Here is a 57671-nt window from a genome sequence, read left to right as displayed (position 1 = left end):
GCTCTCCAAACTGAAGATGAATGTTGGCCCATTATCGATGACCGTTGTGCCAACGGATGACCCGACGGTATTTAAAACCTTTATTCAAGTCAATCAAGGTAACTTGACTTCAATTGATAAGGAAGGCTTTGCCATCAACACCATGAAAACGGGGGCAAAAGACTTCACGCCAGGCATCGGTGATATTAAGAGCTTCCTTCAGCCTTCTTATGTAGATCGGCAGAAGGAAACCGCGAACAAAAGTCGGGCTGGTCACGGCGGAACAGATACGGATTTCAGTTTCGGCGGGTATTATATTGGCGAGATCAAATTTAATACGCAGACAGGCAAGTGGGAAAATACATTACTTGCGGGTGGATTCCACGCGGGCGGAGAATTTTCATACAGCCAGTCCTGGAATATGACAGTGGGTCCTGTTCCCGTCACTTTTTCACTAACGGTAGGCGGTGGTGGCGAAGTTAATTTTGCTACAAGTGTACTGTTTGATGAACTTCCTGATCTTGACTGGAGCGATCCTTCTCAGGATAGCGTCAATGACTATCTGACTTCACTGCGGGTATATGCTTACATTGATGCGTTTGGAGGAATTGGCTTTGACTTTTCCATTATCGCTGCCAAGATCGGTGTGTTCGGAAAGATCACTGTCGAAAATACGAGCACCTGGCTGAATCGCAACTATTTGGCAAACGGAAATGACCGGGTCCTGTATGGTAACAAGCTCGCTCTTGAGGGTATTGTCGGTGTACGCGTGGTCCTTAAATTTCTATTTATCTCCTTCAGTCATGATTTTGCCTCCTTGCGGTACAGTCATTCTTGGATGTTCAACCACTGGAAGGACATTCAGGAATATTGGGAAGAGAATAGCATACAGCCCCTGACCGCCGCCAACCTGGAGTTTGCTACCTTCGCATACATGAAATCAATTGGCGAAGAGCCTATGCAGGTAATTGAATCGCAAACATTAGAGAATCGAGATTATTTGAATGAATACCAGCGAGCATGGAATGCTTCAGGGCAAAGGTCTAGCACACTCAGAGCAGATTCCTCACTGCAGGCTGGTAGCCTGACCGCGGGAGCAGCCGCTCCACAAGTAGTGCAAAGCAATGCTTATCCTTATTCCAATCCAGAGACAGGAGCGGATGGCACGATTGCGGTCTATCTATCCGATGGAGGTAGTGCCAACGTTGAAGATACGGTCGCTTCCTGGATGTTGAATAATGGAAATGGCTACACAGATCAAGGCCCAATTGCAACCGATGTTCCAACGGGTTATGGAGATACCAATCTTCATGTTGCCGGAGAAGGAAATTTGATTGCTGCAACATGGGTAAGGCAGAATCAGACACTGAACAAAAAAGCAGGTGCTGATCTGACGAATGAGGAAATCATGCTGATGAACAATAGTGCTGAGGTCATGGTATCCATCTACGACGGAACAAACTGGAAAACCTATTCTTTGACAAATAATCAGACACCAGATGTAGCCCCTGTGGTTTCCGTAAACCAGGGTAAGGTGCTGATTGCTTATCGAAGCGTTATTGCAGGCAACGTTAATAATCCGCTCGATTTTACACAGTCTGATCAAATTTTTTATACGGTGTATGATACTTCTACACAGTCTTGGAGCGATACTGAAACGGTATATAATGGAACTCAGGGGCTTGTTAGGGGGTTGTCCAGTGAAATGCTAAGTGACGGACGAACGGCTATAGTATATACCTTGAATCAGGACAACAACCAGATTGTGTATGCCGTCATTGACACTGACAAGGATGTTTCGGCAGTCGCAACAACCTGGAGAACCAAGGGTGTCATCAAAAACCTGCAAGTTACTGAAGATCAACATGCAAATGAGAATCCGAAGCTTACAAGTACCCGCTTCCAGAATGGAGAAGAAAAATTCATTTTAGGATGGTACACATTGGCTACAGACCAGGATGGTCTGACTAATTCGAATATCAGGTTAGTTGCCTTCGACAGAAATGGTGAAGTTGATCCAGACTTTGTAGATAGCTTGTCTGCCATTAAGGGTGCAAGCGAAGCAAGAATTGATCCTAACTTTACCTTTGTTCGCAATGCCAATGCAGATAAAAATTTAGACAAGCTTTCAATCATATGGAAGACGTCAGAAATGGACGTTGACGATACCATTCTTACAACGCGAGACGCCATTAAAGCGGTCAAATTCGGTGAGGATCATGACGGCTTGTACGTCTCCGGTGTACTATCACTGGGAACGCTTCCCGACTATACAGAGGTAGATAACATTAGTGCTAACTATGTGCAGTCTGGACAGGGTTATCATATTAAGGCTCTTATACTTGGAACCACCTATACAACGGATACACAGACTGTCGGGGTGATTCAGCCAAAATCCACTGCTGATGTTGGCGAAGAGATCCCTGTCCATATATCCAAAACGGTTAGTGCGATGTACACGCTAAGTGCATCTTATCAGAACGGCTTCGATGCCAGTAGTATCGTATATAACCCGGAAGAGATCATTCCTGGATTTGATTTACCGATACAGTTCAATGTAGTCAATTCGGGGATGAGTAGAATTGAAAAAGTGGATCTGGAAGTTGGTGGCCAAACAACGTCATATGATCAATTATCTCAGGCGCCAAATGTAACCCAATCCTATATTGCAACCTATAACGTTCCAAATCAGATTAAGGATGAACAATACACAGTGAATGTTCGATTCACCGATGGAACACAGTTGTCTACTTCGGGCACTGTAACTCTTGCCATCCCGGACATAGGTATTTCCGAAGTCAAGATGCTGAAGGAAGAGAATGGGCACCGCATGTTGTCTGTTCCAATGTATAACCAATCCAATTCCAGTTTGGCTGGCAAGGGATATAAGGTGCGATATGGATTATATGCGGATGGCAATATGGATGAAAGTCGCTTGATTGGCAGCATTCAAGAGATCACCGATGATGCATCCTTACAATTGATGGATCAAGGTGGATTCGCATCCAGCTATGATTTTGATGTCAAAAGCTATTTAAAAACATTAGGCAAGGATGAAATCCCGGATACAGGGCTGAATGTATTTGTGCATGCCTCGGTCGTTGATTCACAGGGAGCCACAGTCAAGGAGTTTGAAAGCTCCAATAACAGTGTGAAGGTGTCTATAAAGAACCTCGCCGTTCAATATGCAAGTGATCCGGTTTTGCTGACGACAAGCTTAAGTAGTACGCAGACTGGTTCCAAAGCGTCCATTGTCATGCAAAATATGAACATGGTAACACTGGATTCAGGCAACGTGCTTGTTCATCTATTGGATGGAGAGGGACGAATTGTGGAATCGAAATATCTGGTGAATGAGGCTTCCAAGCTTCTGGCCTTCGGCTCGGAAGAGATCAAGCGTGGAGATATTAACTTTACAACAACGGGAGAAGCGCTGCAGGCGGTATTCTTCCGCGAAAGCTCTGATAAGCTGGATGCATCATTAAGTAGCGTTCAATTGCAGGGAGTTCCAATGACCTTTGACCCTGAAACCACCATGTATACGTTGAATGCTACTGATTTGAAAGAAACGGAAATCAATGCTATTGCATCTAGCAAACAGGCTACCATTCAAATGATGGATACAGATGGTAAAATTTTAAATACGGGTACCGGATATATTTCCATCCGTCAAGCGTTGGAGCGTTCGGTCAAAGGGGCTGTATATCGCTTCCATTTAGTCGTTAAACCTGTCAGCCCATCTGGAAAAACGAAGACTTATACCTTCAAGGTAACGAACACGCAGACTGAAAAACCTGAGCTTGCCCTTCAGACGAAGGGAACAATGGTTGGAAAAGGGAAATATACTGGAGAGGTTGAACTAGGTTTATCCGCGTATAAGGTAGAAGGATTCGATCTGTCTAAAGCGGAATATAAGGTGAATGACCAAAAATGGGTCACGCTGGACTACGATGGTTCAAGTGAAAAGCATTTGGCCACTTTGTCAGAAGAAGGTGCCTATAAAGTGTCCGCTAAGGTACATCTTCAATCGGGACAGGAGTATACACTGGAAGCAATTACTCTGGAAATTGGAAAAGCGGTTGGTTCGACACCAACTCCCTCACCAAATCCAAATCCAACACCTTCACCAGAGCAAGGTATTGGATTAGATAACGGCAGTGCGGGCTCGGAGACAGGTGAGCCGAATCCGGATTCGGCTCCAACTGATCCTGAGGCTCCCCTTGCCACAGATCATCCGTTATTTAAGACCGATCTGATTGATGTAGAAGCTACCAAAGCAAGGCTCCTAACCAACTGGCAGGCGAATGCAGCCGCTCAAAGCACCTACGCAGATACTCGCCAGCATTGGGCACAGAGCACGATCAGTCAATGGATTCGCTTGGGTGTCGTTACAGGTTATCCTGACCAATCCTTTAAGCCTGATCGCTCTATAACCAGAGCGGAATTTGCGGCCTTGCTTACCCGGCTCTTCGTATTCAAAGATACAGATGGAACCGCAAGAACTACAACGGTTAGCTTTAAGGATGTAGAACGCCACTGGGCCATGGATGCTATTGAGACGTTAGCTGAACGCGGAATCGTCAATGGCTACCAGGATGGGAGCTTTAAACCCGACCATACCATCACACGCGAAGAAATGCTCGTAATGCTCATGCGTGTGGTCCAAACCGATGCCCTGCCTAAGGGGCAGCAGTTGAAATTTACGGATGAGCATCAGATAGCCTCCTTTGCCAAGGAAGCCATGAATCTGGCTGTTCGGGCAGGTATCCTTGGAGGTTACCAAGGGCTGTTGCGTCCAAAGGGAGCAGCTTCTCGCGCAGAGACAGGTATCATGCTACTTCACTTATTTGAGCTCGAACCCCAGTTGGCATTAATATTGCGGCAGGACTAACCCTATCACAGAGCATACAAAGAAGCTGTTGAGACGAGACTCGGCAGCTTCTTTGCTATGACATCCGTTTATTGAATTAGGTTGAGCTGTTTAGCTTGTGCAATCGCCTGTCCTCTTCGCTTCACTTTCAACCTTCCGAAAATATTAAAGATATGATACTAGTGACACTAATTATTAGTGCATTTAAAATACATTCAGGAGTTAGCAGATGAATGCGGTGTATCCCGTGGGACGATGATCCGCGATGTGATGGAGTAAAGCGAATTCTATTCCGGCATCCGGTGGGGGTTACCGTGTGCTATGAGACAAGGTACTTCCGCCCATACTGTTCACCGAGCACGAAGCAATCGCATTATTACTTGCTGGACAATCATTGAAGAACTATCGCTATCTTCCGTTTGATAATGAAGTAAACAGCGCTCTGCACAAGTTCTATCATTACCTTCCGAATGAACTGAAACAGAGGACAGATCATATGCATTTTGTCTCCACACCCAAATCCGCATAGGAAGGAGAATAGCAAACAAAACTAAAGGAACAATTTGATCAAGTTCTGTCCAATTTAGGTATTTGCTTACTGTTTCATTCCAGAAGGGAAAGATGAAAGCTGTAAAAATAGCAAAAGGAACCCATCCATTTTTTTTATTGTTTCCCCTTCAATGGAATAGTAAGCAATGAGATCATCTAGTGCATTATAATCGTAATCATTGTTCTTCAGATAATAGTAAACTTGATCACATCGAATAGAGAAGAGTACCTCTCGATCCAGCTTAATTTTACTCTTACCAATCATAAAAGCAATCCTTGTACTGTGATTTGATATGTATACGAGAAGACGAAATTATAGCTAACATACAACAAAAAGAAATAACCAATAAAACAACCAAAGTTATTCCGTACATAGGGCTTAGATCCGTGTTCGAAAAAGCTATTAAACCCCCAGAAACGATGAGAAAAATAATACCAGCTGCTAGTGAGAGTATAAAAATACCTTCAAACCATTTTGCACGCTTATTGAGTAGCTTATTTTGCAATGTAACAACTTCGAAGCAAATCTTGTACAATTCTTTTTTTAATTTTTGATCTTGAACTGAGTGTCTATACATCTCTATCAACTCTCCTTTATATACCATATCGGAGGAAGATAATATAAAAATTACTGTTGGGATGAAAGCGAAATAAAACACTTTAATTGATATAGCGATAACTTTGTATAGATTATCCGAATACGGATATAAAGATAGTAATAAAGGATAGGGGAGGATGAAGGATGGATGTTAGAGTTGTGGACCAGGAACAGTTCGCATTAGTCACAATACAAGGGATTTGTTTCCGAGATCAATACTACTCTTGTAGAGAAGCCTTGAAGGAACGCTGGTACGAGAAAGCGATGATTAGGGGTTGGATGATAACTATTTCTAAATACAATGTACATGAAGACAAACTGATTCTAAGACCTAATCAAAACAAACCAGATATTATTTGTAGTCGTATCCACGATGTAGAAATCAATACAAAGAATAGGGAGGCATACTTTACACAAATGCAACAACTCAAGAGGATGCCACGAAGAAAAAGACAGAGAAAGGATCGTAACAAGCTGTAGATGTGAGGAGAATATATCTAACTTGCCTATTAGACAAGTTTTTACAAAAAGAGTTAAAAATTCTATTTATCTGTGATATGATGAGGAAAATATACACCATTAGAGGGACACATAACATCAAAGTTATGTGTCTTTTTTTAAGGAGAGTGTGAGAATTGTCAGTTAATAAGACTCACGTTAATCGATTGAAGGATGGACGAGGGCAAGGTAGAGGTGAACAGTATGTTCCTTTCATCAAAGCGAATGACAATAAAGTAGCTTCAGAGGGATGGCTTACCCGTACTTTAGGGTGGCACTCTAATCGGATACATCACACACTCTCAAATTATGAATATCAGTATTTACTTGTTCAGGATTGGTCTGATCAAGTCGTAGATATTAGGGAGCAATACCCTCTAACACCCATTGAAGCTACTCAGAAAATTGCAGCTAGGCTGAATATCAAACATCCTCAAGATAAAGGAGAGGATGTAGTTATGTCCACTGATTTTATGCTTACTACGATGAGTGTACATGGTGAGCTTCAGGAGCATCCACGTACCATCAAACCTATTAATAAACTGAACAAAAGAACTTTGGAACTATTCGAGATTGAGCGCCAGTACTATAAAGAGTTGAATTTAGAGTGGAAAGTTGTTTTTGATGTTGGGAGGCCTATTTCATTCATACGAAACATTGATTGGTTATACGACGCGAAGCGATTGGAAGGTAGGCCGGGTATGGATCTTGAAGTGGTTAACATGTTAGCAGAACCTCTACTGTATAAACTTCAATCTCTCAGTCGGACAATGTCGATAAGCAAAAAGTGTCTTAACTCTGATAATCAACTGGGTGTAGAACCTGGGACATCGATGTTTATGATAAAACACATGTTAGCTAATAAGCAATGGATAACTTCAATGATGGAACCGATACGAGAGAGTGCTCCTCTTCAAATTGAACGTTCAAAAAGTAAATAGGTGGTGTAAATCGTGATTTATATTAACTCTGTTGTTGCTTTTCAAAAGTATATCTCGGATGACCATGAGGAGATCTCGCTTGAACGGGTTCTCTGGATTTCTCCTGATCAATCATACGTGGTATTAGTAAACATAGATGATAAGCGTAAATTACAATTACCCTATTTTCGAGATTATGGAGAACTGCTTCGTTTACTTGAGATGGAGGAAGCCAATATTTCCTCTTATGAACCGGATCTATTGTTTTTAAATCCTACTGATGAGTATTTAAACAAATATGGAGCTGAGAGAGACCAGAAATTTGACTTAATAAAATCCATTGCTAATAAAGAACCAGAAATTTTCTGGAGCGAATCAAGGGGGAAGTTAATTAGAAGTGAATCAGATCGAACAGGAAAACCACAGAAAACAATATATTTACTACTGAAAAAGTATTGGTTCTATGGGAAATCAATTAATGGTTTATTACATGACTATACCGATGTAGGGGTCACTGGAGACAAGAGGAAAATAAACATAAAAACAGGGCCAAAAACAGAAGACCACAACTTTATTGTGACAGCTAAAGATAAAGAAATATTTAAGTCTGCTATACAAAAATATCATTCGGCATTGAAAATGAATTTAACTGCTACGCACAAACATATGTGCGAAGAGCATTATAATGAAGGATTCTATAGAAAGCATGAGGTTAAGGTCCCTATTATAAATATGACTAATTGTCCATCAATAAAGCAATTCAGATATTGGTATCAAAAAGAGTATAACAAAAAAAGTCGTTTGGCCGCTAAAGTAGGGAACCGAAAAGCAGAGATAAGAGCGAGAGCTTTACTGGGTTCACCTACTGAGGAAATTCATAATCCGGGAGCATTATATGAAACGGATTCTACACCTGCTGATGTGCTTTTACTTTCTTCAGATTATCTTACAGTCATTGGGAGACCACATGTTTATTTTGTCAAAGATGTAATGAGTCGTTTAATTACGGGAATGCATATATCTAAAACGAATTCCTGGGTAGAAAGTATGATGGCGTTAGAAAATGCCTCTACGGATAAGGTGGAGTTCTGTGCTAAATATGGAGTGAGCATTCATGAAGAGGATTGGCCATCTAAACATCTTCCTCAAAAGATGGTTGGGGATCGTGGAGAGATGAAGAGCAAGAATTCGAATAATTTAGTGAATTTAAATGTTCGCTTAGCTAATCCTCCTTCGTACCGAGCAGATCTGAAACCGTATATCGAACAGCAATTCAGAAACTTTTGTGGACGTGTGAAAGAACTGATACCGGGAGCGGTCCATAAGGAACATCGTGAAAGAGGGGAACTTGATCCTTCCAAAAAGAGTGTCTATACCTTCGAGGTATTTACCAAGATCGTTATTTTATTTGTGCTGGAGTATAATCGCAAAGCACTTAGTGACGATTTTCTAGTAACCAGTGAAATGGCTAGAGATAATGTGGATTTAACACCAATTTCCATGTGGAATTGGGGAGCAAAGCGAAGCTTACTCCATGAAGAACCTCGAGAGCTGATTCGATATGTTCTCTTACCTAAAGAAAAGGGAGTTGTAACAAGACGAGGAATTAATGTGAATCAACTAAATTATGCATGTGAGCTTGGGGTTAAGGAAGGTTGGTTCGAAGATGAACAAATAGAGGGTAAACATCAAATTGAAGTTAGCTACGATCCTAGAAACTCCAGTAGTATTTTCATTCGACTCAAAAATGGCTCTATTGTGCAATGCAGTCTAACGGCAAAATTTAAGGAATATGAAGGAATGCATATTGATGATGTGAAATCTATACTAAATTTCAAAAAGAAAAAATTACAAATTGCAAAAAACGAGCGTTACCAAATTGAGTCCGAATTAGATGCTGCTGCTAAATATTTGACCAAGTTAGAAAGAGAAAAAATGAATGAGAGACAAAAGGGACTGCCTAAGTCTAATAAATATAAAAACAAACGGGCTAAAAGAAAACTAGAGTCTCGTATTACTGGTAGTGAGACTTCTTGGACTGCCCGACGTCAAACGGATGAAAAGATTTTCACATGTACTGAATCTAAATCAACGTTACAGGAATCTTATACTTCCAATCCCCCTTTAAGTAAAATGCAACTTTTTCTTTTAAGTAAAAGTAAAGAGAGGCGGTTACCGGATGAACAATGATTCGGATCGTTATGTATATCTTAAAGGAAGACAAATAGAGGCAGAGTATTATCCACAAATTATAGATGCATATCAAAACAATCCTTTCATAGAAGCTATTCCTCCAAGGTTAAAGCAAGAGCAACTTTATCAACTGTTATATTCAGTACCCCGATTTACAGGTGACCTATCTCAACTTGATGATGAAGAACGAGTAGAACTTGTGCAACAAATTAAACCGATGTATTGGCAACCGATGGTATCACATTTTGAAAAATATAGGAACCTGTATACGATGATTAAGATTGGGTATCAATCTAGAAATCCCATTAGTCCCATGTACCAAAGACAACTTTCCATTGGATTAGATAAAATATTGTCCGCTGGAACCAATGAATATGGAGAAAATTTAATGGGTAATGTCCAAACAGCTCAACAGATGGCTGATATAGGGTTGAGTGGAATGGGGAAATCCAAATCCTACGAGAGAGTTCTGAGTTTAATACCTCAAGTAATTCACCATACCAGGTACAAATCAGATTATCTAGCCTGCAAGCAGGTACTTTGGCTTCACATCGAATGCCCCAGTAATAAATCTGTGGGTGCACTTTGTCGAAATTTCTATTTTGCTGTAGATAAACTCTTAGGCACTTCTTATTACGAGGATCTGGCAGAGAAGGATGGTCGAGCTGAGGTGCTAGCGAAAAGAATGTCAAAAGTAGCTGGCCAAATTAATTTAGGTGTGCTTGTTATTGACGAAATCCAACGAATTCATAAAGGACATTCTGGTGGAGAGGCAAAAATGATTGATTTTATCACCGAACTTACCAATTCTATCGGGATACCCATCATTATGATTGGGACATTTAAAGCGTTGTACCTGTTTAAAAATTCTTTGGCGAACACTAGAAGGGGTATACCGGATGGTTATGCTGAGAACATTACAGATCGTATGAAAGATGGATTAGAATGGGAATTGTTTGTCGAAGGGCTATGGGATCTGCAGTATACTAAAAAATTCACTCCTCTCACACCTGATTTAAAAGCAGCGTTGTATTATCATACATTGGGAATTCCTGATTTTGCAGTAAAATTATTTATGCATATTCAGTGTCATGTAATCTTGTATGAGGAAACAGAATCGATCACTCTAGAGATGCTTGAGTCCGTAGCAAGTAAGACTTTCCGACTTGTTCAACCTATATTCGAACGTATACGGGAAGGTGAGGAAATTGACCCAGCTGAGTATGAAGATTTGAAACCAGACTGGATTGTTTTCAAAAAGTATATCATGGATGCTCAGCATCGAATAACGATTGATGGGCAACTTTCTGAAGAGCATAAGTTAATTTTAATCCAAAATAATCGAAAAGTATTAATTGACCAATTATGTACTTTTGCTATGAAGATGGGGACTACTTCTGAGAAAGCGATAGCTTTTTCAGAACAAATTGAATTAGAGAATAGAAATGTAAAAGTCGATGTAGAACTCCTGTATTCGCTGGTCGCCCAAAAAGTACTCGCAGATAAAGACTCAGCAACTGAAGAGCAGGTTGAGCCGATCTTACCAAATAAGCTTCGTAAAACCAGTTTGAAAACCAAAGAAATCTTAGAGACAGATGATATACGTTCCATTTCGTATGAGGCCAATAAACAAAAGAAAACCAATGAAGAGGCTCTCAAGCTAGCTGGACTTGTTGCTGACTTTACTGAGTTTATTGAATTTGAAACTGAGGGGGACGTTAGATGGGGAAGATAGTTTATTTTCCATCCACCTATATGGATGAAGATTTCCGAAGTATCGTCCACCGGTATAATTTACAATCGGCCAAAACGTTCGAGCTTAGTAAAAAAGAACTTTTAGGTAAATCAGTACCTAATAGAATCATTTATCCTCAAAACCTAGATAGTATAGTAACAGATCTAGGTTTTGAGGATGATTTTGCAGAGCATATTATTCTTAAACATAGTTTTTACCCATTTATAAGCCCCTTTCTCTCAAGAAAAAAACAGGAGGGTGTTTGGAGAGGAATGGGATCAAATTCAGAGAAAAACGAATTGAAAATACATGCATTATACTCGTTTATTAGTGATGAATGCAGATACTGTCCAGAGTGTATGTTAGAAGATTTTAGTCAGTTTCAAGTCGTTTATCTCCATCGTATGCATCAGTTCGTTTTTTTAAAACAATGTATGGTCCATGGAAGTGAGCTTTTTACGTCTTGTAACGCATGTGGAACAACTCTTGTTGATAAAAAGGCAACATGGATGCTATTTGATCTCGACTGCCCCAAATGTAACCAAAATGTTTTGAATGATAGGAACTCTATTAAAATCAAAGCGGATCATGATTTGTTAGATGATATTAACACGCTAATGAGTCAACGGAAGTTGGATATAGATACTTTGCACCTCAAATTTATGATTAACATTGGGAAACGCAATTACATGCATTTTCGTGGAGACTACATTTATAAAAGAACCTTGCTAAGTGAGTTCATTAAATTTTATGGTGAGTTGTATTTATCCCAATTAGGTATTTTCACTGATGAAATACTGGAGACTAAGAACATAACTAGGTTGTTTGATAAAAGATATATGGGCAGTCTTACCATTGTGTACATCCTTCTAATGAGATTTTTATCAGGCTCTGTAGAAAGATTTTTAAATAACAAGGACAGTTATTCAACAAAGCTGCCTTTCGGCTGCGGTCCTTGGCTCTGTCTTAATCCAATTTGTCAGTACTATAATGAACTTGTTATAACAGATATTAAACGTAGAGTTCACGAGTGGGCAACAGGTAGATTTACTTGTTCTCATTGTGGTCTTATCTACACTCGTAAAGCTATACCAAATGGAGAAGAAAATGGAGGGTATAGCATTGAAACTTGGGGGTTTTTGTTTATACAGAAAGCTCAGGAATATTATGATATGGGAATGACGTTTAGAGAAATTGGTGAAAGGCTATCTTCAAACCGAACCACAGTACAAAAATATCTCAGACCGCATACTGGTCGTCGAAGGAAATCCAACTACCCTGGGGGTATTAAAGAGGAACTGGTTTTAGAAATGGGCTTTTTCGAGGCCGCAGCTACTTCGGTAGATAAGATAACATTATGTAAGGAAACTGTATTAGAAGCGATAAGAATGTTAGGGCATGAGGCGACAAGACCAAAAATTCGAAAGTACAATATCCATAGGTATGATTGGCTTATGAAGAGAGAGAAAGAATGGATGGAGGAACATCTCCCAGAAAGAAAACCTTTACCTAAGGCCATAAACTGGGAGACATTAGATGACGAAATCTACCAAGAACTGAAGGAGGGTATAGCTAAAGTGTATAGTAAAAATCCGGCCGAGAGAATATCTGGTTCTGCATTATTTCGAGAGCTTCCCAAGGAAAAATTTAGACGTTATTTTAACAACAGATCGATTCTCCCCCGTACTAGGGACCTTTATGAATCCAATATAGAGACAATGGATGCTTATGGTTTACGTATGATAGATCGGGTAATCGAATGGTTTAAACAACAATCAAAATATGACACGCCAAGTCTTAAAATTATACAAAAAAAATTTTCTCTTTACAAAAACTGTTCAAAAAAGGTTCAAGATTGGGTTGTAGCCGAAGTAAAAAACAGATTAAATAAGTGTAGAAAGGATTAAAGTTAATGATAAATTTCCCCACTCCTTTACCGGATGAATTATTATACAGCGTTTTTGCTAGGTACCATGTCAATTCTGGAAATGAAAACAATAGAAAAACATTATCAGATCTATTTTCTAATTCAAATGTGTCTGCTATAACGGCTTACTCTGGTTATCTTCATGCTTTAAACACTCACATACCAGGGAGGGCAATACCTATTGTGTATTTATTGGAGCATCACACGCTAATTCCATATTATCGTCCCTTTATTCAAGAAGCTCGATTTAATCGAATATTTTATACGTTGGTTCACTCCAATTGTCAACCTATTTATATGTGGTTAGGACTACCTCCAAGCGGAGTAGAGAGGCCCCTTTTTCTTAGATACTGTGGCCAATGTGCTTTAGCGGATCGTTTAAAGGTTGGTGTTGCTTACTGGCATCGTTCTCATCAACTAACTGGTGTTTCGGTATGTGTTGAACATCAGTGCTACCTTATAGAGTCTTCGATTCACTATGCACAAAAAGGAAAGAAACATGAGTTTATAACATTACAATCTATACTTCCAGAAAATATTCCGCTCGCTCTCGAGGGAAGTAATAAGGAAGTTAATATTGCTCAAAGATCTATTGATCTTCTTACAACGACTTATGAGCCACTGGGGCTTGGAGCAGTCAGAAAATACTACTTATACAAGCTTCAAGAGATGGGATTTCTAACTACTGGAGGAAACATCAGATTTATGGATCTTATTCCCCAGTTGAATTCCTTCTATGGTTCGACTTATCTTAGAAATCTAGGCAGCCCTCTAGATATAGGTAGCCAGTGTACATGGCTGCACAAAATGTTGAGGAAACCTCGGCATGCAACACATCCTTTAAGGCATATTCTAATGCAGTATTTTTTAGATATGAATACTAGGGACCTAGTGGAGAAGAAACAGTACAGTAAGGCTAATGCTTTTGGTAATGGTCCATGGCCCTGCTTAAACAAAGCAGCATCCCACTTTGGGAGCAAAGTAATTGAGTCTGTCCGTGTGACAAGGTGTTCGGATACCTCCAAACCTGTTGGTACGTTCCAGTGTAGCTGTGGTTTTATATACTCACTTAGAGGGCCGGATCAAACTGAAAACGATATTTTCCGAGTTGGAAGAATTAAGCAGCTAGGTGCCGTTTGGATGGAGAAGTTAAATGAATTATCTTTAAATCCTGTTTTGAGCTTACGAGAAAAGGCGAGAAGATTGGGGGTTGATCCCGGAACCGTCAAAAAATACTTGAATTATTCAGAGTCAGCTAAGAATTGTTCAAGTACTAATAGAAGTATTCGTCACAAACCTAAGCGTCAAAGGGAAAATTATGATGATAAGAGAGTGCCATACCAGCGTGTAGATTGGAAAAAAAGAGATGAAATTTTAGCGCAGAATATTGAAAAAACAGCTACTACATTGAAATCAAAATACAATCGTCGGATATCCCGTTCAATAATAGTACAAAAGCTTCATTGTACGACGATGATTCACACTAAACGAGAAAAATTACCTCTTAGCCGAGCGAAGCTTGAGCAGGTAATCGAAACAATGGAACAGTATCATGAGCGTAAGCGTTTGATGGGATAATATGAGTCTACAACAATCTAAATGAGCAGTGTATGTATTGTTTTGGATCTGTTTTTTAATTAAACTCAGATGGTAATAACAATATTGGGAGTGTGAATTAGGTGATATTCGAAATAACAAATGATATGATAGAACAAATTAAAAAATGGGATTCATGTAAACCTATTGATGTTTCAGGGGCAAAGTTCTCGTACACTTTTATTCCCACAGCCATTGGTCTTGTGATTCAAGTAGAATGCGATGTTTGTAAGAGAAAATTAAAGTTTTGTGATGATGATTAAAATAATCATTTTGGATATTTTCAAAAGGAGAACTAGCTGATGATAAAGTTTGTAATGATTAATAAGAAAAACAGCAGGAGCTTTGATTTTTATTCCTATACAGAACAAATTATGGAAAAAGTGAAATTAGATTTGAATTCAAATAGTTTAGAGTTCTATTCAAATAAAGAGACAATACGTAAAGCGACTTTTGAATACAAGCAAACGGATTTATTTGTTAACTTTACTGTCCTTGCTACTTATGAAACCATCCAACTTAAAGTAGATGTTATTCTTCCATCTAAAGATCCATCGAATCTTGAATTACATGATTTAAAAATAAAAATTAAAGATGAGATGATTGATGACTGGGAGCAATGTGTTTGGTTGGAGGATACTCAATCTGAACATTTTGCCGAAGAATTATATAAGAAAGTACATAATGTAGAGAATTCTCTGAGAAGACTAATAAACAGTATAATGTTCTTTGAGCTCGGTGGGGACTGGTGGGAGCAGTATATGCCAGCTGACTTGATCAATAAATATAACGAAAGAAATGACCAATATAGACGTCGAACCCCTAGTTTTGACAATATACATACAAACCTAATGTCTATCGATACAGGTGATTTAATTAGTATTTTGAGTTTTAAGACATATAAGATGAAGAAAAATAGCATCTTTCGCGATCCTGATAGTTTGGATCCGTTTGAAGATTCCGTTGAACCGATAAATGTTTTTTCTCGAGACGAAAAAGAAAGGCTTTTTATTTTCCAAAACCTAATGAACAGTATCTTCTTTAACACTAAATCAATTGATAAATTACATCCTAGATTAATAGGGGAATTGAAAGAACAAATGGAAGTAGATAAGAATTTTTGGGAAGATTATTTTCTTCCATGGTTTTCGTGTGATTTCAGAAAATTTAGTGGTCTATGGAGCGAGTTTAAGACAGATCGTAATCATGTAGCTCATAATAAACTTATAGATTTAAGATTAAGGGATAAGTTCAATAAAAGCATGAATGAGCTCGAAAAATTGATTGCAGAAGCCGAGGAGAAGTTTGATGCATACACGGAGACCGAAGCAGCAAGTTATATGGAAGAAATAAGATTTGAGGCAGAAGTGATGGAAAGACAACAAGCTGATGATTGGAGAGATAATATAGAAGAAGCAACTGGTATTCGTATTCTTGATGAGAGTGAGATTATTTTTGAATTCCATGAACATCTAAGTACCATTTTTGATCACCTAAGAGACATGTTTTATTATCGCTCTGATTTGGAGATCTCATATTTTGAGACTACTCTTAAAGAGGAAGCCACTATCTTCATAATTGAGCATAATATAACAAGAGATGATATAAAAGTGAGGGTTTTTCCCGATATTAATTCATCTACAGGGGAACTAAGTACAATATCTTTTCAAGTGATAACGAATGATAAAGAGGAAATGTTTGATATATATTATACGAATGGAGAAGCAGAGTATAATGACGAGCAAACAATTTATATGCCTTTAGTTCAAGATCACTGGGAGGTCACATCTGGATTATCTAAAATGGAAAAGTACATATCATCTTTGGTATCTTCAGATTTTCCAGAAATCACAGAAGATCAAATCGCTAGTGTACCTTGTCGTTATTGTGAATCCTATTCGGTTTATTTCAGCGATGAGGATTCAGACGTAGAAAGTACGTTAAGATATAAGACCGGAGAATGCCTTAATTGTGGAAAAGTAAATACACTAGGGTTTTGCATGAGATGCGATAAAACTCTAAACCAAGAAGAGGACGGACTTTGTGATGGTTGTGAAGCTTACATTGATGCGCAATGAAGTGATTTAATTATAATATAACTTATATGTGACATTGGTAACTGTTAGATCAAAAGAATCAGTAAATAAATAATGTCAAAACAAAATAATGGTCCTGATCACGATAAGTCATCCGGTAAGTAAGACTATTAGAGATATGAGTGGTCAAAAAGCTCATTATAAGGATCTATTTGAGAATGAATATTTCGAAATTACTAAATCATAAATAACTTTTAGAATTCGACACCATGATTATATTTATAAGCGATGTCTTTCATTGATTTCAATTCAATACTTGGATTAGTCCTATAAGATACACCCACATTTGCTCCTTTTTGATTCACCATACTAAACAAAAAGAAACCTTGCGGAACAAGGTTTTCTTTTTGTTGTCTTTTGAAGGTAGATAGCATTTTTTTGTCGAAATACAAACTCAGCATGATGATTGAGAATATGGATATGAAAAAGGAGTTACTATGAGCACGACTCAATATAATTGGACCCGTTATTGTTATCCAAGAGGAATAGATCCCAACTCTTTTTTGCATGACGGTTTTCTAGTTGACCCAGATGAGAGCTTTACGGCACAGCAACATCCTGAACTGGTGACGTTATCAGAACTGCAGGACCAGCAATGTCTAATTTTGCTGGGTGAGCCAGGCAGCGGTAAAAGCACCGTTTTCGCTGAAATGAAAGATCAGTTAGAAAATACAAATTCATACGTAATTTTCGTAGATCTAAAAAAGATTACCACCGACCAATTCTTAAACAACAGCATCATGAACAACGAAAAGTATGCGGAGTGGAAGCAAGAGCAGAACAGTAAATTATATTTGGTGTTTGACAGCTTTGATGAAGGATTCATGCAACTACAAGTTCTATGCAATTTGTTGGAAGACATTTTGGATCAACTGGACGTTTCCAGACTATACCTCCGAATCGCTTGCAGAACTGGGGCGTTTCCGAGTGGCTTGGAATATAATCTGGAGTGTAAGTTCTCAAAAGGCAACGTCCATTTTTATAGACTTGCGCCGCTCAGGGAGAAAGACGTGAAAGAAGCTAGCATTAATCACGAGCATGCGTCTCAAACATTTGTTTCTCAAGTGAAAAAGCATCGAATTGAAGCGTTAGCTAGCCGACCAGTTACGCTGCACATGCTTCTGAATACCTGGAACGATCAGCCGATAGTCAAGAAGGAGCTATACGATCGAGGTTGTTATAAGCTTTGTGAGGAAGTAAACCCGGATCGAAGAGCAAAGAGGTTTATTGCTGGGCGACTATCCGTGGCGCAAAAACTGGAATACGCAGCGAAGCTGGCAGCGGTTTGTATGTTGACGAACCGACATATCATTCACACTGGCTTGGAAGGAGGAGCGCACCAGATCGGCACCATCCAATTACGGGACGTACAGAGCGAATATGACACGAGAGTGATTACTGAAGCCGATTGGAATGAAGTACTGACTACAGGGCTATTCGTCGATAACGGACCCGAGCAGTTAACGTGGGCCCACAAATCGTATGAAGAGTTTTTAGCCGCCTATTATTTGAATGCTAGTGGAGTGAAGACAAAGCAACTACTACATTTTTTTATGCACCCCGGCGATTTTGAAGGCCAATTCGTTCCTCAACTTCATCAAACAGCAGCCTGGCTCGGTGAATTTAATGAGTCTTTTCTGAATGAACTTGTTGACAAACAGCCGGAGCTTCTGTTTCTTTTCGATCGGTTTCAGTTAACAGTTGATACAAAGAAAAAATTCGTTTTGTCGGTGTTCAACAAGTCGGATCCGGATTACTCCAGGCATTATTGGGATAGTGATCTCATTAAAGAGCTTAGGATTCCAGAAATCATAGATATCGTAAACCATTGTCTTAGCGATCCGGCAAGTTCGGATTTGGCTAAAAGATGTGCTCTGAATTTTGTCTATTACAGCGATATGACCGAGACGATAAGTACGATACTTGATTGTTTCCACGACTGGGATGGAGACTTGCTAGACGATGTATTCCCCGTCCTGTATAAATTATGTCTAGATGAGCAGTTGCGGCCGATGAAGTTTTTTCTTGATAACTATACCTATCGGTACGATCATATGTGCTTTCCCCTGTTAAAAAGATTGTATCCGAATCATCTGACATTAATGGAATTATTGGAATACATGCTCGACTTATACGTTCGAGAAGACACTGTTTCCGAGCATATTCGTTCAATTGTCCAATCATTATGCTCGGAACAACTAGTAATTCTTAGTGATACGATACTTGATTCACCCGAATATGTGAATCGGAAGAATTCATCCTCTGTCTATTTGGAAGTGTACAAAGTATTTCTCAGTAAATTTGACGAAAGCGAAGAAGAGTTGAAGAAACGTATTGTGAGGCTAGAGGACAGCTTAAGAGAAAACAATTTCCTGAAGTGCGCGAGTAAGCCTGAAAAGGAACAGTTCACTGAAAAACCTGAAAAATGGTCGCCTACCCCGCCAGTTTTTCAGCAAGAGGCAGCACTGGAACTATTAGATCGGATGGAAAGTGGACAAACCAATGCCTGGGACACATTAATAAAACAATTAGATCCTTTTGATTTGACGAATTTATTAGATTCTGATCCAAGTGATTTCTCGCAATTCTTAGGTTGGAAACAAGCCAACGAGGATTTGAGGGCGCGTATACTGCTGGCAGCAAAGCAGTTCATTATCACTCCTTCTGCAAGTATAGAAAACTCAGATCAGTACGGGTACACAAGGAACATGCTTGATGCAATTCAGCTTGTTTTTATGAATGAAAGGATGTTTTTTGAAACGTTGTCTCCAGAAGCTGTGCATCAATGCTTAGATGCCGTCACCGAGCCACAAATCAGTCAATATATGGATGGTATGGAGATCCTCAAGTGGTTTCATCGTCTACACCGGGTGGAGACGTTAAATGGTATTTTTCGTTACGTACGCCAGTTATCTTGGGGATGGGGGGCTCGATATACAGTAATCAGTCAACTCGTGAACTGTTGGGACGAGGATACTGCTTCGCGGTTGCTAACGCTAATGCAGGAAGAAACGATCGATCTAGAAGCTTTTGGGCTTATCATCAGCATCTTACTTGAGCAGCGTCATCCTACGATAAAGCAAATCGTGGAGTCACTTGTAGACAAAGGACGGAACCCTTCCAACTTAGAAGTAAGAGAACGTGCATCAGAGGCACTGGCAATTATGATGGATTTCTCAGAAGACGCAGGTTGGGCACTACTGAGGCCGATCTTGCAAGAAGATAAGGAATACGGCAAAAGCATCATCGAACGTTATTTAGCAACATTCCGAAACTATTCCTTTCAGGACAGGTGGTCATCCGAAGCAATTGCCGAGCTGTTTGAGTGGCTAAACGTTAACGAAATTGATTACTCTTATAAATTTAATAATTTAAAGGCACAGTTACTTCGTGAGTTGGAGGATCGTAAAACGGAGGAGTCCTATAGACAGATCAAATTTCTTAGTAACTCAACTTTCGCACCTAGAAAAATGGCTTAAACCCTTGAGCGCGTAAGGGAAATTCAGTAGATTCACTCGTATTGACAAAAAACACCTCGCTTGTTTGGTATCATGGAAGTGTCGAGCTTACCATGCCAACAAGAAAGGTGCGTAACCCTATGTTACAACAACATTCCCTGTCTGAACAGTCTCGCTTTTCCAAACTTTTTGCCACTCTTCACATTGGAAAAACCTTACGGCAATCAGGTATTTCTAAATCTTTCGGTCTTTCCAGTTTAGCCATTTTTCAAATCGTATTCTCTTTGGTTTTCGAAGGAAAGAACTGGTTTCGGCTTCTGGAAAGCGATCGTGCAGCAGATCTTCCTGGTAAAGATGTTGTCTACCGTTTTTTAAATCAAGCTTCGTTTGCTTGGCGACGCTTTTTGCAGGCTTTAAGTCTTCGTGTTGTGCGTCATTTTGAATCGCTTATCTCTTCTCAGCGCGTACGCGTGTTCATTATCGACGATTCTGTTTTGAGCCGAAACCGGAGTAAAAAAGCAGAGTTGTTAGCACGCGTTTTTGACCATTCCACGGGCAAATTCACTAAGGGCTACACCATGCTAACCCTAGGTTGGTCGGACGGATTTAGCTTCGCTCCGATTGACTTTGTCATGCTGTCTTCAGCGAAATTGGCCAATCGCCTGTGCGAAATGGCTTCGACTCTCTCCAAACGCAGCCATGGATACAAACGGCGGATGGAGGCCTTTTCCCGAAAGCCGGATGCGGTTGTTGCCTTGCTGGATCGGGCGCTACGTGCAGGATTCACCGCCGACTACGTGCTTATGGATAGCTGGTTTACACAAGCGCCGCTACTTCGTCAGCTTACCTCTAAAGGGCTTCCCGTGATCGGCATGGTGAAAGAGATGAAGCAACGTTACCTGGTGCAAGGAAAGCGACTGACGCTGCGCGAAGTCTTTCAAACCCTTCCCCAATCGAATGCCAGAGACATTAAAGGCTCCGTCCTGGTAAAAACTGCTTGCGGTTTGCCCGTGAAACTTGTTTTTGTGCGCAACCGGAATAAAAAACGGGAGTGGCTGGCGATTTTGAGTACAGATGTCACGCTGGATGCTGCAGAAATCGTACGAATCTACGGTATGCGCTGGAGTATTGAGACTTTTTTCAAAGTCACCAAAAGCTATTTGAAACTAGGGACTGAGTTCCAGGGACGCTCTTTTGACCAATTGATTAGCCATACCACGATTGTATTCAGCCGATATTTGGCAATGGAATACGAACGGCGTCAGTCAAGTGATGACCGAACACTTGGAGGACTTTTTTTCCTCTTCGCCGATGAAGTCCGTGATCTGGATTACCAGACCGCTCTTCAGCAGCTCATGAGTTTATTTCTCGAAATGACCCAGGCAAAAACCAAGAAGAACAAAACAGCAGTTTTTTGTCAACTACAGGATTGGATCTCCGGTTTACCCAGCTATATCAAGGGTTTGTTTGGGGATTTGAGCTGCGAAAGTTGAGTTAGTAAGAAGTTGCCGAATTCTGAACATGTGCAATCAGTGTGGTCATTCATACGCAATGACTACTTGAAAAAATCGTGGAATCCTCCGCTGCCTGAAGCAATTATAAAGACGGTTCACGGGAAAAGGAGGATGCCGATAATTAATGGGCAGCAACTTATTGAAGTCGTCAAAGACATTTTGGAGGACTACGAGAGAATGCTTCACTCGGATAATCCGCTCATCTTTACGATGTGGAATAAAATTGACGACAGGCAAGTTCCAAAAACGGAAAATGAATTTTCCGATCTAATTAAAACGCGATTAGCAGAACAACTGCTCGAATATGGAATCATCGTCAGTCGGGAAGTGGAACAAAGTCGATCTGATTACGAAGGAGGGAGAAAGGGAGAGCGGATCGATATTAAAGTGGATTTGTGTACGACCCAGAAAGAAACGATTTCGCTACTGATAGAAGTAAAAGGTTGCTGGAACCGGACACTGAAGACTGCAATGGAGAAACAATTGGTCAGCCGTTACATGGAGAACCAACATTGTGACTACGGCATATACCTGATAGGGTGGTTTTTATGTGAGGGATGGAAGGATCCTGCTGATATCCGACTCAAGACGACTCCAGATATGCAAATCAACGACGCCAAACAGTTTTTTAATCAGCAGGCTGAGAATTTGTCTTTTAAATTTAACAAGCATGTTAGTTCATATGTCTTTGATGCCACGATAAGAAGTTGAACCGGCGAGACATACATATGAATTCGAATTCATATTCAAATTCCAACTTTTTAATGGTTAAAATTTTTACAACTGAATTGAAAATTTCAACATATTCAAACAGGGAGTCCGAGACATTAAGTTGGGCTCCCTTTTTTAAATTTTGAAAATATATTGTACGTCTTATTGAGTTCAAAAGTGATGATTCATAGAGAGATTTAAGTATCGAAATGAACATTCCAGAAAGCTGTAGAACATTTCTTTCTTCAGGGGGAACAGTAATGAAAATTATTTATTAACTACTACTTAGTGAATGAGAAGAGGAATAAGTACACTAGCAGATCAATTCTCAATTTTTCAAAATACTTTATAGTTCTTACTACATGAGAACTTTTGTGAATAAAGTAGGATTTTCTTGCATGATGTCGAATTTTTACAGTGAAGATGTAAATATATAGTTTGTTGTACATAGAGGTATAGTGAGGTGCCTATGGATAAGATTGTTGAGTTAATTGAATCAGGGTATGAGTGCGAATTCCTGGACTTTAAAGAGAGACAATACCATAAAGACAAAAGTATGGATTTGCTCATGGATATAATGGCAATGGCCAATTCTCGCCATAATGGAGATAAATTCATTATTATTGGAATCAAGGATCGACCAGAAGGCAAGGAGATAAAAGGAATTGATCCAAAAGAATTTATAGACTCATCTAATTATGGGCAGTTGGTCTTAAATAATATCGAACCCGAAATACAATTTGATTATTTCAAATATGAATATAAGGGTTTAGTGTTAGGTATTCTTAAGATTTACGAAACTGACAATAAACCATATATGATGAGAAAGAATTTCAGTGGATTGAAAGAGGGACTTTGCTTAATTCGTAAAGGAAGTATGAATACAATAGCTAAACGAAATGACTTCGACTATATGTATTTAAACAAAGGACAATTTGAAATAAGATTTCTTGAACAGACACTACATGCCGTACACGATACAGAAGGTTGTGCTTCTATAGAAGTTGTATTAACAAATACAATAGAATTGCCTATTACGATAATTGGTGGCACCTTATATGTCCGCAATGATCAAGGAATAGAACTCTCAAGGCATCATGTATATGGATTGGATAAATTCATAGGTGCAGACTTCAAATTAGTGTTACCACCAAAAACCGAAAAAGTTGGACACTTAATGGTTGGCTTTGAATCATCAGATCTATTTAGACTGAATATTGATGAACACGGAATATGTGCTGAGGAATACGTATTTGAGCTTCTATTAGTGGATGCACGAGAGAAAAAATATTCTGTAAATATCAAAAATGCGAAAATTTTTGCAATCGGTGACTTTCTTTGGAAGGTGAAACGGCAGAAGGGGATCCCGCATAAGTTTCGGACGCATAGATAATTAAAAATACTGAATAGTTGGGTGGATAGTTTATGGAGAACGAACTTGTTAGATATTCAAGGGCTGGTGATGTTTTTCACTATCGATGGGCTGCCCGCCGTTGTTTGCAATTAATCTCACCCCAATCTCGAATCAATAGAATTGTAATTGAGGGGTCTAAGGAGAATAAACTTGCAGGAGAGTATGTTATTGATGTTGCTGAGTACTCTGACTCTTTAACGAAAGATGGATTCCAAGATGTAGCATACTATCAGTTAAAACACACTACGGTTCATAAAAATAATCCATTTGATCTTAGTGGACTTAAGGGAACATTTGAAGGATTCGCAAAGAGATTCCAAGATATGAGTGGTTCCACAGCCCAAATTGATGGTGTCATTTTTGCTATTGTTACAAACAGGCCGATTAATTACAATCTTAAAAATAATATTGAGAAAATATCTGCTGGTGAAAAATCCAGTTTGAATTATATAAAGACATTAGCAAAATATACTCAGTTAACCGGTGAAGATCTAAAAAGATTCTGTTCTTATATAAAATTCGTTGACGGTGAAGGGGACTACAATACACAGAAGTATAAACTTCATGTAGAAATCTCTCAGTTAGTTGCAGGAATCATTGATAACCCAGAAATAGAGAGTATAACAGGGCTAGTTCGCGATAAGGCATTACCTGGTACCAATGGTGACATTATCCGTGAAGAAATACTAGAGAAATTTAACATAACCTCCGAACGTGATCTTTTTCCTGCTCCAGCTGAGTTTGAGGAACTTGAAACCTTCGTACATAGAGAACAACATGAAGAGTTGTTGAAAACCATCTTAGAATCATCTGACCCCATAATCATACACGCTCCTGGAGGAGTAGGAAAAACGACATTTTCTCGTCAGCTAGCTAAATCATTACCTGTTGGATCTTTGGGTATAGTATATGATTGCTTTGGTGGTGGACGTTATCGTAACCGAAGCGAATTTAGGCATCATCATCGCCAAGCATTTGTTCAAATTGTTAATGAATTGGCTGTACAAGGTCTTTGCGATCCACTTATAGTGAATTCCGGTGCATCTGAAACAGATATATTGAGGAAGTTCCTCGATAGAATTGAAACTGCAGTTATTGCTATGAAGAAATCAGATAGCAAGGCAGTACTGGTGTTCCTATTAGATGCAGCCGATAATGCTGAAATGGCTGCGGCAGAATTTAATGATAACTGCTTTGCTCATGAGCTTCTCCGTGAACGTATAATAGAAGGAGTTAAAGTAGTTGCCCTTTGTAGAACTGAGCGCATACATTTACTCCAGCCGCCTAGTAACATCATAAGGCTTGAGTTGAAGCCATTTTCGGAGAAAGAGTCTTTTGATTATTTAAGGTCCTATCACATCCAAGCATCTATAGAGGATGGATTGGAATTTCATAGGCTTACCAGTGGCAATCCACGTGTACAGTCAAATGCCTTAAGTTTAAATGGTAGTACGCTTACTGAAGTATTCACCAGTCTTGGAAAAATGGGATCCACTGTCGATGAACAAATTGAAGGACAATTAATGTCAGCAATCGATTCAATAAGAGATAAACTTCATGATAACTACAGAAAACAAATCGATTCCATATGTATTGGTCTTGCGACATTACCTCCCTTTATTCCTCTGAAGGTGCTATCTAGAGCAGCTGATGTTGAGGAATCTACTATAAGAAGTTTTGTTGCAGATATAGGACGTCCCTTATGGCTTTCTGATTCCTCAGTTCAGTTTAGAGATGAGCCTACGGAAACGTGGTTTAGGGAAACTTATGCAGCATCGAAGGAACAAATAGAGTTTTTAATTGAACAAATTAAACCATTTGCTAACGAGTATTCATATGTCGCTTCTGCTATGCCTTCTCTGTTATTACAAGCAGGGAAGAACACCGATCTTGTTGAATTAGCTTTATCCGATAATTATCTTCCCGATAATCCCATCGATAAGCGAAATATTCGAGTATTTCGTCTTCAATTTGCGTTTAAGGCTTCGTTGAAACAAGAAAGTTTTGTTGAGGCAATAAAATTAGCTTTACGAGCAGGTGAAGAAGCAGCCGGTGATAAACGACAGTTCGAACTTCTTGTAAGCAATATTGATCTGATTGCGCCTTTACAAGATGAACAACGTGTACAGGAATTTGCTTTTCGTCGTTTGTTTAGTGGTTCTTGGAGAGGATCAGAGAATGTTTACTCAGCAGCGTTGTTATCAACAGTCAATAATTTTAGAGGGGAAGCCAGAAGCTTTCTTAGGGCTGCTGAGAACTGGTTAAGTCTATACTTCCAGGATAGAGATAAGAAAAAAGAAGAAGATATTCCATTTCATCATGAAAAACTAAAAAATGAAGAAATTATGGAACTCGTATACGCACATTTTAATTTACATGGGGTAGAGAAGGCCTTCAAATTTCTTATGAGTTGGCGACCGAAGAAGGTTATCTATCATGTTTCTAGACAACTATTTAAACGGCTTATGGACCTAGGGGAACTATCTGCTGCAATGCAGTTTGCAAAACTTGGTTCACGTAATCAGTATTTAATAATTGCTTTTGTACATGAGTTCTTAGATATCGGACATATTCCCAATTCTGATGTAGTCTGCTCTTGCCTTGATTTACTCACTACAAAACGGGCTAGAATTTCAAAAATACAAAATACCTTTCAAGACACGACACTTCAATCTCTTATCTCATTTCTTGAATCTTGCGCAGCAAACAAATTACCGAAGGGGAAAATCATCAGGGTTCTGAATCATTATTTCCCTCAAAGTGCCTCACGGTCTATTACAAGCGATTACGATAATAAAGATCGTGCAATTTTTATGCGTGCCCTGGCATTAAAAAAAGTATTACTTTCAGATCTCGAATTTGATATTAATGAATTGCTTCCAAAGGATCTACAACAGAATAGAAAATATAAGGATGAACAAGAGATACGGGAAATAAAAGAGGTAATTGGAGGATTATTACCTTGGTATGTGCTGCGGATACGCTGTTTAGCAGGGGACATTCTTGATTTTGATAATGAAGTAGGGGAAGTGAAAAAGAAGTCAGGATCAGCAACATCAATTCGATATAGAGACTATGATAGTTTACCAACGGAAATAGCTAGAGTATGTTGTGACATTTTGATGTTTCATCAATTTGCCGGTCAAATATCAGTTAAAAATTTTTGTGAAGATTATATAAAAAATAAAAAAATGTATCTTCCTGATTATCTGAAATTAGTTCGTTCTGCTTTCCGATTAAGTCACTTAGCTGAACAAAAGCGAGACTTTGAAGAAAGTGCTTATGAAGCAATCCGTTCTGCTACAGACATTGGCCCAGAGGAAAGGGCAAACTGCTACATTGATCTTGCACGAGCATTAATTAGTGTAAATCGTGATGATGCGGCGGTTTATTTCAATTTTGCTATCGATGCTGTTTCGAAATTTGGTGATGAGATCGTCGAGAGATGGGAAGCAGTTGTTTCTCTAGCTAACCAAAGAAAAGTAGATGAGTTTGCACCTCATGATTTAGCTTACAGATTTATACGTTGTGCAGAGCTTATCGGAGAAAATGTTGTCCGAGAAAAGTATTGGAACAGAGACGAGGCTATTAGAACTTGTATTCGATTGTCTCCGATAACTGGAATAGCAGCATTGAGTAGATGGAGAGACCGGGAAGTTGGTTGGTTTAATCAACAATTAATTGCTTTATCTGAGGAAATTGTAACAAGAGGGTATGTTGGACCAGCAGTAGCATGGTCTCTGTCTGCATTTATGACAGAGTTTGAAATAGGGGATTTCTCAAGACTATGTATAGAGAAGGAAACAGAATATCAAAACCGGAAGTATATTTTTGATTCAGTCATTAGAGAACTAAGGATAAACGGAGTAGAAGGGGAAGTTTGGAAGAGAATTAGTGAAACGGCTAAGAAGTATTCTTTACAAAGTAATCTGTTGGATGAAGTTAATGCTTATAATCGCCAGTTTATTGAAGAAGAATCTAATGCTTCAAATCAAGAAAGTGAAAGTACTTTCTCGCTCCCTGTTCAGTTGGAAGAAAGCGCAATTGATTGGAGCGAACTACTTCATGATTTGGACTTGGTCTCATCTAATGGATTAAGACAAGCTATCCTACGTTATGAAGGAATTCCTCAGACTTTGCGAAACAGCAATTCCTTATGGAGTGAAGTCTACAAACGAATTCCGGACAGTGAAGCGAAGAAATTTTTGTATGAGCTTATAAAAGTTGATGAAGCTGATTTCTATGATATAGAAAATGCACTTTGGTTAGTGCCCGATGAGTGGCATCGCAAAATGAGTATTAAAATTGAGTGGTCTCAAATCTTACAATTCGTTGGAAAAAGATTTGCAATGTATCTGCTCGAGAGAGGATCAATTTCATTTTTCACTAGAAGACTTCATCTAGGAGCGGAAAACATACCCTCTATTCAAAAAGGAATAATCGAAGGGCTAGCAACCCATGGAGATTTGGTACATGCAAGTACATTTTTTGGATTTGTAGCCGTTGCTTCAAAACATATCTCGACACAGGAAGCAACTGATTTACTTGACTTTGCATTAACAAGATTTGAACTTCATATTGATCCTGATTACGCTGATGGACCCTTTACACAAACGCTCTTACCGTTAGTTCAAATGGATAGTGCGTTTGCAGGTTTTATTTGGTCGGCTTTAGGTTCTCCAAAATCTTCAACTAGATGGTGTGCTGTTCATTGCGTTCGTAGACTTGCAGAAGCTCAATGTACTGGAGAAATCGATGCATTAATAGAGTGGTTAGAAAGGGATAATGTTGATTTTTTTGGGGCGACTAAATTTCTTTTCTATAACTTACATGCGAGACTATATTTATTCATTTCACTTGCTCGAGTATCCATGGATAACCCGCAAATTTTACTACGTCATAGCAATGTGTTCTACAAATATGCCTTAAAATCTTCTCCTCATATGCTTATTGAAAAATATGCAACTGATATTGCACTCAATATCGAGAAGGCTCATCCAGGGACTTATTCGAAAGATGTGGTTGAATCATTGCAAAAAGTGGGGAAGAGTCAATTCGATAAGGTTGAATTAGATGGCCGTTGGGACAAGCGAGATAGTTATTGGCATGCTAACGAGATGATTGATACTAGTTTAGATTTTCATCATGGGTACGATATTGATAGCTACTGGTTTGAACCATTAGGGAGAGTATTTGGTATCTCCAATAAACAAGTGGAGGATCTTGTTACCGATATTGTTATTAACGAATGGAATGTGGAACATGATGGTGGGTATAAAAATGATCCGCGTCACTCATTGTGGAGATCGTCTAGTGAACAACAACAAACTTATCATAGCTATGGAAGTTATCCAAGAATAGACAATTATAATTTTTATCTGTCATATCATGCCATGCTTGGCGTAGCTTCGAGGCTGTTGGAGAAGATGCCCGTTGTTCACAGTTCAGATTGGTACCAAGATGAGTGGTATGAGTGGTTACACAGGCACTTATTGACTCGTATTGATGGTTATTGGCTATACGACCGTAGAGATCCTATTCCTCTGTATAGAAGGGATTGGATTAATGAAGTGAGAAATCCAGATTGGCGCGAAGAGTTATCAACTGATGATTTTCTTGATGGTGTATTGTCTGAAAGAAACGGAGAACTATGGCTAAACGTGTTCGGATCTTGGGAGGATGGGGATAGTGAGAGATCCGAGAGTTTCAACATTGCAAGCTCTCTCGTATCATCTGCCACTGCTCAATCCCTTTTGTATGCATTGAGCACATGTTCAAATCCTCATGATTTTAAGTTGCCTGCTTACGAAGAAGATGAAATGGAAATAGAAGTTGGTTCTCATAAGCTTAAAGGTTGGGTATATCAAGAAGAAGCATATAAGCGTCTGGAAAAGTTCGATCCACATTCTGCTAAAGTAGACTATCCGCCTTATAAAATAGGGAGCTCAATCACTGAAAGAATGAAGATATCTTCTGACTATGAGAAGAGAGAATGGACTTTGGCTGATGAGAGTGGAGCATCAATAGTTTGCGAAATCTGGGCGCCTATTCATGATAGTCATGAAAATGAGGAAGCGCGCAACGGTAATCGACTAACAGCATCACTCTCATTTCTAAAAAGACTTTGTATTGAATTCCAAAGTGAATTAATTATTGAAGTTCAAATTCAAAGAAGATATAGACAGAAGCCATACATGAGAGGGAGTGAATCAGATGAGTATAAGCCACCGCTTAGCAAATTATTTATCTTCTCAGCCGATGGAAGACTCAGAGATACAGAAACGTACTATGAACTTAGGCAAATCGCTAGTCAAAGAGCTTAATTTGGATGACGGTGTAGATACTCTTGCTCGTTGGATGGTGCACTATATTTCGGAACAAATTGTAATCGCCGAAAATAGTTCAGGTATTCAGAAACAAGAGGCAGAAGAACGTTGCTTTGAAACGATATTAAAATTATGGAATCATAGATCAGCTTTCCCTAGGGGTTCAAGGCCATTTGAAAGTTTTGATCCTATACTTCGAACACTAGCGCGACTTGATCCTGAGAATGATCGTCATTTCTTCTTTGAAAATAGAGAGGATACAACAGACAAATTCCCGGAAGAAGTTCAGAAGTGGCTAGATATTGCCGATGGAATTGATGAAGCAACGCGTGTGTGGCTAAAATATGTTTTTGAACAAGCTGCCTTAGCTGCAACTGATGATTTTACAATTGAATGGTTAGAAAATTCAGCAGTACTCCAGGAAGAAGACAACTTCTCTCTAATATTTCGAGAATTGCATAGTGATATTGATGATATTTGGGGAGAAGGGCAAAAAGAAAATGAAAGGAAGCGAAAGATTATAGAATCCAGGATTGGGAAATTAGAGTCTTTTTCAGAGTTGAACGAATTGTTATTGGGTGAGTATAGGGATGAACTTAAGAGTATGAGTAAGGATACAGCGAGTAAGTAATATCAGTAAACTTATCTGTTGATTAAAAGCTCTGTAAAATATTTCACATCGGTAACGAATAATGATGTATATAAGTATCAGTTACTGAAGAATTGGATTAAAATGTTGTTTTCGTTAAAAGAGTGATGAGTATGTCGTTTCTCAATGAAGCACTTAATTTAGCGTATTTATTTAATTGAAAAATTGTATTATTATGGGTTTACCAACTATAATGTAACTTTTCAATATGGAATAATTTCATTTACCAACTATAATGGCATTGTAATTTGAGTCAAAACGCTGAAAAAGTGCGATAATACGCGATTTTTCATTTACCAACTATAATGTCACTGAACAATTGATAGGCAGATTAACCCGCGATCCTGAGTTGAGATATACCCCAGCAGGTGTAGCTGTTACGCAATTTACTTTGGCCGTGGACAGACCGTTTACAAGCCAAGGTGGAGAAAAGGAAGCGGATTTCATTCCTGTCGTAACTTGGAGACAGCTTGCTGAGACTTGTGCAAACTATTTGCGCAAAGGACGACTAGCAGCAGTCGAAGGACGCATTCAAGTACGGAACTATGAAAATAATGAAGGCAAACGTGTCTACGTGACCGAAGTTATTGCAGACAATGTCCGTTTCTTAGAGTCTGCTAATCGAGGTAATGGAAGTACTAATGAAGGAACTTCTAATGGAAGAGGTTCACAAAGTAACAATAACAATTCACGAGGTAACAATCAAGATCCATTTGCTGATGACGGAAAACCGATTGATATCTCGGATGATGATTTACCATTCTAAAAATATTGATTGCAAGATGTGTTTAGGTAATTGTTGTTACAACTGACCAATATGCTATAACCCTTGCCGTAGGGATAATTTTGAACCCTGCGGCATTAGGGTTCACATGGAGGCAGTTAAATGAGTGGAACTATAGGATTATCCTTATTTATTTTACATATTGTTGATCGTGGTGGTCAAATCAAGGTGATATATCCAAGCTTTTCGCTTGGGTCACTAATAGAGGTTACTGAACGAAAAGTAGGAGAGTTCAGTTTAGAAACAGATGGCTATGCTCAGATTATCCGGATTGATATGAACAATCCCGAAACGGAAGATCGAATCTGGTTACATGATTTTAAATGTGAAGGTAGTTTATCAGATTCAATCCGAAACATTAGCACATACAATGAGGCATTTAAATGGACTAACGAAGCAACCATTCGTAGTGCTATTTACTTTGCTCTAGGCAGAAATCTAGAAGCGTGTGCAGATCTGGTAATGGATACATTGCATTCGACTTTACAAATTCCTACTTCTAAAAGGGTATAGGAGGTTTTAACATGAATAAAAACGTGCAAAAATCAGAAACGAATCATGTACTAAGTGATAAAGAAATAAATAGTCTTTATATCAAACTTAAAGAAGATCGATATCTTGCGTTATTTAATGTTTCAGGGCAATTTGTGAGACATCACTACCAAAAGAAAAATGAAAGAATTCGACATGCCTCAGTTGGCACAAATCGATGTTTAGCACGAGTTTGTAAACTCCAATCAGATGAGCAGGATCTGTTCTTTGATTTTCTTCCGCCAGACGTTATATTCGTTTCGCAATAATACCAAAAATGACGGGCTTGTATTTCACATTTTTTAAAACAAAGAAAAAGGTGGGTTACTTAATGAATACAACTTTAAACGAAAAACTTACAGACAAACTGTCACTGATCGGATACTGTTCTGGTATCCTTGGACATCCGTCCAACAGACTTGAGCATGTGATGCGAGCAATCGAAAAAGCAAAGTGGGTAGATGAGGCGCTTCACGCTTTTGAAACCATAGATCTAAGCAAGGAAGACGAAATATACAGAAATATTCATGATCAGCTCATTCAGCTAGCTAAGTTTACAATTCATTTTAGAGAAAATACGTTACCTGAAAACACCTGTTTAAACCCTTGTTATATATGGTATGAGCAAGTGAAAATAGGTAGGCAAGCAGATACAATGCTGAATGAATTTATCAAAGCATTTAAAGACTTAAATTAATCATTGCAATAGCAACATCCTTTACCCAATGCAACCATGCATTGGGTTTTCATTTAATAGAAAAGAGGACATACAGTTGACTTATTACAAATTCAAGGCGATGGAATACGAGAAAAATTTCGCTAGGAAAGCCAAAAATGGAATGCAGTTTTTCACTGGTAAAGGGAAGATAAATTTTATCTCCAAAATTACACCGAAGTATTATCACTTTGTAACGGAGAAGAGTAAAAAACCGATTGCTGTCTCGAGACAAAAAATTAAAGAAGCAATTGAATATTTCTTATATCGAAGAATGGTAACACGTGAACAGCTGGGCAAATTCAATCAGTACAACAGTTTCCTAATGGGATTGCTTAAGCTGATATTTTGCCAATCGAGTCAATTGGCCTGGATTAAGAAAAGCCTCAGTGCAACACCACTTATGAGACTCGTCCTTAGAGGCACAAGATTCTTTTTTGCCGGCCTTGAAAAGTCACCTACAGATTTATACAAGGTTCATCAGAACGGCGGTCGTTTTACACTATTCTCATACTACAACTTACGAAATGATGTCCATGAGACTTGGCTTTATCATTTAAAGCGACTCCGGAATATGAAAGTGTTACTTGACTCTGGGGAATATACTTTTCACCGGATGCGAAAGAAATTAGAAGCCACACGAAAGAATATTTCCTCTCTAGAGACTGGGTCAGTGAGTTGGCATAATGCGTGGGAATTAATTCAAAAGATCGAAACAAAGCTGAAGAGTCCAATACGCGTCCAGGAATACGCCCAGTTTATAAAGAGACATCAAAGCATTTTATATGATGTCTTTAACCTGGATCGTACCGGTGACCCAGAAGAAAGCATGCATAATCTAAACTTCCTTCATCGCCAAGGAATTAAGGCGATACCCATTTGGCACCCTCAATCACCAGAAGAGAGCCTTGAAGAGTTGGTAAAGGACCCGAGAAATTTTGAAGTCATTGGAATCGGAGGATTATTGAGTTTAGCTGAAGCTGATAGAGTGAAGGTTATACACTCCCTCTTGGAGAGATATGGAGACCACCAGAGCTTTCATTTGCTTGGTTGTAGTAACACCCAGATATTCAAAGGAAATGTCTTTCAGTGTGACTCTACTGGACCGTTAATGGGACGTAGGTTTCAAACGATAATTACGGATCAAGGCCATATCAAAATGGATAAGGCCTATCCAGAACTTAATTGGAGTAAAGAGGAATGCTTTGCCTTTAATATTCGGCAGTTAGCCGCGTTAGAGGAGTATAAACCGATTGAACAAACAGAGTTGCTGCTTCCAATGAGCCTCAGTTATGAGAGTAAACCAATTTTCTAATTCGAGGAGTTGCATTTTTAATGGAGACCATTATTCAGTTTATTTTAAGTAATCAGTTTTATCTGTTGCTTTTCGTAGGTAGTATTTTTGCTTTAATGTTTGTGAGAGCATTCCTGAAGAAAATAGTGGGTACAATATTCAGTGTGATTACAATCTTCAAGTTGCTCGTTTATTTAGGACTCATTTAATTAGTTTTGTATTATAATGTCGGTTTTAAACATATAGCTTGCTATTGCTATGTTACTTTTATATTCGCAGCATGTTCCTACTATGGGATATGCTGTTTTAATGTGAATTCTTATAAAAGGAGTGACACAGCTCCAATAAACACTATGGAGCAGATATCTTATAATATCGTTACATGTATATTTAGGAATAACTGTTAAAGACAAGAGTGGTAATCCTGAATCTTCATCAAAATCGTTAAAGACCCACACCGGATTAGTGGGTGAGCCATAACATCACATTAAAATGGTACGGGGAGAATCTCCTAAAGAATCCTTATAGATCAACGAGGCCGATTAGACATGAATATCTCAGGATTCTCAAAATTATTGAAATAGGTCTTTGTCGAATCGCGGCCAGACTGAATTAAAGCATCCTTTTCCGTAGGAGTGATATCAAAGTTAATCGCTGAGGTCTCATTAGTGTTAATCACATAGACCGTCCGATCTGAATCTAGATCATGTAAACTAATGTTCTGTTGAAAGTCTAAAATTGTTCCAACTAAATTCTTCGTAAACTGATAAACATTTTTAATTTCGCGTCTTTCTGGAGGTTGTCCGATCAGGATATTCCGCTGCGTGTTACTTTCAATTCGAAATCCTAAGGTTTCCGTGTTACTAACGAAAGGATTCTCAGCACTTTCTAATTGATATTCTGCATAGGCTTTAGTAACGATCCCATTTTTGTTATCCTCGAGATAGCTTTTTCTATCGAATAGTTTAATGGGAAAATTCATTAGAACACCGCCATCCACATAAGTATCGTTCTCGAATTCAACAGCCTCAAAAAATAAAGGAATGGACATCGAGATGCGGATTGCATCTGCTATACGCATAGCACTGTGTGTCTCATGAGAGAAGACAGTTGAGAAGTGGGTGTTGGTGTTAGTCCCAATGATGTAAAGATCTTTAAACGATTTTTCTTCTTTATCGATCTGCATCTGGCCAAATGTTGTATCAGGGCTACCGGTCTTTCTATTAACGATGTCTTCCAGCCACTCCAACATGGCTTTCCCCTTATGCCATCCAAATTTATTGAAAAATCTGCTCGTATCCCGTATAAGTCCCCAGTCGTCATCGGCAAATTTCTTTAGATCCAGCTCTTTGAGCTCCTTCATAATTTCTGTAGAAGAATAATTGAGACTGATTAATAAAGCCACAATGGAACCAGCTGACGTACCGCCCACCCTTTTAATATTGGGTAGAATATCTTGTTGATGCAGAACCTCCACAACCCCTACATAAGCGCATCCTAATACGCCGCCACCTTCAAACACCAGGTTCTTAAAATGATGCGTCACAAATCTTTCCTCCATTCGATAGATGAACTGAATACAAAGGTCAACAGAGACTCTTAAGTGGCCGCACGATTGAGTATCTGGATGTGTCAAACTCATTACACCGCGCCTGGAGATGCACGCGGTGCGAAAAACGGCAGTCAAACGCTAGTTACAATTCCTCAGATTCACTCATTCTCTCCAGCAGCATCTCCTGCGAAATAAACGCTTTTATTAATGGAGCAATGACCTCAGCCCATTTTTTGAACTCATCGGGTTTGACTGCCTTTAGGGTTTCCGTGATGTGAAATTTCATACATTTACTAAACATATGCATAAACGAAAAAACGTCTTCCCATAAGGAAAGACGTTTTCTATATGTATTTGCGCTCCGGTCACAACCCCTTGATTCCGGTTAAGCTGCGTAATCGATGCAATGATTACTACTTCATCATAAATCATGTCGGTGAGTAATCCAATTTTTGAAGACTTTTTCTTTGAGAAAATAGGTGGTCATATTTGCTGCGTGTCTATGAATGAAAAAATCATCCATATTAAGATGAAGAACGGAGCATAAGAAAGTAAATAAAAGTGATGTATGTTCCCAGATCCTAGATTAAACCCCAGAAAAAACGAAAGAGCACCTCTCCAAGGAGAGGTGCTCTCTTTTGAATCTTTTGCGCTCCGGTCACAACCCATTGTTTCCGTTACGACAGCAATCTATGCGGGATTGCTATATGCACTTATCATAAAACACTGAGATGGAAACGTCAATTATTTCTTAGTTTATATTCGTTCAAAGAAACAACATTCGTTTTGCTATTCAGAACCCATTCTACCTGGTTATGTTTTGCGAAGTATTCGCATTTTTTCTGGTGATATATCTTATCAGCATGAGATATCCATTCAGGTATGTCATTCTCATAAGGTTTTGACGCAAGGCTAGGACAATCAAATTCGGTGTGATTTTCTCCTCTCCTTAGAATGTGGTTGTAGAGGTTTTGCCTGGATAGACATTCATCTTTCCAAACCTTCATTATTGTTCTTCCGAGATGTTTATCTGCTGAAAGGTCAGACCATTTGATTTTTGGTTCTGGATCACCATAGTTATCTTCAAAGAACTTGTGGACTGATAACATGTCGTATCTAAAATTGATATATGCAAAAAGATAAGTGAAAATCCTTCTTACTACATAAACAAGTGCTGGAGTTAACCATAGTACGTACAGACTGTCACCGGTACATAGGTAGATGATGAGCGTAAGAGTGAGAACTAAGATGAAAATATAGCTGAACACTTTTTTCAAACTGCTGCCAAAAAGTTTATGTAAAGCACCTCTGGCTGCTGGAGAAAATTTTGTGTAATTTACATTGTTGTAGATTCTGTATCTAAAGTAGTCTACCGTGTAACGATAACTGAAATCATTTATTCGATTCTGCAGAGTTCTTTCAAAGGATTTGGGAAAGAACAGATTGTACAGGTGAGCCGGTGCAATGTACGGTGTTTCGTTCCATCGAAGAACTTCAGTATCCAGATAGTTTTTTCTAAGTTCAGTTCTTAATTTTGGATATAAATTTCTGCTACTAGCCAGATAATAAGCTAGGAATGAGACTAGTATCAGAAAAAAATAATCGGATATGGAATCCCAAACCATGGTACGAAGAACCTGAACCTTCTGATAATAGTAGTTATCAGGTAATAAGAAATTCACACATAGCATGATGGGGTATGAAGCCATTATCATCAATAGCCCCTTTAAAATGAGCCTTTTTATTTTAGCCCAACTGTTCTCTAATTGATTCATGAAGATCACCTCTAATTTAGTATATGTCTTATGGAATATTCATACAAAATTATGGGAGAATAGTTTGCTTTACGTGTCGATTATGGTACAGTCAGAATAACTTACAAATTATATATTTTCTCAGCGTCAAGCGACAATCTGAGTTTTAAGGGATCTTTTAATGCATGTGCTTAGTTTATGACTACGTCATTTCTATGCGCATCTTTAGAAGGTCCCTTTTTTGTCGCATAAATTAATAAGGAGGACGATGTTCATGGAATTCAAAGTATCCTTACCCGTCAATGGAACTGCATTAGCAATGGGCTGCAGCTTGGACAGCCTAATCAAACAATGGAAATCAGCACCTGAAGGAGCAATAAGACGAGGGTATATTCATCAGCGAAAACTAGTAATTGAGATCGGAGATTATTTTGAAATTGGTGAAGAAGGCTACCGAGGTCTGAGTACCCAAGAACTAAACCAGCAGGGAAATACATACTCTATAGATCTGGTAGGAACTACATTTGAAAAGATATCTGATTTGTTTAGGAAGATCAAAAAAAAGATACAAGAATTGAGTAAGCATAAACTAATGGAGTTTGAAATTGTCGAAGGTGAAGGATTTCAATTTCGTATCGTTGAATCTGCGTGGCAGCAGCAAGTATCTAGTGAACAACCTTCCCTGCAGCGTCCAGCCGTAAATAGCTTGCCGGCCAATGAGGAGAAAGGTAAGCATGTATTACTTTTGATCGACGGGATGAATTTAATCAATCGATCTTATCATGGATCGGCTTACAAAAAAGAAGAAAGTGAGCTGTTACGTTCCTCTAAAGGTGTCTTTACGAATGGGGTAAAAACGTTTGTAATCAAGTTATTGAATGTACTACGCACGTTTGATCCCACTCATGTTGCAGTACTATGGGACCCAGAAGGGGGAAGAAACACTCTCTGGAGAAGGCAAGTTGCAGCATATTACAAAGCTAATCGTGATGAAACTGTACAACCAGTTCCACTTAAGGAACAAATTATAACTTGTAAGGACGTATTGTCTGCAATGCGTATACCACAATATGAGGTTCCAACCATGGAAGCAGATGATTTGATTGGCAGCTTGGCAAAGCGATGGTCAAATGAAGGAATGGGAACATGTTATATGTGGAGCAATGATAACGATTATTTCCAGCTGCTTGATGATAACATCATTCAACTACTTAAGGATAAACCTTTCACAGTTGATGATTTCAAAGTCGAATACGATGCCATTGACCCGCAGTTATTCATTGACTATAAAGGCTACACCGGTGACACATCGGATAACCTAAAGGGTGTTACTGGCGTAGGAAAAGTGGGTGCGCTAGGTTTAATAAAAACATATGGAGCTATGTCAAAGGCTATAGCTGAAGCAGAGAATGGTACTCTTGATAAAACGTGCTCAAGATATAGGGATAAACTCATCACGAACAAACAGGTAGGTGAAGAGTCGAAGTATTTGGCCACTATCCTGACAGATGTCCCTGAAATGAATTCAATCAAATGGGATGAATTGATGAAAAATATAGATCGAGCTGGTTTCAAAAGTATGATGAACCAACTTGAGATAAACCTTTAATATATTTAAAGGCAAAAACATAAGCGCACTATCCTTCATTTTATCTCAGTTGATTTGTATTGAGATATACAGGGGGATAGTGCGTCTTCTTCTTATGTATTGCGAAAACTATAGGGGTGCGTAATTTATTTGGTTTTGGGTTAAGTGAATAGTACTTGTACTTTTAATATTGAGACTTATGCTATAATCAGTCTACGGAATGATCCAAGGAGGAAACCACTGTGAGGAGAAAATACAGTAAATTAAAATGGTGTAACCTAATCGGGAAAGAAGAGAGTCAGTTTAGCCTCCTATTCGAATTCTCTTTAAATCAGAAGATTAGTACAGGTGTCTTATTAGATGATTTTTTGAAAAGATTGCAACTGATTCAAGAAGATGAGAAGAAAATCGTGACTGTTGAAATGGAAATGCAGAATATAATTAAGAAGCGAACTGAGGTTATATATAATCTATACATACAGGGTCAATTTGAAGGAGTATGCACTGAGGAATGGATGATTGACGAGGTCATTAACAGCTTAAAACAATCCTTAGTCTCTTTTAACTGGTACTGCTTAAAAGCAAATTAAAATACAGGGTTTGCATCGGATAGTTTCTGTTATGATGTAATCCCTGTTTTTTTGTGCGAAGATATGCTATAATCATTTCAATTATTATTTATTTACTTTATTTATCTCTGACCTGGGTCTTAAGAGATTTATCACGATTTACACACACACCTATTTTTCAAAGGTGACCAATTCTTCTACTTTTTTTGTAGACATTCTTTTTATTGAATGTAAATTGGTTCTTCTGAAAAGTGGGTGTTTTTTTTGCGCTCTCACTTTCACAACCCAAAATTCGAAGGAGGAAATAACATGTTTAAATCAAGAAGAGAATACATTCTGGCGGCTTCAAAAATGCAACGGGTCCTTGCTCAAAAGCAAAAACTCGTAGTCATTACCGGAAAAGTATCCAAGTAATTCATTTTGATTGAATTCTCACCTAAAGAGAGATGCACTCTTACGTGAGAATTCAATTACCCAATAATATTGAATATTCATGCGATTAAACGACAGATAAAAGTTGAAGATAAAATATTTAAAAGAGAGCATGTAGCATTAAAATGTACCCTATAGTATAGACACTAAAAAAAGTCTATCTATAGGGTATTTTTTGTTATCCTAGAAGGACAACAAGATGAACATAAGAATTGGGGAATTAGGAATGAGTAAAAAGTTATTTACAGATAAAGAGATCAAGCTCTTATTAGCTAATCCATATGTGAAATCAGTAAGTTCTAAAGGAATTACCTATACGGATGATTTTAAGCATATTTTTGTTACCGAGAAGGAGAAAGGGAAATTCACAAGAGAAATATTTGAAGCGTATGGATTTGACCCTGAAGTTATCGGTAAAAGACGAATGGATTCAGCTAGTAAGCGATGGAGAGAAGCATTCAAGAACAATGGTGTGATGGGATTACAGGACACGAGAAAAGGGAATTCAGGGCGTCCAAGAGAAAAGAATCTTTCGCTAGAGGAAAAGAACGCCCGGTTACAAGCAGAACTTCAATTATTGAAAGCAGAAAATGAACTGTTAAAAAAGATTCGTTTCGGCGAAAGGAGGCTAAAGAAGTAACGATCCTTCCTAGCCAAAAATATATTCTTATACAGTCTGTAATAGAGAAATATCATTTAAAACATATGGTAAGCTACCTATGTAAAATAGCCAATGCTTCAAGAAGTGGTTACTATCAATACTTCTCATTAAGAGCCCAAGAACAGAGGAAGAAAAGAGAAGAAAAAGATGAAGTGTTGAAAGAAATAATCTTAAAAGCTTTTCACTATAGGGGACGAAAGAAAGGCGCACGCCAAATTAAAATGACATTGGCAGGTGTATTTGGTGTTGTTTATAATTTGAAATGTATAAGAAGAATCATGAAAAAGTTTCAAATCGTTTGTCCAATCAGAAGAGCGAATCCATATAAACGAATCATGAAAGCCACTCACGAACATCGTGTCGTACCAAACCTTTTGAATCGGCAATTCAAGCAAGGGGTATCAGGTAAAGTCCTCCTAACAGATATCACTTATCTGAATTACGCTCATAGTCAAAGAGCTTATTTATCAACGATTAAAGATGGGTCAACAGGTGAAATATTAGCTTATCATGTCTCCAATCGACTCACTTTAGATTTGGCGACAGACACTCTTCAGAAGTTAAAGAATAACAAAAGGTTTAAGAAAGCAAAAGACGCATTTATCCATTCTGATCAAGGTGTACATTATACACATCCTGATTATCAGAAGATGGTTAAGAAAATGGGGTTACGTCAATCCATGTCAAGAAGGGGAAATTGTTGGGATAATGCCTCTCAAGAATCATTCTTTGGTCATTTTAAAGACGAAACGCACATAAAAGAATGTTTAACACTAGAAGACGTTACGAAAGAAGTTAAAGGCTACATGATCTATTATAATCACTACCGATATCAATGGAATTTAAATAAGATGACCCCTGTTCAATACAGAAATCATCTTATTAAAGCTGCTTAGCTTTTTTTAATTGTCCTTTACAAAGGGTACACTTTACATACCAGCTACTGCTCTTTTTTATTCTTTCGAGTTATTAAGTATGTGCTGATTTTATAAAAATCGATTTTTTTGGAGGAATTATTATGGATGGTTATTACGGAGTAATTTATTTTGTAGCTGGTAAGTACCCTAAAAACGTCATGGATCGAATTAATGAATTAAGTGGTGTCGATGCCCCTATTGTTATGGAGGATACGTATTATTCGATAGACAACCCGTATGCTGCAAATGGATGTTTCGAAGAGCTAGAAGATTACTTTATAGAAATTGGAATTCCTTTTGATCGGGATTCTTCTTCCTGGTATGAAATGCAACCCGAGTCTCGTATCTATCGACCAGATGAGTTAGATAGTACTGTTATCAAAGATAACGAGGGATATGAGTACGTGAAAGCATGTCAGATAGAAGACATTCTTAAAGATAAAAATTTAAGTGACGAATCCAAACTTTTGAGCATTCAAGAACTGGTACAAGAACAAATGCCTTCGTTTACGAAGCTCGCTGACTACCAAATTCTTTGGAAAGATGAGAGTAATAGCACCCCATTTACGCCAAGTGAAGATTATGAAGCAAATGGAGAAGTAACATTGATATTCATCAAAAGCGAAAAAACAGATGGAATGGAACATAACGCACAAATTGAAAGATCTGTGGACGAAATCCTTTATCCATAGATCCTAATTTAGAAAAGGTCTTACCTTCAATATTGAGGTAAGACCTTTTCGTCTTATTTTGCATACTAATAAAACTATATATATGGAGGTAACACATGATGATACATCAATATGAAGGCAAGGCCACATATAATGGTGAGAGGCTATACTTGGACAAAACCGAATTAATACAAGCAGGTTTTCATCCAGGTGTTCGTTTTAGTACAAGAACTGACAATACCTTAATCGAATTATCAATTAGTGAGACAGGCAGCAATCGAGTATCTCAAAAACAACGAAAAGATAAAGTCATACCTATCATAGACAAAGCAGGTTTGGACATCCGTGAAGCTCTTGCTGACTGTAAACACATAATCGTGACGATACATTCCGGAAGGGTCACGATAAAGGGTGTCAAAAGCACAGCGGATCAACTTAAAAAGGAGCTAGCTAGTAATACATCAGACAAACGAACAGAACTCACCACCATTTCTTTCTGTGCTGGTGCCGGTGTTAGTTCAAGCGCACTTGTAGCAGCAGGTTTTAAGGAAGTAGCTGCTGTTGAATACAATCCAAAAGAAGGAGCAGAGAGTAAGTTCTCCGATATCTACATGAAGAACCACTCTGATACTATTATGTTTAACCTGCCGATGCAGCATCTGAAGGCGAATGATTTACCACCAGCTGATGTTTGGGTGGCAACATTGGATTGCAGCGACTATTCTAAAGCATCCAATGGATCAAAAAAATCGTTCGGCACAATGCATCTTTTTATGCATCTAATGCGGTTATATTGGGAAAGAGATGAAAAGGATCGACCAATAGCCCTTTTACTTGAGAATGTAAGTGAGTTTGAAAAAGTAGCCGGTACGAGCCTTGAACTTTGCTTATTAGAAGAAGGATTCAATGTTCAAATGGCCAAACTCAATAGCCTCGACTTTGGCAGCCGTACAAAGAGAGAACGATTTTTTATGGTAGCTACCATCTTTGAGGGATTTACTTTTCCTGAGGGAGAGGGCAGAGCGAATGACTCCATCCATGATAGTGGGGTTTTGAGAGTCGAAGATCTGAAGTGGGTAACTGCTGAAGATCACGGAACTCTGAAATACTTCCTAGAACGTCAGGCTAAAGGAATAACGCATAATCATTTTATGACCTTGTTTGATATAACTACAAATTCTTCAATAGGAACCATAACTAAGTGTCATCATAAAATACAGCCTGAAAATTGGATAAAACATCCATATAACCCAGAATTATATGCATACTTAAATGGAGAGCAAGTTAAAGCCTTACACGGTTTAGATCCAAACTTCTATGCCGGTGATAGTAATAAATTGATTGTTGAATCTATCGGTCAGTCTGTGTGCTTCAAAACGTTCAAATCAATCGCGCTGAAACTACGTACATTCCTAGAACATAAGATTAACAATTGTAAGAGAATCGCGGTATCCGAGTCTTCTACTTTTAATGTAGACGCTACAGGACAATTAACTATGTTTTGAATAATATCCATCACTCGAAAAAAAAAGGGGCCTTTCATATTGAAAGGTCCCTTTTACTACTCGATTAGTAATGTGTAGGTTAGAATTAAATTAAATCATGTGTTGTCATAATTAGTGAGAATATTTTCATAATTAATGAGAAAACTTTTTCACAATTAGTGAGAATTGTTCAATTATTCATCGTATACATCAAATTCTCACTCTACGTTCCCTTTATAGATAGGGAATTTTCGCACAGATAATATATAAACCGTTTAGTCACATCCGTTATTCTGCATAAAAATCCGAAGATGAGTATGTTCCTTTGTCTCATAAATTTTGAAAATGAATAAGAAATCTACAAATGTAACAACAAACTTTTCTCATTAATTATGAAAATGTGTGATGTTACATAAACGTTTCTTACCTATTCTTTCTCATTAAATGTGACAACACCGGTACGAGCAAAGTTGACGAAGGGGAGTGAATTTCAGCATGGAAGCAGCGTTTGTTGAGTTCAAAATCGAAGTGCCATTAAATGTTACAGGAGATTTAAATGCTGGAAACAAAATAGAGGAAATTCAAACTGCAATAGAGGAATATCTCATTCCCTTAGAAGCTGAAGTCCTAAGTCATACAATAATAAGTAAGGATATTGTTTACACAAATTTTAGAGGTAAAGCTTTTACATCTGACCAAATTTTTAGTTTCGTCGATTCATGGATGGAGGTAAATGAGCCCTTTGCTTCAATGAAGGGAACCATCTACAAACTCGCAAAAGATGAAGTCTATAACACAGTTTTAAACCTTCTGGATGGGAGAGATCCCAGTACAATCCATGATATGCTTGATCCGGATCATGTAATTTTCGTTATGGATTCAATCAACAAAAGAATAGACGTCATTCTGGCTAGGGAGTGAGTATGCTTAGACAAGCTGCCATTCTTTCAGGTATTCAGAGATAGCTGAAGATACTTTATTCTTCTGTTCGCCTGTGTTATTCTTAGACTATTAATTTATTATTTGCACAACTCCTACCACGCGGTACAAGGAGTCAAAAAGCGCTGTTCTATTCGCCAATTCTCTTTTCTTTTATGAGAATGGACGCATATGAAGAGCGCTTTTTTTGCGTTCCAACACAACCCACACACTAAACAATGAAAGGAAGTTTTACATGATTTTGAAAACAAGAAGAGCGAAAAATTCAACAAGAGGGATTTACATCCAGGATAAAATTTTACAGGAGACAATCTTTCAACCTGGTACGAACTACCGGTATGTGATTGATCAGAAGAACAGAAAGATAATTATTCTTTCTTCAGACGAAGCTAAAGGTAATGTTGTTAGTCGTAGGAAATTAAAGAACCAAGTTAAACCTGTAATTGATATTAGGAATAGAGCTGCTCAAGATGCATTGAGAAATTGCGACTATCTCCAGGTAGATATCTCTGGTGATCAGATCCTTGTACAAGGATTCATGAATGATGAATCTGTTGAAAATGCAACAAGGACAACTAATGAGTCAGGTAACAAAATAGAAAAACGTAAAGTTACATCCATTACTGATTTTACATCTGCCAGAAAGAGAATCGAGGTTCTATTCTCTAGAAAATCACTTAAAAAAGCAGCGGGGCTACTTGGATATGAGCAACTTGAAATGGATCTGTTCTCTGATGAAGACAGTCAGGGATTCTCAAGTAGTGGATTAGCTCATTCCCCACTATCCAATTTAGAAATACCCCTAATCGTAGCCAGCCTATTCTCAGGTGGCGGTATTAGTGACCTAGGAGCTATACAGGCCGGGTTCGATGTCGTGTACGCCTTAGAGAAGGATTTGGATGCTGTAAAGACATATAGACATAACATTGGAGCTCATATCCAACATGGTGATATTACCTCATCTTCAATTAAATCTACGATCCCACATGCACCCATCATGATCGGGGGTAGCCCGTGTCAGGGATTCACCAAAGAGAATCGAAAAACAAATTACTTGGACAACCCAAATAATCTCTTGGTCAAAGAATATATAACCGCAGTTCAATCCAATCCAAACTGCAAAGTGTTCGTATTGGAAAACGTACCTGGTATTCTAACTGCTGGAGACGGCCAGTTTAAAGATGAAATTTATGAAGCACTATCCGATTTTGAAATCTCTTCAGGCATATTAACCTCAACAGATTATGGAACCCCCCAAATCCGCAAACGTGCCATCTTTATAGGCAGCAAAATAGGAAAGATCAACCTCCCTAAACCCACGGTCACAACACAAAACCATCAAACAGTCGGTGAAGCATTTGAAGGACTTCACAGCATGATGCACAACCAATTGGACTATTCGAAAAGCAAACCTGAAACATTAGAACGCATGAGCTTCGTACCGGCTGGTGGCAACATATTCAGCATTCCTGAAGAGATTCGCCCTAAAGGTACACATAGTGACATGTACAAGCGATTAGAGTGGGATAAACCATCGATTACGATAGTTAATCCAAGGAAAGCTGTCCTCATGCATCCAGAAGAAGACCGTATTCTATCTGTTCGAGAGTGCGCTCGTCTTTTCGATGTTCCCGATTCATTTGAATTCAAAGGCAAACTTTCATCGATGCAGCAGCAGATAGCTAATGCTGTCCCTGTAAAATTGATGAAAGCAGTAATGAATTCGGTGAAAGAGGCTGTCAAAAGGTTTAATGCTGGGCTTCAAGATTTCAGCGGTTTAAAGCTAGTATAAGGGGAGTGTGGCACTGTGGGTGAGCAACTGATGTTTGCAGATATGGACTTACTGCTTAGTGAGGTGAGTACCCCCTCATTAAAGTGTAAAGAGCAGAGACCCCTTATAAACCCGTTTATTGAAGCTAATAAAGGTGTTATTGACGATTATGATGGACAACAGCTCAATCTGGAGTTTTATGACACTGGAATGTACCATCATTGGATGGAGGACTTAATTCAAGGGAAAAAGTACACGATGCTTACGTTTGATTCAAACCTTGATCCTGTATATATTCACTTCAAATTCATTTCACTTTTTCAAAGTGACAGTCAACTTATTTTAACTTTCCGTCAGAAGTGGAAAAGACGTGACAACGTAAAGATTGTTTGTACGAGTTCACCTATTGTCCTTTGGGAAAGTTATGTATCCATAGGAGAAACGATAAATACGACACCATTATTAAATAACTTAATTGCTCATGACCTGTATTTAGACGAAGTAAAAGAAAAATCAGCATTAACCGCAACAGCTTAAAAAATAACAAATAAAAATGCAAAGAAGACCCTTTGTTTTAAACACAAGGGGTCTTCATTTATGGAGGATCTTATATGTACATTTTGACTTTTTATGAGCCAAGGGCAGCGATGATCATTGAAGATGAACTTATTAAAATGGCTACAGCAAGTGAAATTATGCATACGCCGGTTGAATTATTAGAGGCAGATTGTTTCTATTGCAAAACTGCATTATCGATTAGAACATTAAACTTTGACCCAAACGAACTGAGACTAAGAGAGCTTCCAGTAGCTAACTTATATGCATACAGCAATCAGTCTTATGTTCAGATCGACTTGACTTCGAAGCAGCTGGAGGACGTATCATAATGGAACAATTGTATCTATTCGATCTTCATTCAACAGAAAGAAAATCAGACCAAAAGGTTATACTTCCACGTATTCCAGAGATTACGGGTGAAGTGCGCGAGGTCATTGATCAGTTAAAAGAAGCCTATGCAGACCCTTCAAATAATCGTCCCTGGTGCATCGCAACTAGTTGGGGAAAGGATTCAACTTTATTAAGTATTTGTGTCTGGGTCGCATTGCTAGAAACAGATCCAGAGAAACGTACACGTAAAGTGTTTTTCATCAGTTCAGATACTGGGCTTGAACATCCTAGGCTCACGGAGTATGTCCGGAAAACGATTGGAAAATTAAATGAAAAGGCAGTGGAACAGGGTCTCTCGTGCGTTGAAGGAAGGCTCGTAAAAACGAGAAAAAAAGATAGTTTTGCGTGTAAGGTGGTTGGTAAAGGCATGATTTTGCCCACGCCAAAGAGCCCCTTCAGGTGGTGTACGGACGCATGGAAGATCGCACCGGCTGAACGGTTTATAAAGGAACTGATGCACACGTATGGTTCTGTCTGCGTAATGACCGGAGTTCGATCAGCAGAATCAATAAAGAGGGCCACTTCAATTAAGAAGCACGGTTCAACAGAATTAGTATACCCTAAACTTGGGAAAAATAAAACAGTTAATGGAAGGGTTATTAGTACATTTATCTCAGGAAGGTATGAAAGTCAACCGATCGCTCACATCCAAGATGCTGATCTGTGGGAGGTTCTCATGAGTTTCTCCAGATTTCCTTGGGGCGGACGTTTCTATGAGATGTACTCCTTCTACTCCGATCAAGGTGAATGTCCAATGCAAACCGAAATGAAAGCATCTTGCGGGAGTAATAGCCGTAACGGTTGTATATTTTGCGGGTTTCATAAAGAAGATAGTATGCTCGCCTACTTCAGAGAGCAGAATGAGCCCTGGGCTAATCCAATTTCCGAACTTAAAAAGATAATACATGCCACATTATTTGATGCAAACTTCAGGGAACCTGTCCGGAGAAGACGTGTTAAAAAACTGGATACTTTTAACTCATTAAACAATAGATTGTATGATGATGTGGACCAGGGCACACTTTTTGACTTGGACAAGCATCTTGAACCAATCTGCATAGGTGGATTACCTGTAAATCCTGATCTAGCCATGGGTTCGTTAACTTTGGAGGGACGAATCTTCTTGCTGAAGAATATTCTTTACTATCAGAAGCTTGCAGGAATTGAAATCATCTCTACCGATGAACTTGAAGAGATTCAAGTGATGTGGGCCGAAGATGGTTGGAAGCGAAATGAACTCGATATTGAACCTGAGAAACTGTACTATAGAGGCCCACTCGTGCTTTATCCAGATTACACGCTAAACGCCAAAGAGACCCATATAATTGATGAAGGATTATCTTCAGCGGAGAATAAGGTGTTTTGGATTACAGAGGAATTTGGAGGCGGAGAGCAAGAAATTTGGGCTCATCTTGAAAAAGCTAAACGGATCAAAGGTTATGCAATTCCTTTCTATTGGCAACCCATACTCCACAATAATGAATATTGGAACAGTGTCGTCTTTGTAGTATGTAAACCTGGTATAAGGACACTAGATCAAGCCCGTTCTTTTGTAGATGAATTTATCAGCTGTGCAGCAAATGAAAGAGCCACTGAACAAATGAACCGGCCTCTAATGTACTGGAATCTTCAAACGAACAGTAAGTCACAACATCAATACCTAAGTGAGCTGCTATATCGTGGAGAATCTCCTGAGGACATCCCATTAGATACCATCGTATATTCAGGTTTAGACCATGGTTTGTTTCAAATAGCACATACCATTAAATCCTTTTCTGCATTGAGTGGGATTCGTTACTGTAACTTTTCCGAGGTTAAATTGCAGTGTGAAAACTCTCGGTACTGGAACAAGTACTATGAGATACTCCTCAATAGATTTCATCAGGATGAAGACAAAGCCCTCTTCCTACTGGACCGTGGCTATCATCATCTTCTTATCCCTAATAAAGTAAAAACTGCATTAGGATTGTCGGATTTGCAGTTATATCTGAATTACCACTCTAAATTCTACGGAAGCAATTTTGAAAATGTACTCATTAAAGGGGATACATTTGATAATCACGAACTGAGTTTGACCCTTCTTGAGGAGATCCGAACAATCATATCGAAGTGCTTGATTACTGGGGGAGATTCCAGTAATATAGAGGAATAATACTTTCCATAAATTTCTCGCAACCTCTTACCAAGCGGTAGATAGAGGCACATTCAACTGTTAGAAATACGCCCTGTGGGTGACTTGAAGCATTTTTAATTGCTCTTGTCATACACAGGGCTTTTTTGCGTTCTTTTTTTCATGACGCAAATTTATAACTTAATTTCAAATCGAGAGGATGAATTACATGTCAGCAAATTTTAAAATCAATTCAACTGTATTGAAATCACAAGTCGTCGCTTTAAGCAAAGCAGTCAAAGGAGCAGTTCTAGGAGAGTGTAATGTTTATATTAGAGATTTGGGAGATCATAGTTTATCGTTTTACTTTTCAACACTGGAGATCTCAGCAGAAAAATACATACCTGCAGATATTGTAAAACCACTACAGGTAGCAGTTTCCGTTAAAGAGTTAAATATGAAAGTCTCGGTATTGCCAGACAATGAAATGCTGTCTGTGACTCATGTTTTAAAAAATGAAAACACTCAGTACCTGAAATTTGAATGGGGAACGAACAGAAAGAACACAATTAATGTCCACACGTTAAATGAGCAAACCGATTTTCTGATAACGCCGACACCGAAATCATCGGTTGTAATGAACGTCAACAAGCTATTTAAGTATGTAGATCAACTGAAGAATTTTGCGTTGAAAAGTGGTTCGGATGATGCGAGAAAATACCCGAAATTAACCGGTATAGCTATCTCATCAAATGAGAGTGGTAGGGCGACATTTAAAGCATGTAATCGCCAGAACTCTGTTTATTTAAGTGACAATGATGTATCTTGGTTGCCAGAAGAAATTATCTTCGATGCCGGGCACTTGATTGCCGTGACTTCTCTTATTCAAGGAAATGCCGAGATAGAAATTGGGACTAATGAAATGAGTAGCTTAGTCATTGTAAAATCTAGCGACACGACGTGTGTGTTACGAACGTTAAGTGGAAAGTATCCAGAAGTTGAACAGTACCACAATTATGATATTGCAGTAAGTAGGTACTATTTTGATCGCAGCGAATTGATGGATGTATGTCAGAGAGCAATCAAAGTAACAGCTGCAGGAGCAAAAATGTTGAGAATAGATACATTAGGAAGTAATATTTTTGCTTCAGTGTCGAGTGTATTGGAGCAACAACTGAGCGCGACTGTCGAGGGAATGAAATGGTCCTTCACCGTAGATGCAGAAAGATTGTTCGATTGTGCCAAGTTAATGGAAGGTGTCGATGAGATCGTCTTGTATTTACATGATCCTTGTAAACCAATTTCGATTGGTTCTGAGGATCTACCTGAGATGAAAATCACAACTGCTCCTTACAGAACTTCCGCACAGACTCCTGTAGCAAGCACTTGTTAATAGGAGCTGTCGATGGTAATATATATTTAAACAATTTTTCAATTATTCCCCTCTGTCACGCGACTTATGAGGGCTGTTATGTTTCTACTTATCCACCCCAAAGGTGTTTTTGTGTTTATTCTGCACAATCACTTTTGGGGTTTTTTGCGTTCAAATTAAAGGAACTAAATTACAAATATGGAGGAATTAAAATGAATATTAACAGATCTAGCTTAGGAACATATGTACCAATGGACGAAGGATTGAACACTGTACAAAAAAAATATCTGCAAGAAGAAATTCTTAAAAATCACAATCGACCAACGGCAGAACTACGCGAAATAGCCATTAGGAAAGCCTCAGAACGTAAAGTAAACCGAGTTTTTAGCGAGATTATGGCACTGGTTGGATTGGGAATGTCACTCCTTTTCATAGCTGCCGTGCTTCTTGTTATCTTTGAATCTTAAGGAGTGATATGAATGCCAGCAGAGCTCATTATAATAATCGTATGTTTCGCTATTCCGATCATCTATGGTGCAGTTAGTGGTTTCACATCCAACACGATGACACAAAATAACATTCCATCGATGAGAGATGTGGATACGGAGATAGAGCAGGAGATGAATTGGGACCAATTCAGTGTAAGTGATCCTGTTGCCGAGCACGAAAACCTAGCAATGGATTTACCACCATTGTCAATTGAGACAGTTCATCCAACTGAAGATCAGACATTTGAACAGATAGATATCTCTGAAGTTGAGAAAACAACTTCTGTTGCAAGGACCGTTTCTATGGTGCCTGAGGAAGTAGGCGTCTTATTTAATAAGCAAGAGACAGAACCGGAACCAAAGATCACAGTAGATCAGATTCAAGATCAGAACAATAATAGTGATACTTCAACAACGGTCTCTGAGGTTGTTTTGACACCAGCCGTTGAACGGACCGTTTCAGTCTTGCCTGACGAAGTAGGAGCCGAGATCAACCGATTTCTACAAATCTTCAAAAAGGAGAAAACGGAACCTTCAGCTGTTTTAGAAAAGTCACATTATGTTGATCAGTTATTGGATCAGATTAACAGCAGTGATATTCCACCTCCTACCGAGGAGGATGTAGCAGCTGAGTCACCATTGTCTGACATTGCTTTTAAATCCATAGCGAAGAATTATGGTTTCGAAACGGCTTCGCAGATTACGACAACACCGTTGTTAGGTGCGAAAAATGAAGAAGATATCATGATGGGAAGAATACAATTTCATGATGGAGAGACTTGCTTAGTTTATGAGGATTCTTATGTTTTTTTGAGAGGATCTGCCATAGAAAAAGTAGCTTCAAATGAAGGAATTGTTGTTTTAGTAAAAGGATTTTTCTTTGATGATGGATTCATTGTTGGAGAGTTAATTAGGCAAGAAGAACTAGTTATGCAAGAAGCAATGTAGTTTTGGCTACATTCCCAGGGAAAGAATACCTTTCCCTCGCTTCTTTTAGCCTATTTTTTTGATAAATAGGCTAAAAGAAGCGAAGACCCATTCTTTCGCCTCATATTTATGTAGGCATGTTTTCCCATTTTGCTATCGACAAAATAGTAAATGTTGTAGTAAAATGGCATTCGAGGATGTTGAATGTTCATTTGAACGTTCAAATTCATTAGAAATCACCTACAAAAATAGATAATATACAATCACATAGGGAGTGTTCACATGTCTAATACATACCGTAATGAGAAGTCTTTCGAAAGTTCAAACAATGATTTACTGATCGATCAAATCAGGTTGTGTATCGTTTCAGATCACAATAGTGGGAATTATAAAAAATTCCCGAACGGACAAGGCGAAATTGAATTTGAAGTGAGAAATGGCCAACTCCAAAAAAATGTAATCAGTCATAGAGAAAACTTGATGGCCGATGGTGAAGCCAAAACTGTTCCAGTCTCACGGAAACATCTTGAAGTCATTCTGAGAAAAATAACGGATCGTATTACTACGTGGGACCCCATCAATTATGCAAAGATTAAGCTGGAGATTTGTTTAGAAGATGAAGTCAATCTACGCGATCTTCAAATCGGAATTCGTTTTGAATCGCATTTCAAAAGACAATAGCTTGACAAAATTAACCTTACCAAAGATAATAAGACGCAGGACATAATTCCTGCCTTTTCCAACAAAATATTGCGCAAATAGAGCGGAAGCACCGCCTAGTTTTGGTCAGATGACCAAAATTGGGCTGTGCTTTTTTTGCGTTTTCAGGAAAACGGGGATTAGGATCACTGTTTACTAATCCGTATTACACGAAGGGAGTTCACAAAAAGTGAAGAAGAAGATTTTAAGTGTGCTGCTCATGATGATGATGGTCATGGTTGTAGTAGCACCAATGAGTGCATTTGCTGACACGGGAGCATTATCGTGTGCCGATGTTTTTGGTGCAGCAACGAATGGTGGAACTGCTGGTACCACGATTAACAACACATTGAAAGATGTTGTTAAGATCATTGCCGGTGCAGGTGCGTCTCTTTTCACGATTGCAGTCATGGTTCTAGCCGTGATGATTATGTTTGGATCAATCAGCCCAGCGAAGAAAGGTATTTATTGGGGTAGTTTGATTGGTTGTGTCTGCGGAGCATTTGTATTCTTTGGCGCGTTCAAGTTCTCAGATGCGATCGCACAAATGGCACAGGGTGGAAAATGCGGCGCCTAATTTAACTCATTTAACTCATTCGGGTGGAAAACCGCCCGAATGTTTTCAATAGGAGGCTATAGTTTTGAACGAGATTATCGTACCCATAGATATCACACAAGAAGAAAAAAGTATTCTCGCAATTTTTTCAATCAGACAATTTTTGCTCGTAGCTCCTCCTGGATTCTTCATGGTCGGCTTTATCTTGTGGGGAAATCTCCCTTTTATCAGTGGGGTTACTGATTTAGTTTTTAGAGTCATTCTTTTCTGCATCGTTACAGGGCTTGGAGTCCTTCTTGCTTTCTTCAAAATAGAGAAATATGAGCTCTTTTTGAGCGACTATTTTTTAATTCGGTGGAAATTTAAAAAATCCCAAAAGGTATATACAAATCTGTGAGCAAAGTAGGGATCAACTGAAATGGAAGTATTTGATATTGTCCTAACATCATTTGTCGTCCTTATGGTTCTAACTCTTGTATTTCTATTTTTTGCTAAAAAGAGAATGGATCGGAATGAACCAATATTTGGGTGGGCACGTAAGCAGCACCTGGAAGAGACCGGCCAAGTAGATGCCAAGAGTGGAACGGTTAAGGTCAAAAAGGGTATGGAGAAAATTGTGGACCTGTTAGGGATTGAAGATATTAAAAATGGTATTTTCGCCAAGAAGAATAACGAATATAGCATCATCGTTGAATCCGACTTTGTAAACTACGACCTACTTTCAGAAGGGGCAAGACAGGCCATCATCATTGGTTACAGTTCGCTTTATAAAGTAATTCGTTTTCCGGTTCAGATCCTGGGTCAAGCGGTGAGACAAGATCTTCGTAAAGAAGAGGAGCGTTTTAAAGCCAATTTATCCCAATCCAATGAAGAAACTCGCACATATAATTTTGATGTGATTGACCATATCAAAGAACGATCTGAAGATGAATTACGCATTACCCGCAAAGTTCTCTATGTTATTTCCTACGTACCACAGGTAAGTCGCATGGGTGCGATCTCTCAAGAGGATCGAATTAAAGATATTACGGATGAGTTATATCAACGAGCATGGACGATTGTTCAAATGTTGAAGCAATCGGACATTCAATCTGCGATATTACCCTCGCTATCTGCTATGGAAGTTATGAAACGTGCCTTGAACCGCGAACGCATGGTCGTGAACCCGATTGACGATATAGCGGACCGTGAAAAGTTGACATCTCTTGTTGTCACGATGGACCCAACATCCCTCCCAGGGTATTCAACAATTGTTAATGATGTAGAAGAGGTGAAGAGATATGTTCAAGAAGCTATTTAACAAGAAGGCGAAGTCAAAAGAACCGAACGATAATCTCATATCTCTTAATCAATTAAACGATGATCACAATGATTTAGGATTTCCATCGATGATAGAGAATATCGCGAATGATGGTATGAAATTTCATGAAGATCATTTTGAGATGCAAACAGGCCTGGGCGATGTACGCCTCGGACGATCATTTTTCATAAAACCATCCGGATATCCACGAACGGTGAGGATCGGATGGTTGGAGGCGCTTTTCAGTGGAGATGACATGGATGTGGCGGTCCACATTGAACCATTGGATCGAAATTCAGCCATAAAGAAATTGCAAAAAAAAGTGGAAGAATTCGAAACCGTTATATTCTCAGCTGCCAATCGGGGTGATCTAGGGGTTAAGATCGAAGATGCCCAACAAAAACGGGAGGATGCTAAACACTTACAGCGACAGATCAAGAACAATCAAAATGGTCTGTATTATGTCTCCATTCAAGGTACCGTCTTCGCGAGTGATCTAAATGAGCTTAACGCGAAGTGTCGTGAGATTGAACGGAATCTGGGTGGTGAATCTATTGAGATCGTTAACTCCTATGGACGCCAAAAAGAAGGATTTATGTCCGTCTTGCCACTCGGTAAAAACTATTTAGAAAAAACGCAGCGGAATCTGGATCAACTTTCACTTACAGCGATATTCCCACATTCAAGTTCAAAGCTAAATCACAAAGGTGGCTTCCCAATCGGAAGGTATGGTAAAGAATTTGTTTACTATAACAATTTTGATTTAAGTCTTCCCAATTATAGTGTAGGAATTTTTGGTGTTTCCGGATCGGGTAAATCTGTACTCGTGAAACAGATTATCGGCCGTGGGTTCATGGATGGCATCGAAAAGAACGTTATCATCGATTGCGAGCCTGAATACATAGCTCTGACGAAGGCTCTAGGCGGTATAGTTATACCTATTTACCCGTCAAAATCAGATATAGCCAGTCGAATAAATCCGTTAGATATCTTCCCTGAAAAGGAAGTTGTTAATGAAGGTGAAGTCGATGAGCATGTCATTGAGAGAATCAATGTTAATGAGAAGGTAAAAGAACTACTAGAATTTTTCAAAGTAATGAAAGAGTCATTAAGCCCTAGTTCTCAAGGTTTGACTCCGATTGAAATGAACTTTTTGAATGATATTATCGAGGAACTGTACACCAAACGTGGGATTACAGAAGATCCAAATACCATTTATGCAAATGTAGAAACTGTTGACTCCATGGGCAATATCACTTATCAGCGGAAATACATTGATATGCCAACAATCAGCGAAGTTCTTGGAAGATTAAGAGAGGAACAAGACAAAGGGTACGATCTGAATGAGATCATCACCATCATTTTCCTGTTCACACAAGGTAAAGCGTTCGGGATGTTTGATGGCCAGACACAAATTGTTTCGAACTCCAATGTTTCTCTGGATGATGCACCTGTTGTAACCTTCGATATCTCAAAATTATCGGCTAATGGTATTGAGCGTCCGCTTGCGCAGCATGTCATCATGACGTGGGTCTGGAATAGGTTTATTGTCTCCAATCCCCTAGCAAAAAAACGAGTAATCATTGATGAAGCATGGATGATGATCAAATATAACACCATGATGGAGTTCCTTAAAGTCCTCTCGGCACGTGGTCGTAAATGGAACGTTTCACTTACGTTGGTATCCCAACGATATGAGATGTTCGAACGGACGGAGGCAGCGCGAGATGTTGTTGCTCAGTTTGAAACAGTTTGCTTCCTAAAACAGTCTGACCAAGATATCGCACCTATTTTGAATACGTATCGACTCTCTGAAGATGTAGGTAACATGATTCGAACAGCCGATAAAGGCGATGTCATCATGAAGGCAGGAAAACAGATTGTAAGCTTCCGATCTGAGCCCACACCGGAAGAGTGGTTGTACATCAATACCAACAAAAATATTGATATGACGAAGAAAGAGCAGACAGTCAGACGTTCAACGAAATTCCGAACAAGGGAAGAGATGATTGAGTTCTTAGATGCTCGAATAGAACTTAAGGCTGTCGAAGGAGGGTTTTAAGTGAAACTTAAAATCCCACTCTTCTTTATCGCAATCATACTCTCAACCTTTTTCTTTCATAGCTTTGCCTACGCTGAGGATACGCAGTTGCTCGTTACTCCAGGGGTCCGGGATGCCTCAGAAGATGGAGCATTGTTCAGCGATGATAAGATGTCTCAAATGAAAAAAGATAAAGAGGACGCTACCTTAACGGATGGTATCTTACTTGGATTTATTCTATCCATTTTCGATCTCAAGATTAGTAGCCTGCCGACTTTGATTTTTGGTAATCCCTACGGAGATACCGAAAACTTAGATTTTGGTATTTTTACGAAGGATGAAATGAGCAAAATAATTGATCCTATATTAGCAATGATGACGGGTATCTATGTGACCATTTTGACTGCTGCGATTATGATATCTGCAGCTAGATTTGGGGTCAAGGCCTACAGTCCTCAGGCCAAATCTGATTTTTGGACAGATGTGAACATGTGGGTGCTCAGTGCATTCTTTATGGCATGCTTCTGGTTAATCT

40 protein-coding genes (2 of these 40 only partly in view) are annotated in these 57671 nt (G+C 38.7%); 38 read left to right on the top strand and 2 right to left on the bottom strand.

All coding sequences use genetic code 11. The features are described from left to right. From ACX9NY_RS31585 to ACX9NY_RS31495, 19 genes are all read left to right on the top strand, one after another. Nucleotides 1–4870 carry the 3' portion of an S-layer homology domain-containing protein gene (locus tag ACX9NY_RS31585; RefSeq protein WP_472479501.1) on the top strand. 4970 nt of this gene lie to the left of the window's left edge, so the window shows 4870 of its 9840 coding nt (coding positions 4971–9840); its start codon lies beyond the left edge, outside the window; its stop codon occupies nt 4868–4870. A gap of 1270 nt (nt 4871–6140) precedes the next feature. After that, a complete protein-coding gene (locus ACX9NY_RS31580) occupies nt 6141–6476 on the top strand; it encodes a hypothetical protein (RefSeq protein WP_472479499.1) in 336 nt (111 codons plus the stop codon). A 155-nt stretch (nt 6477–6631) separates the two neighbouring features. Then, nucleotides 6632–7435, top strand: a complete 804-nt coding sequence (locus ACX9NY_RS31575) for a TnsA endonuclease C-terminal domain-containing protein (protein ID WP_472479497.1) — start codon at nt 6632–6634, stop codon at nt 7433–7435. Between the two features lie 12 nt (nt 7436–7447). Continuing rightward, on the top strand, nt 7448–9604 hold the full coding sequence (locus ACX9NY_RS31570) for a Mu transposase C-terminal domain-containing protein (protein ID WP_472479495.1): 2157 nt from the start codon (nt 7448–7450) through the stop codon (nt 9602–9604). Continuing rightward, entirely contained in the window at nt 9594–11342 is a 1749-nt protein-coding gene (locus ACX9NY_RS31565) for an ATP-binding protein (protein ID WP_472479493.1), read from the top strand. The genes ACX9NY_RS31570 and ACX9NY_RS31565 overlap by 11 nt, the downstream gene beginning before the upstream one ends. Then, a complete protein-coding gene (locus ACX9NY_RS31560) occupies nt 11330–13249 on the top strand; it encodes a TnsD family Tn7-like transposition protein (RefSeq protein WP_472479491.1) in 1920 nt (639 codons plus the stop codon). Before ACX9NY_RS31565 ends, ACX9NY_RS31560 begins: the two co-directional genes overlap by 13 nt. Nucleotides 13250–13254: 5 nt before the next feature. Then, nucleotides 13255–14847: a TnsD family Tn7-like transposition protein gene (locus tag ACX9NY_RS31555; protein ID WP_472479489.1), complete on the top strand. Its 1593-nt coding sequence runs from the start codon at nt 13255–13257 to the stop codon at nt 14845–14847. A 320-nt stretch (nt 14848–15167) separates the two neighbouring features. Beyond that, nucleotides 15168–16943, top strand: coding sequence for a hypothetical protein (locus ACX9NY_RS31550; RefSeq protein WP_472479487.1), 1776 nt, complete (start codon nt 15168–15170; stop codon nt 16941–16943). A 455-nt stretch (nt 16944–17398) separates the two neighbouring features. Continuing rightward, a complete protein-coding gene (locus tag ACX9NY_RS31545; RefSeq protein ID WP_472479485.1) occupies nt 17399–20440 on the top strand; it encodes an NACHT domain-containing protein in 3042 nt (1013 codons plus the stop codon). 119 nt (nt 20441–20559) lie between these two features. Beyond that, entirely contained in the window at nt 20560–21912 is a 1353-nt protein-coding gene (locus ACX9NY_RS31540) for an IS4 family transposase (protein WP_472479483.1), read from the top strand. Nucleotides 21913–22044: 132 nt separating this feature from the next. Beyond that, nucleotides 22045–22644 carry a hypothetical protein gene (locus ACX9NY_RS31535; RefSeq protein WP_472480348.1) on the top strand — a complete coding sequence of 200 codons (600 nt, stop codon included), beginning with the start codon at nt 22045–22047 and terminating at the stop codon, nt 22642–22644. 469 nt (nt 22645–23113) lie between these two features. Further along, a complete protein-coding gene (locus ACX9NY_RS31530; RefSeq protein ID WP_472480346.1) occupies nt 23114–24037 on the top strand; it encodes an AlbA family DNA-binding domain-containing protein in 924 nt (307 codons plus the stop codon). Between the two features lie 32 nt (nt 24038–24069). Then, nucleotides 24070–30381, top strand: coding sequence for an ATP-binding protein (locus tag ACX9NY_RS31525; protein ID WP_472480344.1), 6312 nt, complete (start codon nt 24070–24072; stop codon nt 30379–30381). Beyond that, nucleotides 30272–31015, top strand: coding sequence for a hypothetical protein (locus tag ACX9NY_RS31520; RefSeq protein ID WP_472480342.1), 744 nt, complete (start codon nt 30272–30274; stop codon nt 31013–31015). The genes ACX9NY_RS31525 and ACX9NY_RS31520 overlap by 110 nt, the downstream gene beginning before the upstream one ends. 337 nt (nt 31016–31352) lie before the next feature. Further along, nucleotides 31353–31799 (top strand): single-stranded DNA-binding protein, encoded by a 447-nt coding sequence (gene ssb / locus ACX9NY_RS31515; protein WP_472480340.1) that lies wholly within the window; start codon nt 31353–31355, stop codon nt 31797–31799. 120 nt (nt 31800–31919) lie between these two features. After that, nucleotides 31920–32330, top strand: coding sequence for a hypothetical protein (locus tag ACX9NY_RS31510; RefSeq protein WP_472480338.1), 411 nt, complete (start codon nt 31920–31922; stop codon nt 32328–32330). A gap of 11 nt (nt 32331–32341) precedes the next feature. Beyond that, nucleotides 32342–32617, top strand: coding sequence for a hypothetical protein (locus ACX9NY_RS31505; RefSeq protein ID WP_472480336.1), 276 nt, complete (start codon nt 32342–32344; stop codon nt 32615–32617). Between the two features lie 62 nt (nt 32618–32679). Next, complete coding sequence (locus ACX9NY_RS31500) at nt 32680–33045, top strand: hypothetical protein (RefSeq protein ID WP_472480334.1); 366 nt, start codon at nt 32680–32682, stop codon at nt 33043–33045. 76 nt (nt 33046–33121) lie between these two features. Further along, nucleotides 33122–34378 (top strand): hypothetical protein, encoded by a 1257-nt coding sequence (locus ACX9NY_RS31495; RefSeq protein ID WP_472480332.1) that lies wholly within the window; start codon nt 33122–33124, stop codon nt 34376–34378. A gap of 508 nt (nt 34379–34886) precedes the next feature. Here the strand turns inward: ACX9NY_RS31495 and ACX9NY_RS31490 are convergent. Both ACX9NY_RS31490 and ACX9NY_RS31485 read right to left on the bottom strand, forming a co-directional pair. Beyond that, entirely contained in the window at nt 34887–35903 is a 1017-nt protein-coding gene (locus ACX9NY_RS31490; RefSeq protein ID WP_472480330.1) for a patatin-like phospholipase family protein, read from the bottom strand. A 746-nt stretch (nt 35904–36649) separates the two neighbouring features. Further along, entirely contained in the window at nt 36650–37684 is a 1035-nt protein-coding gene (locus ACX9NY_RS31485) for a hypothetical protein (protein ID WP_472480328.1), read from the bottom strand. Between the two features lie 253 nt (nt 37685–37937). On the opposite strand from ACX9NY_RS31485, the gene ACX9NY_RS31480 reads away from it, so the two are divergent. The 19 genes from ACX9NY_RS31480 to ACX9NY_RS31390 form a co-directional block, all read left to right on the top strand. After that, nucleotides 37938–39272 (top strand): 5'-3' exonuclease, encoded by a 1335-nt coding sequence (locus ACX9NY_RS31480; protein ID WP_472480326.1) that lies wholly within the window; start codon nt 37938–37940, stop codon nt 39270–39272. Between the two features lie 221 nt (nt 39273–39493). Beyond that, a complete protein-coding gene (locus tag ACX9NY_RS31475) occupies nt 39494–39841 on the top strand; it encodes a hypothetical protein (protein WP_472480324.1) in 348 nt (115 codons plus the stop codon). Between the two features lie 637 nt (nt 39842–40478). Beyond that, nucleotides 40479–41809, top strand: a protein-coding gene (locus ACX9NY_RS31470) for an IS3 family transposase (protein WP_472480360.1) whose coding sequence is annotated in 2 segments (ribosomal slippage) — nt 40479–40851 and nt 40851–41809 — 1332 coding nt in all. Because the reading frame shifts where the segments join, the coding sequence is not laid out codon by codon here. Nucleotides 41810–41931: 122 nt separating this feature from the next. Continuing rightward, the gene (locus ACX9NY_RS31465; RefSeq protein ID WP_472480322.1) at nt 41932–42522 is read left to right on the top strand and encodes a hypothetical protein; all 591 of its coding nucleotides are present in this window, start codon (nt 41932–41934) and stop codon (nt 42520–42522) included. Between the two features lie 95 nt (nt 42523–42617). Beyond that, nucleotides 42618–44006, top strand: a complete 1389-nt coding sequence (locus ACX9NY_RS31460; protein WP_472480320.1) for a DNA cytosine methyltransferase — start codon at nt 42618–42620, stop codon at nt 44004–44006. A gap of 474 nt (nt 44007–44480) precedes the next feature. Beyond that, nucleotides 44481–44906: a hypothetical protein gene (locus ACX9NY_RS31455; protein WP_472480318.1), complete on the top strand. Its 426-nt coding sequence runs from the start codon at nt 44481–44483 to the stop codon at nt 44904–44906. Nucleotides 44907–45159: 253 nt separating this feature from the next. After that, complete coding sequence (locus ACX9NY_RS31450) at nt 45160–46716, top strand: DNA cytosine methyltransferase (protein ID WP_472480316.1); 1557 nt, start codon at nt 45160–45162, stop codon at nt 46714–46716. A gap of 15 nt (nt 46717–46731) precedes the next feature. Further along, nucleotides 46732–47232 (top strand): hypothetical protein, encoded by a 501-nt coding sequence (locus tag ACX9NY_RS31445; protein ID WP_472480314.1) that lies wholly within the window; start codon nt 46732–46734, stop codon nt 47230–47232. 74 nt (nt 47233–47306) lie between these two features. Continuing rightward, the gene (locus ACX9NY_RS31440; RefSeq protein ID WP_472480312.1) at nt 47307–47582 is read left to right on the top strand and encodes a hypothetical protein; all 276 of its coding nucleotides are present in this window, start codon (nt 47307–47309) and stop codon (nt 47580–47582) included. Next, a complete protein-coding gene (locus ACX9NY_RS31435; protein WP_472480310.1) occupies nt 47582–49795 on the top strand; it encodes an adenine nucleotide alpha hydrolase family protein in 2214 nt (737 codons plus the stop codon). Before ACX9NY_RS31440 ends, ACX9NY_RS31435 begins: the two co-directional genes overlap by 1 nt. A gap of 187 nt (nt 49796–49982) precedes the next feature. Next, nucleotides 49983–51146, top strand: a complete 1164-nt coding sequence (locus ACX9NY_RS31430; RefSeq protein WP_472480308.1) for a DNA polymerase III subunit beta — start codon at nt 49983–49985, stop codon at nt 51144–51146. Nucleotides 51147–51337: 191 nt separating this feature from the next. Further along, the gene (locus ACX9NY_RS31425; RefSeq protein WP_472480306.1) at nt 51338–51592 is read left to right on the top strand and encodes a hypothetical protein; all 255 of its coding nucleotides are present in this window, start codon (nt 51338–51340) and stop codon (nt 51590–51592) included. Nucleotides 51593–51604: 12 nt separating this feature from the next. Continuing rightward, complete coding sequence (locus tag ACX9NY_RS31420; protein ID WP_472480304.1) at nt 51605–52561, top strand: hypothetical protein; 957 nt, start codon at nt 51605–51607, stop codon at nt 52559–52561. Nucleotides 52562–52822: 261 nt separating this feature from the next. Continuing rightward, complete coding sequence (locus ACX9NY_RS31415; RefSeq protein WP_472480302.1) at nt 52823–53221, top strand: hypothetical protein; 399 nt, start codon at nt 52823–52825, stop codon at nt 53219–53221. A 208-nt stretch (nt 53222–53429) separates the two neighbouring features. Beyond that, complete coding sequence (locus ACX9NY_RS31410) at nt 53430–53816, top strand: TrbC/VirB2 family protein (protein WP_472480300.1); 387 nt, start codon at nt 53430–53432, stop codon at nt 53814–53816. A 64-nt stretch (nt 53817–53880) separates the two neighbouring features. Continuing rightward, nucleotides 53881–54192, top strand: a complete 312-nt coding sequence (locus ACX9NY_RS31405; RefSeq protein ID WP_472480298.1) for a PrgI family mobile element protein — start codon at nt 53881–53883, stop codon at nt 54190–54192. Nucleotides 54193–54213: 21 nt separating this feature from the next. Next, nucleotides 54214–55095 carry a hypothetical protein gene (locus ACX9NY_RS31400; RefSeq protein ID WP_472480296.1) on the top strand — a complete coding sequence of 294 codons (882 nt, stop codon included), beginning with the start codon at nt 54214–54216 and terminating at the stop codon, nt 55093–55095. Continuing rightward, a complete protein-coding gene (locus tag ACX9NY_RS31395) occupies nt 55076–57157 on the top strand; it encodes a VirB4 family type IV secretion system protein (protein ID WP_472480294.1) in 2082 nt (693 codons plus the stop codon). Before ACX9NY_RS31400 ends, ACX9NY_RS31395 begins: the two co-directional genes overlap by 20 nt. Further along, nucleotides 57158–57671, top strand: the beginning of a protein-coding gene (locus ACX9NY_RS31390) for a hypothetical protein (protein WP_472480292.1). 1748 nt of this gene lie beyond the right edge of the window; 514 of the gene's 2262 nt are visible here — the first part of the coding sequence; it begins with the start codon at nt 57158–57160; its stop codon lies beyond the right edge, outside the window. It abuts the gene before it with no gap.

The sequence above is a fragment of the Paenibacillus sp. CB74 genome (assembly GCF_055687625.1).
This window is presented reverse-complemented; position numbering and strand designations above follow the sequence as displayed.

Bases quoted from the DNA above. Each gene is read 5' to 3' on its own strand.
- ACX9NY_RS31580 (WP_472479499.1), top strand. From the start codon at position 6,141: ATGGATGTTAGAGTTGTGGACCAGGAACAGTTCGCATTAGTCACAATA.
- ACX9NY_RS31565 (WP_472479493.1), top strand. From the start codon at position 9,594: ATGAACAATGATTCGGATCGTTATGTATATCTTAAAGGAAGACAAATA.
- ACX9NY_RS31560 (WP_472479491.1), top strand. From the start codon at position 11,330: ATGGGGAAGATAGTTTATTTTCCATCCACCTATATGGATGAAGATTTC.
- ACX9NY_RS31555 (WP_472479489.1), top strand. From the start codon at position 13,255: ATGATAAATTTCCCCACTCCTTTACCGGATGAATTATTATACAGCGTT.
- ACX9NY_RS31550 (WP_472479487.1), top strand. From the start codon at position 15,168: ATGATAAAGTTTGTAATGATTAATAAGAAAAACAGCAGGAGCTTTGAT.
- ACX9NY_RS31545 (WP_472479485.1), top strand. From the start codon at position 17,399: ATGAGCACGACTCAATATAATTGGACCCGTTATTGTTATCCAAGAGGA.
- ACX9NY_RS31540 (WP_472479483.1), top strand. From the start codon at position 20,560: ATGTTACAACAACATTCCCTGTCTGAACAGTCTCGCTTTTCCAAACTT.
- ACX9NY_RS31535 (WP_472480348.1), top strand. From the start codon at position 22,045: ATGCCGATAATTAATGGGCAGCAACTTATTGAAGTCGTCAAAGACATT.
- ACX9NY_RS31530 (WP_472480346.1), top strand. From the start codon at position 23,114: ATGGATAAGATTGTTGAGTTAATTGAATCAGGGTATGAGTGCGAATTC.
- ACX9NY_RS31525 (WP_472480344.1), top strand. From the start codon at position 24,070: ATGGAGAACGAACTTGTTAGATATTCAAGGGCTGGTGATGTTTTTCAC.
- ACX9NY_RS31520 (WP_472480342.1), top strand. From the start codon at position 30,272: ATGAGTATAAGCCACCGCTTAGCAAATTATTTATCTTCTCAGCCGATG.
- ACX9NY_RS31510 (WP_472480338.1), top strand. From the start codon at position 31,920: ATGAGTGGAACTATAGGATTATCCTTATTTATTTTACATATTGTTGAT.
- ACX9NY_RS31505 (WP_472480336.1), top strand. From the start codon at position 32,342: ATGAATAAAAACGTGCAAAAATCAGAAACGAATCATGTACTAAGTGAT.
- ACX9NY_RS31500 (WP_472480334.1), top strand. From the start codon at position 32,680: ATGAATACAACTTTAAACGAAAAACTTACAGACAAACTGTCACTGATC.
- ACX9NY_RS31485 (WP_472480328.1), bottom strand. From the start codon at position 37,684: ATGAATCAATTAGAGAACAGTTGGGCTAAAATAAAAAGGCTCATTTTA.
- ACX9NY_RS31480 (WP_472480326.1), top strand. From the start codon at position 37,938: ATGGAATTCAAAGTATCCTTACCCGTCAATGGAACTGCATTAGCAATG.
- ACX9NY_RS31465 (WP_472480322.1), top strand. From the start codon at position 41,932: ATGGATGGTTATTACGGAGTAATTTATTTTGTAGCTGGTAAGTACCCT.
- ACX9NY_RS31460 (WP_472480320.1), top strand. From the start codon at position 42,618: ATGATGATACATCAATATGAAGGCAAGGCCACATATAATGGTGAGAGG.
- ACX9NY_RS31455 (WP_472480318.1), top strand. From the start codon at position 44,481: ATGGAAGCAGCGTTTGTTGAGTTCAAAATCGAAGTGCCATTAAATGTT.
- ACX9NY_RS31450 (WP_472480316.1), top strand. From the start codon at position 45,160: ATGATTTTGAAAACAAGAAGAGCGAAAAATTCAACAAGAGGGATTTAC.
- ACX9NY_RS31440 (WP_472480312.1), top strand. From the start codon at position 47,307: ATGTACATTTTGACTTTTTATGAGCCAAGGGCAGCGATGATCATTGAA.
- ACX9NY_RS31435 (WP_472480310.1), top strand. From the start codon at position 47,582: ATGGAACAATTGTATCTATTCGATCTTCATTCAACAGAAAGAAAATCA.
- ACX9NY_RS31430 (WP_472480308.1), top strand. From the start codon at position 49,983: ATGTCAGCAAATTTTAAAATCAATTCAACTGTATTGAAATCACAAGTC.
- ACX9NY_RS31425 (WP_472480306.1), top strand. From the start codon at position 51,338: ATGAATATTAACAGATCTAGCTTAGGAACATATGTACCAATGGACGAA.
- ACX9NY_RS31420 (WP_472480304.1), top strand. From the start codon at position 51,605: ATGCCAGCAGAGCTCATTATAATAATCGTATGTTTCGCTATTCCGATC.
- ACX9NY_RS31415 (WP_472480302.1), top strand. From the start codon at position 52,823: ATGTCTAATACATACCGTAATGAGAAGTCTTTCGAAAGTTCAAACAAT.
- ACX9NY_RS31400 (WP_472480296.1), top strand. From the start codon at position 54,214: ATGGAAGTATTTGATATTGTCCTAACATCATTTGTCGTCCTTATGGTT.
- ACX9NY_RS31395 (WP_472480294.1), top strand. From the start codon at position 55,076: ATGTTCAAGAAGCTATTTAACAAGAAGGCGAAGTCAAAAGAACCGAAC.